A 55244-nucleotide genomic window follows, 5' to 3' on the forward strand; every position below is an offset into this window, starting at 1 on the left:
AGCTGAAGGAAATCTTCGGCAAGGCCAAGGCCGACATGTTCGAGATGACCCGTCTGATCAACAGCCATCTGAAGGATTGAACGCGGGGCCGTCAGGCCCTTCGCGTTCAGGACAAGGCCCGCCTCGCGCGGGCTTTTTTGCGTCCGTGCTCAGGCGCGCATCAGACGCGCAAGGTGCGCGCGATCGGATCCAGCGTCACCGCGAGCCCGATGGGCAGCGGCAAATTCGGCGTCGTGTGGCCGCTCGGCCATCCGGCGAGCACCGGCACGCCGAGCTCTCCGAAGTAGTCGGCGAGCACCTCGTCCGGCGCGTCCGCGTCGCTGAAGCTGCCCAGCAGGACGCCGGCCAGTTCGTCGAGCGCGCCGCTCAATCGCAGCTGGCACAGCAGCCGATCGATCTTGTACGGATCCTCGCCGACGTCCTCCAGGAACAGGATCGCACCGCGCAAGTCCGGCATGAAGGGCGTGCCCAGCAGCGCCGCGAGCACCGCCAGGTTGCCGCCGCTCAACACGCCGCGCACCGGCGCATGGCCGCGATACAGCGCATGACCGGGCAGCGCCGGACCGAGCGCATCCCCCACGCGCAAGCCCGCGCGCAGTCGATCGGCCAGCGCGCGCGCATCGTCCCAGGCGGCCTCGCCCTTGTGCCAGTCGGACGCCGGCATCGGCGCATGCCAGCCGGCCATTCCGAGCTGCTGCCGCAGCGCGTGCAGCGCGGTCAGATCGCTGTAGCCGATGAGCGGCTTCGGGAAACGGCGCAGCGTCGCGCGGTCGATGCGATCGAGCAGCCGCATGCAGCCGTAGCCGCCGCGCAGGCCGATGACGGCATCGACCTGCGGATCGGCCAGCGCTTCATGCAGGTCGGCGAGCCGGCGCGCGTCGTCCGCCGCCAGATGCCCGAGGAACGCGGGACCCGCGCATCCGGGAAACACCTTCGCGCGGAATCCGAGCCGCTCGATCATCGGCACGACCTGTTCCAGCGTGCCCTCGCGCGGCGGACCGGCGGGCGCGATCACGCCCAGGCACGCATGCTCAGGAAGCGGCGGCAACAGCACTTGATCGTCAGCCATGCGGCGCTCCATCAGGTGCTTCATGCTGCGCTCTGCCTTCCAGCCACCGCGCGAGCCGCGCATCGATCGCCGCGCCCAGCGCGGGAATGCGCCAGGTCGTCGCGCAGGCCGGATGCGGCGCGTAGCGCGCGCCCAGGTTGCTCAGCAGCGCGATCAGATAGTGACGACGCCGCGGCGCGATGCCGTGCACGATGCCGGCGTCGGCCGTGTAGTTCTCCGTGTTGCCGGTCTTGTGGGCGAACCAGACCTCGCCGCCGCTGGCGAAACGGCGCAGGTCACCGGACTTCGACACCTCGCCCGCATGCAGCGAGCCGTCGGGTTGCAGCCACCGGTCGGGCAAGCGCGCCGGCATGCCGGGGATCCAGCCAGGCACGCCGCCCAGCGCGCCGCTGGACAAGACCTCGTGCAGCGCCTGGTCCTGCAGCGCGTGCATCGCCTGGTTGCGGCTCTCGGCGGACAGACGCGGTGCCTTCGCATCGAGCCACGGCGCGGCCGGCGCCGTCGGATCGAGCCACCACAACAGCCGCACCGTGTCCCAGGCCGTCATCTGGATCTGACCGACACCCGATCCCGACCCGTTCCCCCAACCGCCTTCCGCGGTCGTGTTGGCGAATCGCAGCGTCGTCAGCCCGAGCGACGCGAAGAGCGTGTGCAGCTCGTTGCGCACCTCACGCCCTTGATCCCGCCGAATGGCGCCGGCGGCGTGCATCAGCGTGACCAACGCGGAGGTCGCTTCGTTGCTGCTCCAGGTGACCATGTCGTAGGCCCAGTCGGCCACGACGCGTTCGCGACCGCCATACGTGAGCGGCTGCCACCAGGTCGCGCGGCCCTGATCGACCAGCCGGCCCACGCCGACCAGCAGCATCAGCTTGAGCAGCGACGCGGGATACGGCGCGACAACGCGCCCGCCGCCGGGACCGGCCTCGCCGGCCAGTGGCGTCCAGCGCATAGCGGACCAGTCGCTGTCGGGCCGCCACGCGATCGAGTGGCCCTCGCCATCGCGTTGATCGGCCAGATAGCGGATGTTGCGCGCGGCGCCTGCATCAGCGGGCAGCTCGGCGATCAGGCCCTGCGGGAACTCGCGCGAGAACAGCACGTTCGCCGCGACCGGCGGCCCCTGCTCGGGGAACGCGACAACGGCGAGATCGATGCTGGGGAAGTGCCGGATCGGACGACCCTCATCCTGCGAGTCGGGCGTCGCGCCGAAGTCCTGCGCGAGCACCGCCTCGCGCATCGCCTGCGCGAGCGCGGCCGCGGACATCGCAGGCATCGCGGGTGTCGCGGGTGGGGTCATCGCGCGGCCTCAGGCCGGACGCAGCGCCAGCCCGTCCAGCGCGATCGGGCTGGGCTTGCCGGACACGAGGTCGGCCACGATGCGGGCCGAGCCGAAGGAGAAGGTGAAACCAAGAGCGCCATGGCCGACATTCAGCCACAAGCCGCGCAGCGGCGTCTGACCGAGCATCGGCGCGCCGCTGGGCGTGGCCGGCCGCAGCCCGGCCCAGGGCACGGCGCGGTCGTAGTCGGCGGCCTTGGGGAAGGTCTCGCGCACATTGCGTTGCAGCGCGGCCAGGCGCTTCGGATCGATGCGGGTGTCGTCGCCGACCAGGTCCACCATCGCGGCCACCCGCAGCTGGTCGCCGATGCGCGCGTACAGGGTCTTGCGTTCGAAGTCGGTGACGCTGACCGTCGGCGGCCGATGCACGCCGTGGATCGGCGCCGACAGGCTGTAGCCCTTGAGCGGATACAGCGGCAGCCGCACGCCGACGCGCGCCGCCAGCGCCGCGCTGTGCAGGCCGGCGGCCAGCACGAAGCCCTCGGCGCCGAGCTCGCCGCTATCCGTCCTCAGCGCTACGACGCGATCGCCCTCGACGACGAAGTCGGTGGCTTGCGCCTGCACCAGACCCCGGAAGTTGGGATGACGCGCGAGCCGCTCGCCCAGTTGCACGGTGAGCGCATGGCAATCGGCGACCGCCTCGCCTGAGGTGAAGATGCCGCCGGCGAGCCACTCCGCGCCGCCGTCGCCCAGCGAGGGCTCGATGGCGAGGCATTCCTCGCGGGTCAGCGCGCGTTCGGGTCCGCCGGCCGAGGTGCGCGCGGCGACGCGGGCGAATTCCTCCGCCTGGCGGTACACGACGAGCTTGCCCGGCGAGCGCAGCGCGATCGCATCCAGCGCCGCATGCCGCTGCAGTTCAGCGAAGCACTGCTGGCTGAAAGCGCCGAGCTCGAGCAGCCGCTCGGTGGTCCGGCGATTGATCGGGCCGCGGCAATGCGCGAGGAAGGCCATCAGCCAGCGCCATTGCGTCAGCGTGCCGTCGGGCTTGAAACGCAGCGGTCCATCGGGATCCAGCAGCCACTTCAGCGCCTTGAGCGGCACGCCCGCGTCCGCCAGCGGCGACACGTAGCGGTAGCTGAGCTGCCCGCCGTTGGCCCGGCTCGCGCCGGTGGCCAGCGCGGCATCGCGTTCCACCAGCGTCACCCGATGCCCCGCCTCCGCCAGGGCCCAGGCGGTGGTGACGCCCACGACGCCTCCACCGATCACGACGAGTTGCTTCATCCCGGACGAAATCATTCTTGAATGGTCCGGGAGGGTACGGATTCGGGCCGGCGTCAGCCAATGAAAGCGGCGCCGGGATCCATAACCTTGTTGAATGCTCGCAAGGGCGATGCCCGGCGAGCGCGTCCTGCGGACGCTCTACGCGATCAGCGGGCCGCGACGCGGCGGCGCGCGGCGACGGCCAGCGCGCCCAGGCCCAGCGCGAACAGCAGCCAGGTCTGGGGTTCGGGCACGCCCGGCGTGATCGGCGGCACGACGATGCCGCCGCCATTGCCGCCCTGCGGCAGTTGCGGCAGCGTGATCACCGGCGGCGCGGTGACGGTCGGGCCGGGGCTGGTGCCCACGCTCCCGCCGCTGCCCGGGGTGATGAGGCTGGCGCCCGAGGACGAGGTCGCCGTCGGCGGCAGGCCGGCCGTGCGCGAGAAGCTGCCCGGATCGCCGCCGCCGCCGTCCGTGGCACCGGCCGCGGGCGGCTCGAACATCAGCGGTTCTTCTTCGTTCTTCGCGGTCTGCGCGCCACCGGCGGGCGGCTTGAGCGCACCGCGCGCGATGCGGCTGACGTTGCGACACACCGTCGGCACGAGGATGCACTGGCCGTCCTCGCAGTACACGAGGCCGCGTTCCAGCGTCTGCTCGGTCCACTTCGAGCGCGTGACCGTCTTGCAGACCGAGCCGGCGCCGAAGTGCATGTCGCGGATCTCGCTGCCGTACTCGTAGCGGCCGACGATGCTGTCGCGGTGGATGTCGACGATCTCGTCGTACTGGCGCGCGGTCATGCGGGCCTTGAGCTTGGCGCGGGTCGCGGCGGGGATGTCCTTGTAGCGATCCACGGCCGCGACCAGATCCCCCATGAAGGGATTCACGCCCGGGCGGTCCCAGGAACAGTTCGGCAGCGTCACCGTGGACGCGGCCATCGCAATCGCAGCCACCAACGACATGACAGTTCTCTTTTTTCGGCGGCCGCCTCCGGGAGAGGATCTCCTCGGGGTCAAGCCTTGCCGGCAGTCATCCCTGTATCCATCCGTTGTCTTGAATCACCGGATGTGACGAGGGTTGGCGGCAGTGTAGGGAGCGCAAGCCCGACGCCTCCGGGCCTCCCCCTCAGCCGAGGGTGTGTGCGAGCGTGGTTTTTGTCACAGGGATCTCACAGATCGCACACCGCCGGTAAAAGTACCGGTGGCATGGACAACGCTGGCAGCCCGGGGATTCGCTGGTATCGTGCGCAGTCTCCCGCCTGCAGTCACCATGTCGTCCCCCACCGCCGCCCGCCACGTCCTGTATGTCGAGGACGACCGCATCAACATCGTGCTGATGGAGGAAGTCTTCCGCCTGATGCCCGGCTGGACGCTGGATGTCGCGGAGACCGGGGCGCAGGCGATGGAGATGCTGTCCCGTATCACGCCCACGCTGGTGCTGATGGACATGAACCTGCCGGACATGAACGGCCTGGAGCTGATGGCGCTGGTGCGCGCCGATGCCCGGCTGGCGTCGCTGCGCTGCATCGCGCTGTCGGCCGACGTGATGGACGACCAGCGCCAGCGCGCCCGCGCCGTCGGATTCCAGGATTACTGGCTCAAGCCGATCGACGTGCGGCAGTTGCGCGCCGCGCTCGAGAAGCTCTAAAAAAGAAGCCCGCTGGTCAGGCGGGCTTCCGAAACAAAAAAGAAGCCCGCTGGTCAGGCGGGCTTCGAAATGCCGGGGGGAAGCGTGGCGTCTTCGGAGCGCAGGTCCCGCGGTCAACCGCGAGGCTTGCTGGCCTCTTCGGCCTGAGGTCCCGGCACGGTCTGCTCGGCCCAGTGCAGCGGCAGGGTCGGTGAAGGACGCATGGCCTCGTTCACATCCGCCAGCCACAAGGCGATGACGGCGGCGCTGGCCACGGCGGTCAGGGCGGTGAGAAAGGTCTTGGCGGCGTCGTTCATGGTGGTCCCCTGCGGTGCGTTCCTGTCCTGGGAAAGATCGATGAGGATGGACTGTGCGCGCCGCCCCGCGCGTTCACCACGGGCAGGCGACGAATTGCCGCAATCGCGCGCCGAAATGCCGCTCGACGGGCTGAATGGAAGTTTGGGGGGGTCTGCAGCAGGCCGGGCGCCCCGGGACCGCAAAGGCGGCAGCGCCGCCGGGACCATCAGGCCAATCAGGCCGGCCAGGGCGCGAGCCGCTCCGCGAGCGCCGCCGCCGGCTGCGGCCGGCAGTACAGATAGCCTTGCTGCTGCCAGCAGCCCAGCGCCAGCAGTGCGTCGCGCTGGGCCTCGGTCTCGACGCCCTCGGCCACCACGTCGATGCCCAGCGCCTCGGCCATGCCCATCATGGCGCGCACCAGCGCGCGGTCGTCGGCGCTGGCGGGCAGGTCGCGCACGAACGCGCGGTCGATCTTGAGCCGCGCCGGACGCAGCAGCTTCAGGTAGGCCAGCGACGAATATCCGGTGCCGAAGTCGTCCACCGACAGGCTCAGGCCCAGCTCCGACAGCCGCGCCAGCGTGTGCAGCACCGTGTCGGTGTCGGTCAGCAGCGTGCTCTCGGTCAGCTCGATGGCGAGCTCGCCGGGGCTGACCGCGTGGCGGCGCATCGCGTCGGCGATGCGTTCGGCCAGGCGGGGTTCGCGGAACTGCAGCGCCGACAGGTTGATCGAGATCGGCCCCGGATGCCGCCCCGTCGCCTTCCAGCGCGCCAGCTGCGCGCAGGCCTGCTCGATGGTGCTCCAGCCCAGGTCCAGGATCTGGCCGGTCTCCTCGGCCAGCTCGATGAAGTGGCCCGGCATGACCAGCCCGCGCTGCGGATGCTGCCAGCGCATCAGCGCCTCCAGCCCGGACCACGCCCCGGTGCGCGCGTCGACGACGGCCTGGTAATGCAGCAGCAGCTCGTCGCGCTCCAGCGCGAGCTTGAGCTCGCGTTCCAGCTCCAGGCGCTGCACGGCCGCGGCGTCCATGTCTTGCTGGAAGAAGCTGTAGCGCGAGCGCCCCAGCTGCTTGGCGCGGTACATCGCCAGGTCGGCATGCCGGACCAGCGTGTCGAAGTCCTCGCCGTCGCGCGGGAAGAGCGCGATGCCGATGCTGGCCGACACGCTCGCCACGCCGCCCTCGAGCTGCAGCGGCGCGTTGAGCGCCTCGATCAGCCGCTGCGCCGCGGGCGCGACGTGCTCGCTCGAATCGCGCATCAGCAGCAGGAACTCGTCGCCGCTGACGCGGCAGGCGAGATCGGATTCACGCACCGCCTGGCGCAGCCGCTCGCTGGCCTGCAGCAGCATGCGGTCGCCCGCGGCATGGCCCAGCGAGTCGTTGATCGCCTTGAAGCGGTCCAGGTCGACGAAGAGCAGCGCCAGGTGCGTCTGGTCGCGCCGAGCCACGGCGGCCTCGTGCAGGAAGACCTCGCGGAACAGCGTGCGGTTGGGCAGGCCGGTGAGGTGGTCGTACATCGCGAGCTGATGCAGCTGCGCGTTCTTGCCTTCCATGTCGGCGAGCAGTCCGGCGATCTGCTGGCCCATCTGATCGAGGTGCACGCCGAGCTGGCCCAGCTCGTCCTTGCGGTTCCAGCGCAGCCGCGGCACGGGCTGGCGCTCGGCGATCGCGCTGGCCAGGCGCTTGAGGCGGTCGATCGGGCGGACCATGCGCAGGTAGAAGACCAGCAGCACGATGCCGACGCCGACGGCGACCTGCACGGCCACGATCAGCGCGGTCTGGCGGCGGCCTTCCTCGAGCATGCGTTCCTGGGCGGCGTCGTCGAACTGCACGCGCAGGCTGCCCAGCACCTGGCCCTCGCGCTGGATGGTCGCGGCCAGCGTGACCGTGGGCCAACCGGCGCTGCACTTGGTGCGCACGATGTCACGGGTGTCGGCGCGCTCCTCGCTGAGCTCCACGGCGCAGACGTTCACGTCAGAGAGCAGTTGATCCAGCGCGCGCTGCACGGCGGGGCTGTCGACGGTCCACAGCGGCTCGGCCAGGCCATTGGCGGCGAGGGTGAGCACGGCCGCGCGCTGACCCTCCAGCACGGGCTCCATGCTGCGGCGGATGAAGGCGTCGCTGAAGGCCACGAGCGCCAGCGCGGGCGCCGCGATCCCGATGACCACCGCCAGCAGGATGACGCTGCGCAGGGACAGGGACGGGACGTGGAGCTTGATCAAGGCGTGCGGCGGGGGAACGGGGATCCGCACGATTCTGCACCCCGAAGGAGATTCGGGGCACCCCGCCGAACCCAGGAAACCCGGGACGGCGAGGCAAAGTCAGCAGCCGATCGTGTTTGCTCCCCGAACTGCGGGGGGGCGGGTGGATCGGTTGCCGACGGGCAAGACCCGGACCGGCGGGGAGCCGGCCGGGGTGCCTTACTGGCCGGTGGCCGGAGCCGGCGCCGGGGTGGCGGCGCTCGGCGCGGTGCCGATGGTCTTGGCGAGCAGCTTCTCGACACGAGCCCAGAAGTCCTCGTTGTTGGACAGCTTGCGCCAGCCGTGGCCTTCGTCCGAATACACGACCCACTCGACGTTCTTGTTGCCGGCGGACTCGACGGCGCCCCGGAAGTCGGTGCCGTGCTTGAGCGGCACGCGGTCGTCGCTGGCGCCATAGGCCAGCAGCAGCGGCTGCTTGAGCTCTGCAGCGCGCTTGACCGGGGAGGTCTTGCGGAACTGCTCGGCGTCGGCCTTCTGGTCGCCGACCAGCGCCTTCATGCCGTATTTCTTGCTCGAGTCGGACGAGTCGCTCCAGTGGATGTCGAACAGCAGGTCGATGTCGGTCACGCCGACCCAGCTGATGCCGCACTTGTACTGGTCCGGGTCCTTGATCATCCCCATCAGCGTCGCGTAGCCGCCGTAGCTCGCGCCGGCGATGCACACGCGCTGCGGGTCCACCCAGCCCTTGCTGACGGCCCACTTCAGCGAGTCGCTGACGTCGTCCTGCATCGCCAGGCCCCACTGCTTCCAGCCGGCGCGGAAGAGCTTGTAGCCGTAGCCCTCGCTGCCGCGGAACTCGGGCTCGATCACGACGTAGCCGCGCGAGGCCAGGAACTGCGCGTCGGGCGACCAGGCCCAGCTCGTGCCCTTGACCCAGGGACCGCCGTGCACCAGCACGACCGCCGGGCGAGGACCCGTGGCCTTGCCGCGCGGCATGGTCACGACGACGGGGAACTCCATGCCGTCGCGCGCCTTGATGCGGACCATGTCGCGCTGGCCCATCTGCGCCGGCTTGATCCAGGGACGGCTGGCGCCCAGGCCTTGCAGCTTGTCGGCAGCGCCGTCATACAGATAGAACTCGCCGGGATTGGTGTCCGAGAACGAGGTCACCAGCACGCGGGACGTGGTGAGGCACGCGCCGCACTGGAGCATGTTGACGCGACCGGGCAGCTGCTTGTCGATCTTCGCCTGCCAGTCCTTGAGCTTGGCGTTGAACCAGACGGTGCCAGGCGCATCGGTGTCGTAGTCCACACCCAGGATCTGCCTGGTGTCGCGGTCCACGATGGGCGTCGGGTTGATGTCGTAGCCCTTGGCGGAGATCAGCGGCTGCTTCTCGATCTTGCGCGTGACCGGATCCATCTTGTACAGCGACGCCTCGTCGCTGCTGATGCGGGCCGAGATCAGGCGCAGGTCCTTGCCATCGGAGATCGCGGGCGACACCGGCGGCTCGCTCTGCGTGCCTTCCTGCAGCACGACCCACTTGTCGTCGGCGTCCTTCACGTAAGTCGCGATGCGGTCATCGCGGCTGACGATCAGGCCCCAGGGCTTGCCGGTCACGTCCACCTGCCAGCCCACGGCGTTGGGCGGCGCGCCCTCGTCGATGAAGCGGCGAATGCCGTTCTCGACGTTCAGGCGCGCGAGTCGCACGTTCTCCAGCTCGCCGCGCATGTTGCCCTTGGCGTTGATGACCAGCACGTCGTTGCTGCCATCGGCGATCAGGCCGGCGTACGCCCAGTCCGGATCGAGGATGCGCTGCGCGGTGCGCGAGCCGGTCTCGCCCTGCTGGCCGAACTTGGCATGGATCAGCGGGCGGGTGTCGCTGCCGTCACGCTTGACGGACCACAGGCCGCCGCCTTGCAGCTGGCGCTCGTTGCCCTTGTCGGTGGCGCCCGCGGTGTAGATCAGGCGATCGTCGGTGACCCAGGCGTAGGTGCCGATGCCGGCGTCGCCGAAGCCCGCGACCACCTTCACGTTGCGCGGGTTGTCGAGCTCGATGATCGCGAGCACGCCGTTCTCGTCCTTGCCGCGCACCACCGTGGCGATGAACTTGCCGTCCGGAGACAGGATCGGGCGGCTCATCTGGGATTGGCGGAAGAAATCCGCGATCGGCGGCTTGGCATCGGCGGCCGGGGCCGGAGTCGTCTGGGCGGTGGCCCAGGGGGTCGCGGCGCCCAGGGCCGCGGCAAGCGCCAGGGTCAGGCGCAGATACTTCGTTCGCATTGCTCGTTGTCCTCCATCTCCAACGTCTTGATCCGGCTCTGCCGGACCGGCGATTGTGGAGGGCCCCTCCCCTGTGACACCGGGGTGACAACCCTGAGAAACCGCCTTCGGAGGGCCCCCCGTCGGCCCCCGCGCCACACCCTTCGGGGTGAGACCGTGCGAAGCGCGATCTTGACGGCAGGCCTATCATGTCGAGTTCGCCTCCGCAGTCCCGGCGCTCGCGCCCGTCCGCCCCGTTCGCCCATGCCCACGTCCGTCCCGCCCGCCGCTCCTCCGACTTCCGATCGTCCGACTTCCGATCGTCCGGATAACGACGCCGGGAAATACATGGCACAGGCCCTGGGCCGCGCCACCGGAGCGGTCGGCGAGGCGCCGATGATCCGCGTCCGCGGCGCGCGCACCCACAACCTCAAGAACATCGACGTCGACCTGCCCCGCAACCAGCTGGTCGTCATCACCGGGCTGTCGGGCTCGGGCAAGTCCTCGCTCGCCTTCGATACGCTGTACGCCGAAGGTCAGCGCCGCTACGTCGAGAGCCTCTCCGCCTACGCGCGCCAGTTCCTGCAGTTGATGGACAAGCCCGAGGTCGACGTGATCGAGGGCCTGTCGCCGGCGATCTCCATCGAGCAGAAGGCCACCAGCCACAACCCGCGCTCCACCGTCGGCACCGTCACCGAGATCCACGACTACCTGCGCCTGCTCTACGCCCGCGCCGGCACGCCCTTCTGCCCCGACCACCACCTGCCGCTGGAAGCGTCCAGCGTCGGCCAGATGGTCGACGCCGTGCTCGCCATGCCCGACGAGTCCCGGCTGATGGTGCTCGCGCCGGTCGTGCGCGACCGCAAGGGCGAGTTCATCGAGCTCTTCCAGGACCTGCAGGCGCAGGGCTACGTACGTTTCCGCGTCGACGGCCAGACCGTCGAGGTCGCCGAGCTGCCCGCGCTGAAGAAGGCCGAGAAGCACGACATCGACGTCGTCGTCGACCGCATCAAGCTGCGCCATGACAGCGCCGACTCGCTGCGCCAGCGCCTGGCGGAAAGCTTCGAGGCCGCGCTGCGCCTGGCCGACGGCCGCGCGCTCGTGCTCAACATGGACAGCGGCACCGGGTCCATCTACTCCAGCAAGTTCGCGTGCCCGATCTGCAGCTACTCGCTGCCGGAGCTCGAGCCGCGGCTGTTCTCGTTCAACTCGCCGGTGGGCGCCTGCCCGTCCTGCGAGGGCCTGGGTCAGGTCACCGTCTTCGACCCGGAACGCGTGGTCGCCTTCCCGACGCTGAGCCTGGCCAGCGGCGCGGTCAAGGGCTGGGACCGGCGCAACGCCTACACCTTCTCGATGCTCGAGTCGGTGGCCAAGCATTACGACTTCGACATCGAGCTGCCCTTCGAGGAACTGCCCGATCAGGCCCGACAGGTCCTGCTGCAGGGCTCCGGCGAGGACGAGATCAGCTTCACCTACCAGGCCGAGGGCGCCAACGGGCGCAAGCGCACGGTCAAGCGCTCGCACCCGTTCGAGGGCATCCTGCCCAACCTGCAGCGCCGCTTCCGCGAGACCGATTCGGCCGCGGTGCGCGAGGAGCTCGCCCGGTACCAGAGCGCCAAGCCCTGCCCGCACTGCGAAGGCTCGCGCCTGCGCCGCGAGGCGCGCAACGTGCTGCTGCAACCGGCCGAGGCCGCCGACGGCGAGCGCGGCAAGCCGATCTACGAGGTCGAGCACGCCACGCTGCGCGAGGCGCTGCATTACTTCGAGGGCCTGAAGCTCAAGGGCGCCAAGGCCGAGATCGCCGACAAGGTCATCCGCGAGATCGCCTCGCGGCTGCACTTCCTCAACGACGTCGGGCTGAACTACCTGAGCCTGGACCGCAGCGCCGACACGCTGTCGGGCGGCGAGGCGCAGCGCATCCGGCTCGCGTCGCAGATCGGCTCCGGGCTGACCGGCGTGATGTACGTGCTGGACGAGCCCAGCATCGGCCTGCACCAGCGCGACAACGATCGGCTCATCGGCACGCTGCGCCGCCTGCGCGACCTGGGCAACTCGGTGCTCGTCGTCGAGCATGACGAGGACGCGATCCGCGCCGCCGACCACGTGCTGGACCTGGGTCCGGGCGCGGGCGTGCACGGCGGCCGCATCATGGCGCAAGGCACGCCCGAGGAAGTCGCGGCCAATCTGGAGTCGTCCACCGGCCGTTATCTCAGCGGCGTCGAGCGCATCGAGGTTCCGAAGAAGCGCCATGCGCTCGCGGACAGCGCCGATCCGCGCACGCTGAAGATCGTCAACGCGCGCGGCAACAACCTCAAGGGCGTGACCGCCGAGTTCCCCGTCGGGCTGCTGACCTGCGTGACCGGCGTGTCGGGCTCGGGCAAGAGCACGCTGGTCAACGACACGCTGTACGCGGCCGTGTCGCGCAAGCTGTACCAGAGCCACGCCGAGCCGGCCGAGCATGACGAGATCGACGGCATGGACGCCTTCGACAAGGTCATCAACGTCGACCAGTCCCCGATCGGGCGCACGCCGCGCTCCAACCCGGCGACCTACACCGGCCTGTTCACGCCGATCCGCGAGCTCTTCGCCGAGATGCCCACCGCGCGCGAGCGCGGTTACGGCGCCGGCCGCTTCAGCTTCAACGTCGCGGGCGGCCGCTGCGAGTCCTGCCAGGGCGACGGCGTGCTGAAGGTGGAGATGCACTTCCTGCCCGACGTCTATGTCCCCTGCGACACCTGCGGCGGCAAGCGCTACAACCGCGAGACGCTGGAGGTGCTCTACAAGGGCAAGAACATCTCCGAGGTGCTGGGGCTCACGGTGGAGGACGCGTTGGGCTTCTTCAGCGCGGTGCCGACGCTGGCGCGCAAGCTGCAGACGCTGATGGACGTGGGCCTGGGATACGTGAAGCTGGGCCAGAGCGCCACGACGCTCTCGGGCGGCGAGGCGCAACGGGTGAAGCTGGCGCTGGAACTCTCCAAGCGCGACACCGGCCGCACGCTCTACATCCTGGATGAGCCGACGACCGGGCTGCACTTCGCCGACATCGCGTTGCTGCTCAAGGTGCTGCACCAGCTGCGCGATGCGGGCAACACGATCGTGATCATCGAGCACAACCTCGACGTGATCAAAACCGCCGACTGGCTGATCGACATGGGCCCCGAGGGCGGCTCGGGCGGCGGACGCCTGCTGGTGGCCGGCACCCCCGAGGAGGTGGCCGAGTGCGAGGCCAGCCACACCGGGCGCTACCTGAAGCCCCTGCTGGCGCGGGGCTGAGCCCGAGGCCTCATCGGGCGCCTCATCGGACGCCTTGTCGGTGCCCGGGGCGGGACCGAGGCCTCCTGGCCGCGGTCCCTGCTCCTCTTCAGATCCTCAGATCCTCAGATCCTCAAGAGAGGACAGCCGCCATCGCGTTCGCGGTGGCCTCGACGTTGCGCGTGTTCAGACCCGCGACGCACATCCGGCCCGAGCGCAGGATGTACACGCCGAATTCCTCGCGCAGGCGATCGACCTGCTCCGGCGTCAGGCCGGTGTAGCTGAACATGCCGCGCTGGGTCAGGAAGTAGTCGAAGTTGCGGCCGGGGATCTTGGCCGTGATGACCTCGAACAGCGCGTTGCGCATGGCCAGGATGCGCTCACGCATCTCCTCGACTTCGCCTTCCCACAGCGCGCGCAGCGACGGATCGCCCAGCACCTTGGCCACGACCTGGCCGCCATGCATCGGCGGGTTGGAGTAGTTGCGGCGGATGGTGAACTTCAGCTGGCCCAGCACGTTGGCCGCCTGCGCCGCGTCCGGGCACACGACCGACAGCGCGCCGCAGCGCTCGCCGTACAGGCTCATGTTCTTGGAGAAGCTGTTGGCGACGAAGAAGCTCAGGCCCGCCGCGGCCAGCGCGCGGATGGCGAAGGTGTCCTGCTCCAGGCCGTCGCCGTAGCCCTGATAGGCCAGGTCGAGGAAGGCGATCAGCTCACGTTCCCTGAGCACCGGGATCAGCGCGTCCCACTGCGACTGCGTCAGGTCCACGCCGGTCGGGTTGTGGCAGCACGCGTGCAGCAGCACGATGGAACGGGCGGGCGCCTCGGACAGCGCCTGCAGCATCGCGTCGAAACGCAGGCCGCCGGTCTTGGCGTCGTAATACGGGTAGCTGCGGCACTCGATGTAGGAGCCCTCGAAGACCGCGCGGTGGTTGTCCCAGGTCGGGTCGCTGAGGTAGATCGCGCTGTCGGGGAAGTAGCGCTTGATGAAGTCGGCGCCGACCTTCAGGCCGCCCGAGGAGCCCACGCCCTGGATCGTCGCGACCCGGTTGGACTTCAGCGCCTCGCTGTCGGCACCGAACAGCAGCTTCTGCACCTCGGTGCGGAAGTTGGCGGCGCCCTCCATCGGCAGGTAGGGGCGCGCGCCGGCTTGCTCCACCACGGCCAGCTCGGCCCGGCGCACCGAATCCAGCATCGGGATGCGACCGTCGTCATCGAAGTAGATGCCGATGGACAGGTTGATCTTCTGCGTGCGCGGATCCTTCTGGAACGCTTCGTTGAGGCTCAGGATGGGATCGCCCGCGTAGGCGTCGACGTGCTGGAACATGCTGGGAACTCCACGGTGGACAAAGGCCCCGTGGCGACAGCCGCGCGGCGCCGGCCATTATCCCCAGCCGCGTGCGCGCGCACCGGAACAGCCCTGGCGGCCGCGCACCGATACAGCCCGACGACAATGCCGGCTTCGCATCACCCGATGCACATGCATTCAAGAATCACATGATCCAGGACTTCAACGCGCGCGGCGCGGCCTGCCTGCCCGGCCACATGGGCATCGAAATCGTCGAGGTCGAGAAGGGGCGCGTCTTCGCGCGACTGCCGGTGGCCCAGCAGGTGATGGCGCCCAACGGCTACCTGCACGCCGGCAGCGTCGTGACGCTGGCCGACACCTGCTGCGGCTACGGCTGCATCGCGTCGCTGCCCGAGGGCGCGAGCAACTTCACCACGGTGGAACTCAAGTCCAACCACCTGGGCACGGCGCGCGACGGCGTCATCGAATGCACCGCCGTGGCCGTGCACATGGGCCGCACGACGCAGGTCTGGGACGCTACCGTCACCCACAACGGCAAGACCATCGCGCTGTTCCGCTGCACGCAGATGGTCCTGTACCCGAAGGCCTGACTGCCACCTTCGGAGCGCTTGGCCGCCATGGCATGGGCCCTTGCCGGCCAGCGGCAAAACCCCAAGCCATGCCGTCCCTGAGCCACCGAGGCAATCGTCAGAGCGCCTTGCCGCTCCCGATCGCCATCACCAGCCGCGTGACGAGCACGAGCTTGGGCGCGATGGCGTCGACGACGACGTACTCGCTGTCGCTGCTGTGCGCGCCGAAACCGCGCACGCCCAATCCCTCGATCACCGGCGCCTTCGTGGCCAGCGCCGCGTAGGCCGCATCGGTGCCGCCGCCCGTCGGGCGGTCGCGCACCACGAGCTCCAGCTTCTGCTCCTCCGCCAGCGCCTTGGCCTTGGCCGCCAGCGCGCGCGAGGCGTCCGTGGCCTGCAGCGGCGGACGGCGCCGGTCAAACGTCAGCGTGACCTCGGCATCCGGAATCAGCTTGTTCTGGATGCGCTTGCGCAACTCCGCTTCCAGCCCGTCGAAGTCGGCGACCCGATCCGCGCGCGCATCGCCGTTGGCCTCGGCGCGCTCGGGAATGGCGTTGCGCACCGAGCCCGACTTGGCCATCGTCCAGTTCAGGTGCAGGCCGCGTTTGGGATCGGACAGATCGCGCGTCTGCAGGATCTGATGCGCCATCTCGTACAACGCGTTGATGCCGCGCTCCGGCGCCGCGCCCGCATGCGAGGACCGGCCCTTGACCTTCAGGTCCACCGAGGCGATGCCGCTGGTGGCCAGCCGCACCGTGTCCGGCGTGTTGGGCCCGCCGCCGCCCTCGAAGGACAGCACCGCGTCGTGCTCGCCGCCCAGCTTCGTGATCAGCGCGTGCGAGCCCGGCGAGCCGATCTCCTCGTCGCCGTTGATGAGCACGGTGATCTCGGCGTAATCCTTGAAACCGATCGCCTTGAGCATCGCCAGCGCATGCAGGATGGTGGCCACGCCCTGCTTGTCGTCGGCGATGCCCAGGCCATAGGCCAGGTTGCCGTCGATGCGGAAGGGCTGTTGCTTGAGGCCGCCGCGCTGATAGACGGTGTCCATGTGCGCGATCAGCATCAGGCGCTTGCCGTTGGCGTTGCCGCCCTTGAAGGAGGCGCGCACGATCTGACCGACCTTGGCCGGACCGTCGCCGGCATCGGAGGTCGGCGACGCGATCGTCGTGTCGGGATCGACGAGCTGGACCTGGCCGCCGAGATCGCGCAGCCGCTGCGCGATGACCCCGGCGATGCGGTCCAGGCCCTGACGGTCGGAACTGCCGGATTCGATCTCAACGAGCTGCTGCAGCGTCTTGAGCAGCACGGGCTGCTCCTTGGCGGCCAGCGCCTGCAGTTCGGGCACGGTCTGGGCGCGGACGCCGACAGCGCTGGTGGCGGCCATCGCGGCCATGGCGGCCACCGCGAGCACGGCCGGGCGCAGTCGAGGGAAGGAAGCAGTCATCGACACGGACATCGGGGTCTCCAAGCGTTCTTGTGAGGGGCGCCGCGCCCCGCCGGAGCGGGCGACGGGCCATCCTAGCCAGCATCGCGCGCGGCTTGAAGGCTCGAAAGCGATGGGGCAAGCTCGCGCCCATGCGACGACCGCCGCCAATCGCCCCGCCACCGTGCGCTCCCGCACGCAGCGGGCGCTGGGCGGCCGCTCGGATCGCGCTGTGCCTGAGCCTGACGCTGGCTAGCGCGGCGGCACTCGCCGAGGAGGTCCGCCGCAACGTCTTCGACGACCCCTTCGTGCAGCTGACCTCCGCGATCCCGCCTTCGGCCTGCCCGGTGCCGCCGGGCCCGCTGCTGACCGACGCCGAGGCGAAGGCGCAGGCACATGGCCGCATCGAACGTGGGACGAGCTGCTTCCAGAGCGGCCGCTGCCGGCTGGCCAACGCGTATCTCTACGACAAGGAGATCATCCCGCGCGTGCAGAAGGCGGTGGCCGCGGACGGGCGCTTCGACGCGACGACCAGCGTCTGGGCGCTGGGCCAACGGCGTTGGGTCTGGCTGCAGGGCTGCGTGCGCGACGCCGACGAGGCCGCCGCGCTGGAGCAGCTTGTCCGTCAGATCGACGATGTCGAGTCCGTGGTCAACGAGCTGCGGGTGGTGCCATAGCCCCTCTCCTGCGAAGCGGGAGAGGGGTTGGGGTGAGGGCTCGTGGCGGCGCACGGTGCCCTTCGAAGAGCCCTCACCCCTCCCTCTCCCGCTCCGCAGGAGAGGGTGTCAGTCCAGCCAAGCGATCCAGCGCCCATGCGCATGCGACCAGGCCAGCGCCTCGGTCCGAACCTCGCCGTCATCGCGCCACTGCAGCGTCCACAGCGTGCCGGTATCGGCGGGCTCGCCCGGCGGCGCGCTCGGCGCCGAAGCCAGCGGCGAGCGCTTGGCGAGCTCCCCGCTGATCCAGACCAGCCCGCGATCGCGGACCAGCTGCCCGATGCGCTCGGTGTAGGCCTGCAGCGCCGGCGGATCGAAATAGAACAGCACCCAGACGTTGACGATCACCGGCGTGACGCCGGACGGCAGCGTGTCCATCCACCGCTCCAGCTCGCCCAGGCCGTCCCCGGTGCGCCGCAGCGGCACCAGGTGGCGTCGCGCATCGGCGAGCGCCCGGTCCAGCCGCTCGCGCCGGGAAGCATCGCCGGGCCACAGGCACGCGCGCAGCCAGCGCGCGGCGCTCTCGTCCGCAGGGTCGATCGGCTGCAGGTCCACGCCCATCCGATGCGGCGCCCGCCAACGCGGCGTGCCGAGCAGCGCCGAAGGCCGCTCGCCCCGCCAGACCGTCGAGATCACCGGCGCGTCGTCGTCGATGCCAGGCGTGAAGTCGACGCCGTCGTCATAGGCATAGCGGTCGACGCCCAGGTTCAGGCCCGCGCTGCAGCCGAAATCGAAGAGCGCGAGCTCGACCGGTGCATGCTCCGTGCCGCCGAACCGTGTTGCCAGCGCCTGCAGCGCCGGACGCAGCACCGCACAGCGGCCGGTCTCGTTGGTCTGGGTCGTGCGATCGCGGATCAGCGCGCGCAGCGCCGGCTCCTCGCGTCGCACGAAGTCGCGCAGCGCGCCGGGCAGCTCGGCGTCCGGGGCCCGCGTCCCGCCGACGCTCGCGTAATACGCGGCCAGCGGATGCGAGTCGCCCGCCGCTGCGCCGGCGAGGATCTGATCGTGCAGCGCCGCGAAGAACAGCACCGGCTTGCGCTGCGTCGCCGGCGCGTCCAGCAGCAGCGTCATCAGCGCGCGATCGTCGGCGATCGCGGCCGCGAGCGCGCAGTACAGCGCGTCGTCCTGACCGTCGATCTCGGCGAAGCGGGTGAAGTGGTGGGCGATGCGGCCCAGGGCCTCATCCATCGCTTCGATGTCGGCCTCGGTGCTCAACTGGCCAGCGCCGCCTCGATCTCGCCGCGGATCGAGTCCGGCGAATCGTTGGGCGCGAAGCGCTTGAGCACCTGGCCGTCACGGCCGACCAGGAACTTCGTGAAGTTCCACTTGATGACCTGCGTGCCCAGGATCCCGGGCTTCTCGCCCTTGAGCCATTGCCACAGCGGGTGGGCCTCGCCGCCGTTCACCTTGACCTTGGCCATCATCGGGAAGCTGACCCCGTAGTTCAGCTGGCAGAACGAGGCGATCTCGTCATTGCTGCCGGGATCCTGGCCGCCGAATTCATTGCTGGGGAAGCCGACGATCACCAGCCCGCGGGCCTGGAAGTCGCGCCACAGGTCCTCCAGACCCTTGAACTGCGGGGTGAAACCGCACTCGCTGGCCGTGTTGACGACCAGCAGCACACGGCCCCGGTACTGGGACAGCGCAACGGGCTCGCCGGTGATGCTCGTGGCTTCGAAGTCAAAGGCAGTCTTGCCATTGGCGCTCATGGGGGGACCTCCTCGTTGGGGCCCGATGGGGCCGGGATGCATCCTAGCGCGACCCGCCGCGTCAGGCGCGCCGGCGCTCCAGCGCCGCCAGCATCGCCGCGGCCAGGATCGCCGCGCCGCCCGCCGCAGTGCGGCCGTCCAGCGTGCCGCCGCCCAGCAGCAGCGCCGAGATCGCCGCCACCGGGACCTCGGTCAGCATCACCACCGCCGTCACGTTGGCCGGCAGCCGCGCCGCCCCGTATTGCAGCGACAGGTTGGACACGAAGAACAGCAGCGCCATCCCCGCCAGCGGCAACAGCCAGACTGCCCCGGGCAGCGACGGCCACGGCGCCAGGCCGCCCACGGCCATCGCCGTCGCGGACAGGCCGGCCACCATCACGCCGCCGGAGAACATCGCCAGCGCCCGCGCCCCGGGACTGCGCGCGGCCTCCCGGCGCAGCAGCACGTTGTTGAGCGCGAAGGTCATGCCGCCGACCAGCCCCAGCACGTCCGGCAGGCTGGAGGGCAGCGGCCAGCCGCCGCCCGAGGGCGCCAGCACCGTCGCCGCGCCACCCAGGGCCAGGGCGATCCGCAGCCCGGCCATCGCGGTCAGGGGCTCGCCCAGCACCACCCGCGCCAGCAGCACCGCCCACAGCGGCATCAGATAGAACAGCAGCACCACCCGGACCACATCCCCGGTGGACACCCCCCAGTTGAAGGCCGTGTTGGTCATGCCCGCGGCCAGCGTCACCAGCCACAGACCGGGCGAGCGCAGCCATTCGGACACCGCCCCCCGCTGGCTCGCGATCACCACCACCCACGAGAGGGTGTAGAGGATGACCGTCGTCCACAGGGGGTGCATGCCGGCCCCCTCGAACTGGCGGAACGGCCACCAGGACAGCCCCCAGATGGTGGCGTTGAGCATCAGGGCGAGGATCGGCATCGGGAACAGGGAAGGGACAGAGGGGGAGGCGACAAGAACTCCCAGGGTTTGTAGCATGGCGCAAGGACTGACCCTGCCCTCCAATCGGGGCGCCGTGCGCCTGTCATGCACGTGGCCTACCCTGTCGCGTGTGACCCGTCCACCAAACTAGGGAGAGCTTCTCTTGGATCACCTGGCCTGTTTCGCCCCCGAGGATCTGCAGTCCGCCTCAGGCCCCGACCTGCAGAACTACCAATGGCGCCTGCTGGCGCAGGGGGATTCCTGGTTCTCCACCGCCCAGGCCAAGCTCAGCGCCCATGCGAACCTGCTCCAGGAGCTGGTGCTGTCCAAACCCACCGTCGCGATCAACTGCGCCGGCCAGCGCGAGAGCCTGTCCAAGGTCGTCGAGCTGGAATCCGCCCCCGACTTCGTGCGGCTGCTCACCGCCGCGGACGCCCCGGTCTGGGACGGCATCCTGCTGTCCGTGGGCGGCAATGACCTGATCAAGGCCGCCCAGACCCCCACGCAGATCGATGGCGCCGAGGTGCCGCTGCACCAGCGCCTGCTGCGCCGCCAGACCGAGTGGGGCCCGCCCTCCGCCGGCGTCGGCCGCTACTTCTCCGAGCCCGGCTGGGAGACCTACGCCGCCTACATCAAGGCCAACGTGCGGCACCTGCTGTCGCTGCGGGACCAGGGCCCGTCGGCGGGCAAGCCGCTGTTCATGCACTGCTACGCCGTGCCGATGCCCCGCCCGGCCGGGGCCGAGGATGCCGGTCACGGTCCCTGGCTCTATCCCGCGCTGAAGGCCTACGCCATCCCGGCGGCGGACTGGGCGGCGGTCAGCCGGCTGATGGTCATGCACCTGGCGCAGCTGCTCAAGACGGCGATGGCCGACAAGGAGCAGTTCCCGGGCCTGTTCGTGTTCGACTCGACCGCCGTGCCGCTGGCCGCGGCCGCGCCTGGCGCCAGTGGCATCAGCGGCGACTGGCACAACGAGATCCACCTCAACCACAGCGGCTGCCTGAAGATCGGCCGCGCCTGGTCGGAACACATCGAGCAGGTGCTGACCACCGGCGGGCTCGTCGTCGCGACGCCCCCCAGCGGCCGGGGACGCGCCCGGCGCTGAGCGCAGGGGGTTGCCCCCCGGTGTTCACCAACAACAACGGCTCCCGAGGGAGCCGTCGTCAATTCTGGGGAGGACTTTCGGGGGATCCCCTGGCGCCTCAATGCTTGTCGCTGCGCGCGATGGCCAGCAGGCGCTCGAGTTCCTCGCGGTGCTCGACCTTGTTGTGCTGATGCCAGCGCCCCACCACCCACATGATCCCGGCGACCAGCAGCCCGAAGATCGTGATCGAGCCGAAGGCCGAGGTGCCGAAGCGGGTCAGCATCGTGTACAGCGCGCCCAGGCCCAGGATGCAGGCCTGCTCGTTGAAGTTCTGCACCGCGATCGACCGGCCCGCGCCCATCAGGTTGTGCCCGCGATGCTGCAGCAGCGCGTTCATCGGCACCACCAGGTAGCCGCCGATGCCGCCCAGCAGGATCAGGAAGGGGATGGCCAGGTAGAGGTTGTCGATGAAGTTCAGCACCAGCATCAGCAGGCCCATGCCGATGCCCAGCGGGATGACGCTGGTGGCCTTGTCCAGCTTGACCGCCACCGAGGCGACCACCGCGCCGACCGCGGTGCCGATGGCCACCACGCCCGCGAGCGCCGACGCCTGCGTCGTGCCGTAGCCCAGCGCCGCGGCGGCCCAGGCAAAGACGATGTAGCGCATGTTGCCCGACACACCCCAGAACAGCGTGGTCATGCCCAGCGAGATCTGGCCCAGCTTGTCCTGCCACAGCCGCGAGTTGCAGGCGGCGAACTCGCGCACCAGGTCGGTGGCGCTGTGCGCGATCGGCTGCAGCGGCGAGTCCGTCCGGGGAATGCGCAGGTTGAACAGCGCCGCGATGAAGTACAGCACCACCATGAAGGCGATGGCGGCCTCGGGCGCGGTGTCGATGCCGGTGTCGATGAACGGGACGTCGATCGCCAGCAGGACCGCCGACGCCTTGTCCCCGATCAGCTGACCGCCGAAGACGGCGCCCAGGATGATGGAGGCGATGGTCAGGCCCTCGATCCAGCCGTTGGCCTTGACCAGCTGCGACGGGGGCAGGAGCTCGGTCAGGATCCCGTACTTGGCCGGCGAGTAGGCCGCGGCGCCCAGGCCGACGATGGCGTAGGCGATCAGGGGGTGCACGCCCACCAGCATGCTCAGGCAGCCCAGCACCTTGATGGTGTTGGAGATGAACATGACCTTGCCCTTGGGTACCGCGTCGGCGAAGGCCCCGACGAAGGGCGCCAGCACGACGTAGAACAGCGCGAACATCGGCACCAGCGCGGCGCGTTGCCATTCAGCGGCGCCGCTGGTGCGGAGCAATTCCACGGCGGCGACGAACAACGCGTTATCAGCCAGCGAGCTGAAGAACTGCGCTGACATGATGGTGTAGAAGCCTTTTTTCATCGACCCGGCATACCTGGAACTGCGGTGATCACGCTGGGTCCACGGGGTGGGGAAAGGCAGCGCTGCGGCGGGTTTATAGCACGCGCTTGTTTTCGTAACAGACCTTCACGGGCTGACGTCTCTGTGCTATTTCGCACCGCTTTTCCGTGCGTCCGGCGCCCTCCCCCCTCGCACCTCGGCGGGGCGTGACACCGTTCATGCGCGGCACAATGCGCCTCATGCCGCGTCCGATCGAAGCCATCGTCCACCAGCCCGCGCTGGCCCACAACATCGCCCGCGCCCGGGATCTGGCCCCGGACGCGCAGGTTTTCGCCGTCGTGAAGGCCAACGCCTACGGGCACGGCATCGAGCGCGTGTTCGACGCGCTGCGCGGCGCCGACGGCTTCGCGCTGCTGGACCTGGACGAGGCCCAGCGGTTGCGCGACCTGGGCTGGCGCGGCCCGATCCTGCTGCTCGAGGGCTGCTTCGAGTCGCGCGACCTGGAGCTGTGCTCGCGGCTCAAGCTCTGGCATGCGGTGCATCACGAGCAGCAGGTCGACTGGCTGGCGATGCACAAGACGCACGAGCCGCACCGGGTGTTCCTCAAGCTCAACAGCGGCATGAACCGCCTGGGCTTCACGCCGAGCGCCTTCCGCGGGGCCTGGACGCGCCTGAACGCGCTGCCCCAGGTGGACGAGATCTCGCTGATGACGCATTTCTCGGATGCCGACGGTCCGCGCGGCATCGACCACCAGATGGCCGCCTTCGCGGAGGCCACCGCCGACCTGCCCGGCGCACGCTCGCTGAGCAACAGCGCCGCGATCCTGCGCCACAGCCAGGACCCGGCGGTGCGCGCGGACTGGGTGCGCTCGGGGATCATGACCTACGGCAGCGCGCCGGACTTCCCCGCGCACGACATCGCCCACTGGGATCTGAAGCCCACGATGACCCTGCGCGCCAAGGTCCTGGCCGTCCAGCACCTGAAGGCGGGCGACAGCGTCGGTTACGGCAGCAGCTTCGTGGCCTCGCGCGAGATGCGCATCGGCACGGTGTCCTGCGGTTATGCCGACGGCTACCCGCGCAGCGCGCCGCACGGCACGCCGGTGCTCGTGGGCGGTCAGCGCAGCACGACGGTGGGGCGGGTGTCCATGGACATGCTGGCGGTGGACCTGACGGACCACCCCAACGAGGGCGTCGGCAGCGAGGTGACGCTGTGGGGCCAGGGCCCCCGCGGCTCGGTGCTGCCGATCGACGAGGTCGCCCAGCCCGCCGGCACGATCGGCTACGAGCTGATGTGCGCGATCACGCGCCGGGTGCCGGTGCACCTCGAGACCCTGGGCTGAGCGCCCGGCCGGCGTCATGCAGCTGGACTGGACGCCGGCGGACTGGGAGCTGGAGATCACCGCGATCCGCGCCAGCGGCCCGGGCGGTCAGAACGTCAACAAGGTGAGCAGCGCGGTGCACCTGCGCTTCGACATCGCGCGCTCGACGTTGCCGGCGGTGATCAAGGCGCGGCTGCTGGCGCTCAACGATCAGCGCATCACGTCCGAGGGCGTCGTGGTGATCAAGGCGCAGGAGTCGCGCAGCCAGGAGCAGAACCGCGCCGACGCGGTCGCCCGGCTGATCGCGCTGGCGCAGAGCGTGGCGCACACGCCCAAGCCGCGGCGGGCGACGAAACCGACCTACGGCTCGCAGAAGCGCCGGCTGGAAGCCAAGACTCAGCGCGGCGACATCAAGGCCGGGCGCGGCAAGGTGCGCCTGGACTGAAGGGAGATCCATGTTCAAGGCATTCCGCATCCTGGTCCTGCTCGGGATCCTGGTGACGGTGGCGGGCACGACGCTGATCGCGCGCTGGCAGTCGCAGTCGTGGAAGCGGCCGCAGGTGGTGACGCTCTACCCGATCAGCGCCCAGGGCGACGCGGCGACCCAGGCCTACCTGGATCGGCTGGACGACGCCGCCTTCGCCGGATTGTCGAGCTACTTCCAGGCGGAAGCCGCGCGCTACGGGCTGCCGCTGGCGGAGCCGGTGCGGGTCGTGCTGGGCCGCCGCGTCCAGGTGCTGCCGCCAGCGGCGCCGCGCGACGCCGGTCCGATCGGGGCGATCTCCTGGAGCCTGCGCATGCGCTGGTGGGCCTGGCGCCAGACGCCCCCGAGTTCGCCGCGGCCGGACGTGAAGCTCTTCCTGATCTATCACCCGCCGGATTTCGAGGGCGCGGTGCCGCACTCGATCGGGCTGGAGAAGGGCCGGCTGGGGCTGGTGCACCTGTTCGCGTCCCGGGCGCAGCAGGCGCAGAACGAGGTCGTGATCGCGCACGAGGCGCTGCACACCTTCGGCGCGACGGACAAGTACGACCCGGCGACGCTGCTCCCGGTGTACCCGGCCGGTTATGCCGATCCGGGCCAGGAGCCCCGGTATCCACAGGCCCGTGCGGAGCTGATGGGCGGGCGGGTGCCGGTTCGTGAGGGCGAGGCGCGGATCCCGGCCAGCCTGCGCCAGACGGTGATCGGCCCGGAAACGGCGGCGGAGATCGGCTGGACGAAGTAACAGTCTGCACGCGCCCCCTGCGGATGCGGGGGTGCCCGGCCGCTTTGCAAAGCTGACACGCAGAGAATTCCGCCCGCTCAGGGAGGAATCAATGCACAAGAAGTTGAATGGGCGCACGCTCGCCGCGATGGCCGTGGCCGTCATGACCGCCGGGATATCCGCGCCAGCGATGGCCGAGCGTATCGAGCTGACCTTCACCGGCACGCTCACTGGCAGCTGGTCCACCATGTCCTGCTGGGGCTGCGAGATCCCGGCGCCGGTCGAGCAGCTGATCACACCGCTCAGCTTCTCCCAGACCTTGATCATCGAGATCGGCGGCGCCGCCAACATCAGCGGCACGTCCGTCTACGAGTACCCGGGACTGGACATCGACGGCCGGGACACGTGGAACGTGGACGGCGCGCAGACGATGGGACAGACGAACCGGTCGGGGATCGCACCGGCCTCGATCGCCCCGGCGGAACTGCTGTCCTGGGCAGGGGCTTCGCTGCCAGGCGGCCCGGCAGCGGAAGAGATCGCGGCGCGCCGCACGCGGATGCTGACGACCTACCCCGATGGCGCCGCGCCGGACCAGCGTCGTGATGTCTGGGACGCCTATCGCAGCCAGACCTGGTTGCAGGCGGACGGCTCGTACGTGGCGCAGAGCGTCCAGCTATTCCATTGGATGCCCTATCCCGTGACGGTCGGCAACGTGGGCGAGGCGCTGACGACGCGCCAGTTCGTCGAACGGCTGCAGAGCGACTTCTGGTGCACGGGCTGCCTGAATTCGCTGATCGTGAATGCCTCGACGGGCAACGACTCGTCCAGCAGGAACTTCTATTACTTCGGCGAGCTCACTGCGTTCAACGCGCGCGTGCTCAGCGCCTCCGCGGTGCCGGAACCGTCGACCTACGCGCTGATGCTGGCGGGCGTGGCGGTGATCGGCATGGCCGCGCGCCGGCGACGCAAGTCGGCCTGAGGCTCGCCCCGGCCCGCGGGAGCGGCCACCGCCAACGAACAGATTCATCGACCAACAGGGAGTTCCGGAGATGATCAAGCAAGCAACGGCCGTGGTGCTGAGCCTCGGGTTGGCTCAAACGGCAGCGATGGCGGCCGTCGACGCGACGCTCGACGGTTATTACATGACGAGCCTGAAGACGGTGGGCTGTCCTGCGCCCGCTGCCGATTGCTCGGGCTACACGCGCGATCTCGGGCTGCTGTTCCGCACCTTCAATCAGCCGTTCAGTTTCGAGAACGGCGTCACCCCCGGTCAACCGAGCTTCTCCACGCAGACCAGCTCGATGATCGACCCGGCGAGCGGGCGCCGTTACGACAACCTGTCGGCGACCCAGCATTACGCCAACTGGGTGACGACGGACCCGACCGCCGCGCAGGTGCCGCCCCTGTTCGCGCCCACGGCGAATCCCCTGGATGTCGCGGGTGCCGTGAGCACGGTCACCACCTCGGCCTTCCGCGACCGGACCGTGAGCGTGTGGTCGGACAGCGGGCAGGTCTTCCAGTCGAATGAGATCTGGACACTGCAGAGCACGCAGCGCTGGCAGGCCGCGGATGGCAGCACCTTCGAGCGCCTCATGACGCTGAGCGCCAGCGCCAGCTTTGCCGGCACTGTCGCGAACTATGACGATGCGCAGTCGCTCGACTACTTCGTGAGCCAGCTGGCGCGATCGACCTGCGTGATGTGCGTCCGCTTCAACCTGGGCGACACCTACGTGGCGTCCAACGGCGCGGTCAGCAGCACGCGCTTCACGGGCTTCGCCCATGTCACGTCGGTCACGCAGTCGGTCGCTGCGGTACCCGAGCCGTCGACCTACGCGCTGATGCTGGCCGGCGTGGGGGTGATCGGCGTGATGGCCCGCCGCAAGCGCGCGATCAGGTCCTGATTTCGTCGAGCAGGTCCGGGTGCCGGTCGAGCAGGCGTAGCAGCTTGATCAGCGCCAGCGGCGGCTGCGTCTTGCCGGTCTCGTAGCGAGAGAAGGCATTCACACCGCCGCCGAAGATTTCACCGGCCTCGCGTTGATCGAGTGAGAGCTTCTTGCGGACCTGCGCAATGAACGACGGGTCGACCTGCGCGGCGTTCACCTGCTTGGAGAAGTCTCGCATCAGCCGCATCACGCGGCCGGACTCCTCCATGTCCATCGTGACTTCGCCGCAGGACGGGCAGAAGTCCCCTGTGACCCCGGCGATGACGAGCGTCTCGCCCTTGTAGACATGCTCCACGTCTCGGACCCCGTGGACAGTCTTGGCGAACCCGCAGGCTGGACATTTCATTTCAAAGCTCCTTGTCGAGGAGCGAAGCCTGAGACCGGTGAGGAATCAGCGCCTTGCGAATGCGCAAGACACATCCGAGGTCCCCGCTTCAGCGGGAACTCGTCAGGACGTGGTCAGGCGGCGGGCGGCATCAGCTTTGCGGCCGCGTCGCCACGTAGATGCTGCCCAGGCACAGCACCATGCCGGCGATGGCGAGCGTGGTCGGGCGCCAGCCTTCGAAGATCGCCGAGATCCCAAGCGCGATCACCGGGATCACCACCCCGGTCAGCGCCGCCCGCGCCGTCCCCTGCCGCTGCGCCAGCTTGAAGTACAGGACGAACGCCACCACCGAGCCGAACACCGCCAGGTACAGCAGGCTCAGCACATACGACGAGGTCCACGCGAAGTTCAGGCCCTGCCCCGTCGCCACCGACATCCCCAGCAGGAACACCGACCCGTACCCCATGCTCCACGCCAGCACCGGCACCAGCGGCAGCCCGCGCCGGGTCAGCGTCAGCGTCAGCACGTTGCCCACGCAGGCGGCCAGCACCGCCGCCAGGCCGATCGCCAGGCCATAGGCCGCCGTCGGCCGCGCCCCCGTCGACGCGATCTCCGGCCAGAAGATCATCACGACCCCGGCCACCGCTCCCACCGACGCCGACAGGAATCGGCCCGACACCCGCTGGCCGAAGAAGATCCGCCCCGACAGCGCATTGCCGAACACCATCAGGCAGAACAGCACCGCCACCAGGCCGGTCGGAATGTGGCGCTCGGCCTCGTAGACGGAGAAGTAGTTGCCGCTGTACTGCACGATCCCCGTCGCCAGCATCAGCCCGTGCGCCGACAAGGGCAGCCGCAAGGACTGCCGCTGCCAGACCGCGAACGCCGCCAGCATCAGCGCGGCCAGCCCGAAGCGCCAGCCCACCGAGTTCAGGATCGGCACCCCCGACCCCAACTGGTACAGGATCACATGCCAGGTGCTGGCCCAGATCAGCGTGGGCCCCCAGAAGAGCGAGCGGTCGGAAACGGTGGACATCGTGTAGAGGGCGGAGAAACGAAGAAGCCGCCCGAGGGCGGCCTGTGGAAACGGTCAGCGGCGGACGCTCAGTCGGCCGCCTTCTTGAAGGTGGCCAGCAGCGCGCCGGCCCCCACGAAGAGCGACCCGAAGATGCGGTTCATCGCCTTGAGGTGGGATTCGGAGCGCAGCGCCCGCAGCACCCGCGCCGCCAGCAGCGTGTAACCGGCCATCACGACCGCGTCGGTGAAGGCCAGCGTCGCGCCGATCACCGCGTACTGCTGCGTCAGGCTCTGGTGCAGGTTCAGGAACTGCGGCACCACCGCCAGCAGGAACACCGTGCCCTTGGGGTTGACCGCGTTGATGCCCCAGCCGCGCAGCACGAGGTCCCGGCGCGAGATCTGCTTCGCGTCCGACTGCTCCGCCACCAGCGGCTTGGCCGGCGAGCGCCATTGCTGGATGCCCAGGTACACGAGGTAGGCCACGCCGGCCCACTTGACGACCGCGAAGGCCTGCTCGGAGGCCGCGATCAGCGCGCCCAGTCCCGCGCCCACCACCACGATCTGGGTCAGGATGCCCAGGATCAGGCCGATCGTCATGAAGTAGCCGCGCTGGAAGCCGTGATTCAGCCCGGCGCTCATCGCCGCGATGGCACCCGCGCCCGGCGACAGGCTGATGGCCCACGAGGCTGCGAAGAACCCCAGCCAGACTGACAACTCCATGATCGACTCCTTCGAAGGAGCCGAGTTGTAGCACGCCGCCCCTCGTCCGACGAAGGTCAGGGTTAACGCCGAAGCCGTCGTCATCGGGTCTTCCGCCGGTTATGCCCTTCGCCGCATTCGGAATGCGGCCGGGGCGGCGACGCTTCAATAATCCCGCGCCATGTCCGCCTCCGTCCTGCTCGCCGTCGTCGTCGCCTACTTCTCGCTGCTGCTGGCGGTGGCGTGGTGGACCTCGCGCCGCGCCGACAACGACAGCTTCTTCATCGGCAACCGCAACAGCCATTGGGGACTGGTGGCGTTCGGGATGATCGGCACCTCGCTCTCCGGGGTGACCTTCATCAGCGTGCCGGGCTCAGTCGGCACCGGCGCGTTCAGCTACTTCCAGATCATGCTGGGCCAGTTCGCCGGCTACGCGGTGGTCGCCTTCGTGCTGCTGCCGCTGTACTACCGGCTCCAGCTCAGCTCCATCTACCGCTACCTCGGCGCTCGGCTCGGCCTGGCGGCGCACCGCACCGGCGCCGGGTTCTTCATCCTGTCGCGCACGCTGGGCGCCACCGCGCGGCTCTACCTCGTCGTGCGCATCCTGCAGGACCTGGTGCTGGCCCAGTTCGGCATGCCGTTCTGGCTCAGCGCGGGGCTGGTGCTCGTGATGATCCTGCTCTACACGCTGGAAGGCGGCGTCAAGACCATCGTCTGGACCGACACCCTGCAGACCACCGGCATGCTCGGCGGCCTGGTGATCTGCGTCGTCTTCCTGCTCCACGCGATGGGCCTGGACCTGGCGGGCGGCTGGTCGGCGATGCGCGCCGCGGGCCTGGCCGAGGTCTTCGTCACCGACCCGACGAGCGCCTCGCACTGGGCCAAGCAGCTGCTGGCGGGCGCCGCGATCGCGGTGGCGATGACCGGTCTGGACCAGGAAATGATGCAGAAGAACATCTCGGTCAAGCGCCTGGCCGACGCGCAGAAGAACATGATGGTGATGGCGGCCATCATGACCGTCGTCGTGCTGCTGTTCCTGTTCCTGGGCGGACTGCTGAGCCTGTACGCACAGCAGCAAGGCATCGCCGCGCACGGCGACCGGCTCTTCCCGGCGGTCGTCATGGGCCACCTGCCGGGCTGGGTGCAGCTGATCTTCGTCGTGGCGCTGATTTCCGCGCTCTTCCCCAGCGCTGACGGCGCGATCACCGCCTTGACCTCCAGCACCTGCATCGACCTGCTGGGCATCCAGGAGCGCCGCGACTGGGACGAGGCCCGTCAGCGCCGCGTGCGCAAGGCCGTGCACCTGGGCTACGCCGCGCTGTTCCTGCTGCTGACGCTGGGCTTCCGCTGGCTGGACGACCCGAGCATGGTCGGTCTGATCCTCAAGCTGGCCGGCTACACCTATGGGCCACTGCTGGGCCTGTTCGCCTTCGGCATCCTGACGACGCGCCACCTGCGCTCGGGGGTGCTGCCGTGGATCGCGCTGGCCGCGCCCGCCCTGTGCTGGGTCATCGACGCCCATCAGGACACCCTCTTCGGGGCCTACCGAATGGGGTTGGAGCTGCTGCTGGTGAACGCCGCGCTGACTTTCGGGGGATTGTGGGCAGGTTCGCGACCGGCCGGTTATCCCCAGCGGCAGGCGGTTTGATCACAGATCGCCCCCAGATCACCCACACGTCGTCCACACCCCTCTCACGGCGAATCCACAGGCTTCTCAACAGGGTTGTCCACAGCATGAGCGGCGACAATCGCGCCCCATGGCTGCTCCGAAATCCCAATACGTCTGCTCCGACTGCGGCGCCACCAGCGCCAAGTGGCTGGGGCGCTGCCCCTCCTGCAGCGCCTGGAACACGCTCGTGGAGACCGCCGCCGAGCCCACCGGCGGCAAGAACCGCTTCCAGGCCCTGGCCCGCAGCCAGCCGGTGACCACGCTCTCCGAGATCGAGGCCCGCGACTTCGACCGCACTCCCACCTCGCTCGAGGAACTGGACCGCGTCCTGGGCGGCGGCATCGTCACCGGCGGCGTCGTGCTGATCGGCGGCGATCCCGGCATCGGCAAGTCCACGCTGCTGCTGCAGGCCATCGAGGCGCTGTCCAAGCAGATGAAGGTGCTGTACGTGACCGGCGAGGAATCCGGCGCGCAGGTCGCCATGCGCTCCCGGCGCCTGGGCCTGGACGGCTCGCAGGTGCGGGTGCTCGCCGAGATCGGGCTGGAGAAGATCCTCGCCACCATCGAGGTGGAACGGCCCGACTTCTGCGTGATCGACTCGATCCAGACGCTCTACTCCGAGCAGCTGTCCTCGGCGCCCGGCTCGGTCGCGCAAGTGCGCGAATGCGCCGCGCAGCTCACCCGCACGGCCAAGTCCAGCGGCTGCGCGATGGTGCTGGTCGGCCACGTGACCAAGGAGGGCGCCCTGGCCGGCCCGCGCGTGCTGGAGCACATCGTCGACACCGTCCTCTACTTCGAGGGCGACACCCACAGCAGCTACCGCCTGGTGCGCGCGATCAAGAACCGCTTCGGCGCGGTCAACGAGATCGGCGTCTTCGCGATGACCGAGAAGGGCCTCAAGGGCGTCACCAACCCGAGCGCCATCTTCCTGTCCACCCACGGCGAGCCGGTGCCCGGCTCCTGCGTGCTGGTCACGCTGGAGGGCACCCGGCCGATGCTGGTGGAGCTGCAGGCACTGGTGGACGGCGGCGGGCCCAACCCGCGGCGGCTGTCCGTCGGCCTGGAACGCGACCGGCTGGCGATGCTGCTCGCCGTGCTGCACCGCCATGCCGGCGTGGCGACGATGGACCAGGACGTCTTCGTCAACGCGGTCGGCGGCGTGCGCATCAGCGAACCCGCGGCCGACCTGGCCGTGCTGCTGGCCATCCAGAGCTCGCTGCGCGGCAAGCCGCTGCCCAAAGGCTTCATCGCCTTCGGCGAGGTCGGCCTGGCCGGCGAGGTCCGGCCCGCGCCCCGCGGTCAGGAACGGCTCAAGGAAGCGGCCAAGCTGGGCTTCTCGATCGCGGTCGTGCCGCAGGCCAACGCGCCCAAGAAGCCGATCGAGGGCCTGACGGTTCACGCGGTCGCGCGCATCGAGGACGCCATCGATGTCCTGCGCGGGATGTGACCGGGGACGGGCACGCCATCCGCAATCGCCGCAGCCGCCGGCGCGGTGGGCCGACGACAATGCGCGTTCCGCCCGATCCCGGCCTTCCCTGACCCCTTCCCCCTTCGGAGTTCCCCCCGCATGAACCGCCTCGCCGGCATCCTCCTCGCCATCGCCGCCATCGTCGTGGGCGCCGTCTTCTTCGGCTGGAAGGGCGCGATCCTGGGCCTGTCCTGCATCGTCTTCTTCCTGCTGATGCAGTTCTCGCAGCTGATGAAGGTCATGCGCACCGCACAGAACGCGCCGCTGGGCCATGTGGCCAGCGCCATCATGCTCAACGCGAAGCTGCAGGCCGGCATGAAGCTCGTGGACCTGATCCGGCTGTGCCGCTCGCTGGGCGTGAAGGTCGACGACAACACCTACCGCTGGACCGACACCGGCGGCGACGCCGTGGACGTCGTGATGGCCCAGGGCGCGGTCGCGAGCTGGACGCTGATCCGCGCCCAGTCGACCGAGCCGGAGTCGCCTTCCGACACCCCGGCCGCTTAAAATCCGCGACTTCGCAGCACCCCGGCCCCCACGCGGCCGAAAAGGAAGCCCCATGTCCCTGGACGATCGCGACGGCAAGATCTGGATGGATGGCGAGCTCGTGGACTGGCGCGACGCCAAGATCCACGTCCTCACCCACACCCTGCATTACGGCTGCGGCGCCTTCGAGGGCGTGCGCGCCTACCAGACCGACAAGGGCACCGCGATCTTCCGGCTGCGCGAGCACACCGAGCGCCTGTTCAACAGCGCCAAGATCCTGCGCATGAAGCTGCCGTTCACGATCGAGCAGGTCGAGGACGCGCAGAAGGCCGTGGTCCGCGAGAACAACCTGGCCAGCTGCTACCTGCGGCCGCTGACCTGGATCGGCAGCGAGAAGCTGGGCGTCAGCCCCAAGGGCAACAAGATCCACCTGATGGTCGCGGCCTGGGCCTGGGGCGCCTACCTGGGCGAGGAAGGCCTCAAGCGCGGCATCCGCGTCAAGACCAGCAGCTACACGCGCCACCACGTCAACATCACGATGACGCAGGCCAAGACGGTGTCCAACTACACCAACTCGATCCTGGCCAACATGGAAGCGACGGAGGACGGCTACGACGAGGCCCTGCTGCTGGACGCGTCGGGCTTCGTGTCCGAGGGCGCCGGCGAGAACCTCTTCATCATCAAGAACGGCGTCGTGTACACGCCGGACCTGTCCGCGGGCGCGCTCAACGGCATCACCCGCAACACCATCTTCGCGATCTGCCAGGACCTGGGCCTGAAGCTCGTGGAGAAGCGCATCACCCGCGACGAGGTCTACATCTGCGACGAGGCCTTCTTCACCGGCACCGCCGCGGAAGTCACGCCGATCCGTGAGCTCGACCGCATCGAGCTCGGCATCGGCAGCCGCGGCCCGATCACCGAGAAGATCCAGTCGGCCTTCTTCGACATCGTCAACGGGCGCAATCCGAAGTACGCGCACTGGCTGACGCTGGTCTGACTCTTCCCCCTAGCGCCCTCCGCCACCCCGCCGCCAGCCCGCCGCACGAGCGGCAGCCCGCCTTCAAGAACAAGATCATGAGCACCAACACCACCGCCCCCAAGGCCATCGTCGAAGTCACCGCGCAGGACCTGCAAGGTCCGGGCGTCGTCTTCTGCCCCAATCCCAAGATGCCGCTGTGGAGCAACCACCCGCGCGTCTACATCGACCTGAGCCACGGCGGTGAAGGCACCTGCGCGTACTGCGGCACGCAGTACAAGCTCAAGGCCGGCGAGCACCTGCCCTCCGGTCACTGATTCCCCGCGGCCCCCTCAAGGGGGCCGTGTCACAGCCCGCTCTCCTGACAAGGAACGACATGGTGCGCAAGCCTCAGACCGCGTTGCTGCTGGCCACTCCCGAGGACACCGAAGCGCAGTTCTACGAGGCCTTGCAGGCCGGCGACCTGGAACGGCTGATGGCCGTCTGGGGCGATGAGGACGAGATCTGCTGCGTCCATCCGGGCGGGCCGCGCGTTGTCGGCGTCGCAGCCATCCGGGCCAGCTTCGAGCAGATCTTCGCGCGCGGCTCCATCCCGGTCCACCCGGAGTGCCAGCGAAGACTCGTCAATGGCGAGACCGCGATCCACCAGGTGCTGGAGCGCGTGGAGATCACCGACGAGGACGGCACCCAGAGCGCCTGGGTCGTCGCCACCAATGTCTATCTGAAGACGGCGCTGGGCTGGCGCATGGTCGCGCACCACGCGAGCCCGGGGACGTCGCAGGACGTGAAGCAGGAACTGTCGATCGTGGCCGTGGGCGCACCGACGACCCTGCATTGAAAGAGGTCCGCTGATGCAGTACCAGGCGCCTCCCTGGTTGCCCGGAGGCCATGCCCAGACGATCTGGCCCGTGCTGTTCGCGCGCCGCTTCGACGGCGCGGCACCGCGCTTCCGCCGTGAACGCTGGGACACGCCGGATGGCGATTTCGTCGACGTCGAATGGCTCGCCGACGATAGCCCGATCACGTCCGCCGAAGGTCCGGAGCGCCCGCTGCTGGTGCTGTTCCACGGCCTGGAGGGCTCGGTCGACAGCCAGTACGTGCAAGCCTTCGCCGCGGTCGCGCAACGGCGCGGCTGGGCCTTCGCGATGCCCTACTTCCGGGGGTGCTCGGGGGAGATCAACCTCGCCCCGCGGGCCTACCACTCGGGGGATTACGCCGAGATCGGCTGGATGCTGACGCAGTTCCGCGCGCGGCACCGCGGTCCGATGATCGCGGCGGGTGTCTCGCTGGGCGGCAATGCGCTGCTGCGCTGGGCGCAGGAAGCGGGCGAGACCGCCGCCGAGACCGTCAGGGCGGTGAGCTCGATCTGCTCGCCGCTGGACCTGACCGCCGCCGGCCACGCGATCGGCAAGGGCTTCAACCGGCTGGTCTACACCCGCATGTTCCTGCGCACGATGATGCCGAAGGCGATGAACAAGCTGAAGCAGCATCCGGGGCTCTTCGATGCGGAGCGGATGCGGCGGGTGCGCGATCTTTATGAGTTCGACAATCTCTTCACCGGCCCGCTGCATGGCTTCCGGGATGTCGACGATTACTGGCTGCGCGCGTCGGCCAAGCCGCATCTGGCCCGCATCCGCGTGCCGGCGCTGGTGCTGAACGCGCGCAACGACCCGTTCGTGCCGGCGCACAGCTTGCCCGAGCAGAGCCATGTAGGTGCCCATGTGACGCTGTGGCAGCCGCGCGAGGGCGGACATGTGGGCTTCCCTTCGGGGCGGCCGCCGGGTCATGTGCGCACGATGCCGGAGCGGGTGACCGACTGGCTGGCGATGCGGCTCTGAGCGCGAGTGGCGACTGGCGACTGGCGCCGCGACGGAAAGGACAACAGATGGACGCGATCGTCGAAGCCGCGTTGAAGAAGTGGCCCAACGTGCCGCATTGCTACGGCTGGCTGGCGCTGGACGCGCGCGGCGACTGGTACATGCGCGACGAGCGCATCCAGGCGGCGGGCCCCTTCCCGCAGGTCAAGGGCAGCCGCATCCTCCACGACAAGCTGATCGGCTTCATCGAGCGCAATTACGCCGTGGACGATCAGGGCGCGTGGTTCTTCCAGAACGGACCGCAACGGGTCTATGTGCAGCTGGAGGCGGCGCCCTGGGTCTGGCGCCTGCAGCCGGATGGGCGCGTGCTCAGCCACACCGGGCGCGAGGCGCAGGTGTCCGCCGCGGTGCTCGATGAACACGACCGTCTGTTCCTGGAGGCCGATCTCGGCCTGGGGCTGGTCCACACGCAGGACATGGGGCCGGCGGCTGACGCGATCGAACGCGGGCAGTGGGCGATGACGTCGACCACGCATGCAGCGCTCATCGCGCGCTTCGGGGTGATGCTCGAGCCAGCGGCGCCGGGGTCGCGCTGAGGCTGAAGCGTTCAGGCTGAAGGGTTCAGCCTGAGGCGCTCAGGTCGGGCCCGCAGGCCCGAGACTCCGAACCCGCGTTACTGCGAGGCGGCCGAGGCCGGTGCCGACGCACCGGCGTCCGCGCCGGAGGCGGCTGCCGCGGGCAGCTTGGGCTCGTCGAACTTGGCGCCGCCCTGATTGGCCATGTAGGTGACGGCGCGGGAGATCTCGAAGTCGCTGAAGTCGCCGCCGCCCTGCGGGCCCATGTTGCCCTTGCCCTTGAGGGCCGAGTGCACCAGGGTGTCGAAGCCGGTCTTCACGCGGGGGCCCCAGGCGTCGTGGTCGCCCAGCTTGGGAGCGCCGGCGGCGCCGGTCGCGTGGCAGGCCGCGCATTGCGCCTGGAACACTTGCTCGCCGGTCTTCATCGCGGCGGGATTGGACAGGTCCTTGAGCTCGATGCTGCCCACCGGGAGGATGCGGGCCGCGACGGCCTGAGGCTCGAGGCCCGAGCCGCCGGCGCCGGGCTTGATCTCGCTGGACACGTAGTTGGCGAGCATCACGATGACGAGGATCGGGATGACGAACGCGAAGAAGACCGCGACCGCGAGTTGCTTGGGCGTCTTGATCGGGCCCTCGTGGGCATCGTGACCTTCAGCGTGCGAGTCCTGGGCGTGGGCGTGGTCCTGGGTTCCGCTCATGAATTCCTCGTGGATCGAATCGACTACGGCAGAAGCGAGTCCGCTTTTCGGAGGGGTTCGGCGAACCGGGCGGCCCTCGGAAAAGCGGACGGGGGGACAGCAAGTCGGCGCAGTATACGCAGCCCCCTGTCGCCCCACCCTGGGGCTTTCGTCAAGGTCGGCACGTCGGCGGGGCAGGTGTTGCGCGAACGTCGCGCTGCGGTTCGCGATCGTTCCATCTCAGGCTGCGAGACTGGTTTGGGGCGGCGAGGTCCAGAACGAGGCTAGAATGCGCGCTTCCCATGGCGACCGTGGTGAAGTGGATATCATTGGGCCCTCCGAAGGCTTAGTCGCAAGTTCGATTCTTGCCGGTCGCACCAGAACACCGAGAAGCCGGTTGTCACGACGAGTGACAACCGGCTTTTTCATTGGCTGTCTGGAAGTCCGCGGGCAGTTGGCCGCCCCGACGGCGGGCACCACCCTCCAATGGTGGTCATCGCACCTGCACATTCCCTCCATCGAGCGCCGCCATTTGTGCGATTGAACGCCGGGCGCATTTCCCTAGAGTTCCTCCCCTCGCCGTCACGCATGACCTGTCTGGGCATGTGCGGCGTCGACATCGCGTCAGCTCGGAGGTCGTTGAATGGAACTGCTCAAGGAAAACTGGATCCGGTTGGCTTATGGCTCGGCGGCACTGCTCAGCGAATGCCTGCTGCTGATCGATCGCATCAACGACGACCTCATCGACAACCGGCGAGACACGGCGCTCCAGTGCGTTCAACAGGCGCGTCGGTCCTTCCTTCGCGCGATGCCGCCCAGCGCCGCCGCCGATGCGTTGTGCGAGGAGCTCAGTGAACTCGAGGCGCACCTTCAAGGCGCCATCCGATCCAACGATCGACAGGCCCGCCTGTCAAAGCGGGTGCTGACCGAGATCCAGGAGCATTCCCTGAAGGTCAAGCAGTCCTTTGAGCACCTGATCTCAGGTAGGAGTGAACCCCATGTTTCCTGAAAAGATCCGACACTTCGTCGCTGCATTGGTGCGGCGGACCGAAGCCAGCGAGTTGCTTTGGAAGTACGACTACTTCGATGCCGTCTTCTGCACGGAGAAGGATTTCTCCGCCCGACTTCTCTTCTCTCAGAACAGCCGTGACTGCTGTACGCAGTTCGTGCTGATCTATCGCGACGCCGAGCACAACGATTACGACTTCTGCGTCACCAGCGAGGACGCGGACCTCAGCGACTTCCAGCTCGCGCGGCAACTGTTCGACACCGCCAGGGCCAGTGGGATGGCCCTGCCCTTCTGACTCCGACCCCTCAGCCCAGCGCATACTGCCCCCTCCCGGACCTGAGGCCCACCTGCCATGCGCCTGCTCCTCCTCGGCGGCACCGTCTTCCTCGGTCGCCACGTCATCGACGCCGCGCTCGCGCGCGGGCACACGGTCACGATGCTCAATCGCGGGCGGCATGGCGCGGGCCTGTTCCCCGACGTCGAGCGCCTCATCGGCGATCGGGACGGGGACATGAGCGCCTTGCGCGGCCGTGACTTCGATGCCGTCATCGACTGCTCGGCGTTCAACCCAGCGCAAATCGAGCGCAGCCTCGCGGCGCTGGACACCGGCACGCCGCACGTCGTGTTCGTCTCCTCGATCTCCGCGCATGCGTCCTTCCCGCCGCATCAGGTCTTCGACGAATCCGCGCCGCTCGCGCCCGGCCACGACGGCTACGGGCCGCTGAAGGCGCGTGCCGAGGAAGCCCTCACCCGCGCGCTGCCCGAGCGGCATGCGATCGTGCGGCCCGGACTGATCGTCGGCCCGCATGATCCGACCGGCCGCTTCACCTACTGGCCGATGCGCATCGCCCGCGGCGGTGAGGTCCTCGCCCCCGGCAGACCGGAACGCCCAGTCCAGGTCATCGATGCCCGAGATCTCGCAGTGTTCTGCCTGACCTTGGCGGAATCACGAATCCGCGGAACCTTCAACGCGGTGGGTCCTCCGCTGACGATGGCGGCCTTGCTCGACGCGTGCCAACGCACGGCTCCGGACAGCAACGCCCGGCTGTCTTGGAAACCCGACGCGATGCTGCAGGTCCTCGGCGTCGCGCCCTGGACGGGACTCCCGCTGTGGCTGCCCGAGGACGATCCCACGTTCGGCGGCATGCTGCTGGGCGATGCGTCGCGCGCGGTGGCAGCCGGTCTGTCCACCCGTCCGATCGACGACACCGTGGCCGACACGCTCGCCTGGGCCCGCGCACCGCGCGAACCCGGCTGGGACGACAGCAAGCTCGTGGCCACGCTCCCGCCTTCGCGCGAGGCCGAGATCCTCGCCGGGCCGAAGCCGGCGATGGATCCCGCGTCGATCACGACAACCTGAACACCGAGATCGCCGCAGACAGGCGCTGCGACTGATCCTTCAGGCTCTCCGCCGCGGACGCCGCTTCCTCGACCAGCGCAGCGTTCTGCTGCGTCATCTGGTCCAGATGACCCACCGCGGCGTTGACCTGGTTGATGCCGTCGCTCTGCTCCTGCGAGGCAGCGCGGATCTCCGCGATGATGTCCGTCACCCGCTGCACGCTCGTCACGATGTCCGTCATCGTCGACCCGGCATCGCTGACCAGCCTCGATCCCGACTCCACCCGGTCGACGCTCGTGGCGATCAGCGTCTTGATCTCCTTGGCAGCCTCCGCGCTGCGCTGCGCGAGCGAGCGCACCTCGCCGGCCACCACCGCGAATCCCCGTCCCTGCTCGCCCGCCCGCGCGGCCTCCACCGCCGCGTTCAGCGCCAGGATGTTGGTCTGGAAGGCGATCCCGTCGATCACACCGATGATGTCGGCGATGCGGCGCGAGCTGTCGCTGATCTCGCCCATGGTCGCCACGACCTGACCCATCACCGATCCGCCACGCTGCGCGGTCTCGGCCGCCGACCCGGCGAGCTGGTTGGCCGTCGTGGCCGCATCGGCGGCCTGCCGCACCGTGCCGGTCAGCTGCGTCAGCGAGGCCGCCGCCTGCTGCAGGTTGGACGCCGTCTGCTCGGTGCGCGCCGACAGGTCCATGTTGCCCGTGGCGATCTCCGCGCTCGCCGTGCTGATGCTGTCCGTGGACCCGCGCACCTCGCCGATGAGCTTCAGCAGCGAGCCCTGCATTGCATCCAGCGAGCGCAGCAGCTGCCCGGTCTCGTCCGAGCCGGTGGTCACGATGCGGCCGCTCAGGTCGAATCGCGCGATCGCGTCGGCAACCTGCGCCGCCTGTCCCAGCGGCCGGGTGATCGAGCGCGACAGCCACATCGCCAGCGCGCCGCCCGCGGCCAGCGCCACGAGCCCGAACACCACGAGCGCCACGCGGGCCCGCTGATTGGTCGCGGCGACCGAGGCCATCGCGGCGTCGAGCTGGTCGCGCTGCATCTGCACCACCGTGCGGATCGCCTCCAGGTAATCGCCCGAGGCCTTCTGGAATTGCTCGTCGAAGAGCTGCCGGGCGCGGGTCATGTCGCCCTGCTTCTTCGCCTCGGTGATGCTGTCGCGCACCTGCAGATAGACCTTGCGCCGCTCGCTGACCTTCTCGAAGCTCGACCGCTCCTCGGCGGAGGTCAGCAGCGTGTCCAGCTTTTCCTGCAGCTCGGTGGACACCTTGGTCGACGTGGCCGCGGCCTGCGTGAAGAAGGTGGCCAGGTTGGGGTCGGCGCTGACCGCGATCGCGGTCGTTCGGGTCGTGCCGTTGAACACGTTCCGGTACCAGTCCGAGGCGACGCGTTCGGTGACGATCGCGTCGCGGTACATCGCCTCGGTCTGCGCCGCGACGCGGCTCAGGCCCCAGTACCCCAGCGCCGATCCGATCAGCGCGATGACAAGCACGCCCGACTGGACCAGACCCAGTCGTCGCCCAATGGACCCGCGAGCATTCGCGTTGGACATCATGTTGTTGGCTCCTCGGTCGCCGGTCCGAAGGGAGATCGGTTCGCGACGCCCGATGCCATGTTGTCACTTCGGCCCGGGCGACGCCACCGCCCGGCCGGGCGAGGCGTCACGTGGGCATCCCCTCATTGCTGGGGATGGACACGACCCTCCTCGCGCTCGCGTTCCTCCTGCTGGCGCTTGCGCTTCTCGTGCTCCTTGTCGCGCTCCTTGGCTTGTTCCTTGGCCTGTGCCTTCGCTTGCGCATTGGCTTGACCCATCTCCCGCGCCCTTGCCTTCTCCTCGTTCCGCTCCTCGTAGCGCTGCTCCCTTCGTTCCCGGTCCTGCGATTGCGCGCGTTGCTCTTCCCTTGCATGCCAGTCCTGCGCATGGGGGTCGTGGGCCACGGGTTGCGGCTGCGGCTGCGGCTGCGGTTGCGGTTGAGATTGATGCGGCGGCGCGAGCGCTTGCGAGGGCGCCGGCTGGGCACGGCCCATCGGCACGGGCGGCGCGTTCGAGGCGGGTGCAGCCGTGACCGGCACGGGCGCGCGTGGCGCGTGCTCGGCGGTCGGCATCGCCGCGGCCAGATGGGCGGCGGCGGGAACGTGGCCTTCGTAGGCCTGTCCATTCGCCGTGGTCCCGGGCGGCGCCACGATCGTCACGTTGGTGATGTTCGTGACGTTCCGGACGTCGGTCGTGTTGTGCACGTCGACGTTGTTGATCGTGGAGTTCTGCTGGACGCGCATGCCGACCCGCGTCACGGGCGGCGCGCTTACGACGACCGCGGGCGGCGTGCCCACGGGCGCCGGCACGATCAGGCCCGCGCGAGATCCCGGCGGCGGGGGAACGAACACCCCCATCGGTCCGACCGGCCTCACCCCGCCGCCGATCGCCACCTGCACCGACAGGTGCAGCCCGGGCGGCGGCGGCACGAAGGCCACGCCATGCGCCGCCCAGAAGCCCGACACGAACACGACCGCGCCGTCACGATGCTCGTAATACGGCTGCACCCACACGTAGTCCGGCCGTGGTGGCGGGCTCCACCGGCCCGAGCACCATACCCACCGACCCTGCCAGCCCCAGTAGCCGCCGGTCCAGACGGCGCCAGGGAACGGTTGCGGCGGTGGCACCTCCACCAGCATCGGTGGCGGGGCGACGTCGATCAGCACGGGCTCGGGCTGCACCAGCGGCGGCTCGACGTAGACGCTGACGACGGGCGCGGGTGGAGGCGGAGGCGGTGGGGTAGGCAGCGGTGTCCAACCCGGTGCGACGCGCACATCAGCCTGGACCGAGGTGTGCCGCGGTGCCGCGCAGCCGACCAGGAGCGCCGAGACGCTGACTGCGGCGGTGATCGCGGCGGTCGTGGCCGCCGCGGTGAATCGGAGACGGAGAGCAGGACGCATGGGGGGCCTTCGATGGGAGGAACATGTCCGGCCAACGCGCTCGCCATGCCCTCGTTGACCCCCTTCGGTGGCCCTCGGTATCGGGCTGTAAGCAGCATCAAGAACGGGTCAAACCCCGATGAAATCGGCGTTCAAGGCCAACGCGGCACCAACGCCGCGTGGACGGCAAGTACACGCCGCACGAATCTCGACCTCAGATCCTCGGCACCAGCCGCACCTGCGGAATGGGCTTGAGCGATCCCACGTCCAGCAGCCTCGGCTGGCCTGACCGCTTCATCGGCGTGTCGGCGCCCAGGTCGCGCAGGCCAGTGAGGAAGCGTGCGGCCTCGTCGCGCATCGCGCTCGATCGCAGGTAACGCGTGTCGGTCTCGAGCAGCGTCAGCCAATCCGCGGGACGCCCCACCGCGGCGGTCAGGCTCACCGTCGCCGGCTGCATCGTGCCCAGGAAGGTGGTGAGACGCGCGCGGCGGTGGTGAGTCCATCCCAGCCCGCCCTCCTCGCCCGCCGGATGGAAGCGCGCGATCAGCCGCTGGGCGGCCATCGTGCCCGCATCGGCCAACGCGGCGATCGTGCCGGCCGGCATCGCGAGGTTGAGCCCCCCTTCCTGCGCGGCCTGGCTGATCTGCACGATGCGATCGCGGAAGCCCGGCGTGGGGAACTGGCTCTCGTCGCGCCAGTTCTGCATCGTCGTGACGATGCTCCACAGGAAGGACGCCAGACCGGCGGCCGGCGCCTTCTCGCGCGCATTCGGCGCGAGCCGCTCCCAGCCATCCACCAGGTCGGGCTCGGGCCAGTAGCGAAGCCGTCCGCCACGATCGTTGCCGGGCAGGTAGATGCGGCCGCCCGCGTTGCTGGCGTCCTCGGACGCGATGGGGTGGTCCGGATGCGGCCGCTTCAGGTTGACCGCAAAGGTCGGGTGACTCGGCAACATCTGGTCGAACAGATGCAGCGGCATGTTGCTGCCGATGCCGCCGTCGGAGAACCAGATCCGTGTCGCTCTCAAGCGCAGCAATCGCCGTTCGTCGTCCGTCTCGACGGCGCGCGCGGCGGCCTGCGTGCGCTGATTGCCGTCGCGCGACCAGTCCACCGCGTACAGCGGCACCGCCGACAACAGCAGCGGGAAGCTCAGGCTCATGCGGATCGCCACGACCACGGGGAGCTCGCCATGCCGCGGCAGCGGACGCAGCAGGCGACCCTGCGCGTTCTCTACCCGCGGGCGCGCGAAGGGCTCGCCGTCCTCACCGCCGTCACCGCCGTCACCGCCGGACTCGGCCAGCGCGCCCATCACCGCCGGCGGGAACAGTCGGGCCCACTCCTCCGGGTCGTAATAGAACGGCGGCGTTCCCGCGCGGAACGGGATGCTGTAGACCATCTGCTGGCTGACGGCGCTCGTCATCACTTCCAGGTGGATGCGCCGCTGCCGCGGGTCCGGTCCCCAGAGTTCCCCGAAGGTCAGCGGCGGACCATCGATGCTCTTGCCGGCCAGCTGGTTGTAGTAGCCATGCAGCCAGTCCGTCAGCGCGCTGGGTCCCGTCGAGCCGGGCGGGGTGAGCCCGCTGCAGAGTCCGTAGCCGTTTGCTCGCAGCCCGCGAAGCAGCCCGCGCGCGAACAGCGCAGCCGCCAGCGCGACACCGGACGCCGCGACCAGCGCCACGCCCACGGCGATGCCGATGACCGAGCTCACCACCGCGAGCGTGGACCCGCCGTCCAACGTCACCCCATCCGCCGCAGCAATCAGCAGCCGCGCGTGCGGCCACAGCAGCAGCGCGCCGACGCCCGCCACGGCCACCATGGCCCAGGCATGCTGGGCCACCATGCCGCCGATCACCGACAGCACGGCCCGTCCCCGAGGCTGGCCCAACGCGCCCATCAGCACGTCGAAGTGACGACGCAGCGCCGGCACCGGCTGGAAGAGCGTGGACAGGCGACTGCGGCTCGGGCCGCGCCCGTCGCGTTGGCCCATTCGGCCGGTCGGGCCGATGGGCACCTCGGCCCCGAGCTCCTCGGGCAGTCGCGCGAGCAGATCGAAGGCACCGACCTGGCCCCGCTGGCGGCCGAGCTCGGCAGCGGCGCTCGCCCCGGCCGCGATCGCGCCCGCGGACGTGCCGCCGATGTTCTTGAACCGGTATCTGCCGGACAAGGCCGCGACCAGCCGCGGATAGATCACGCCGCTGGTCACGCCGCCCTTCATGACGAGGTCGCAAAAATGGACCGCGCCCTCCTGTTGTTCCGTCACTCGCGCCCCTGGAGTTGCAGGCGCATTCTTCTTCAGAACTTCAGCCCCCGGGCGACGCCGGGGTCAATGCGCCCTCGACCCGCCCGTCCCGCAACAGGATTCGGTGATCCCCGAAGCGCGCCACGTCCTCCGGGTCGTGCGTGATCATCAGCATCGGCATGCCGATGCGCGCCAGCAGCGTGTCGAGTTCCGCGCGCATGCGCCCCCGCAACTCCGGATCCAGCGCCGAGAAGGGCTCGTCGAGCAGCAGCGCCCGCGGTTCGTTGACCAGGGCCCGGGCCAGCGCGGTGCGTTGGCGCTGGCCGCCCGACAGCTGATGCGGGCGCTGCTGCGCCACGCGTTCCAGCTCGAAGGCCTGGATCCAGCGATCGACCGCGTCGCTGGCCTCGTGGCGCGAAGGATTGCGCCAGCCCCGCTTGAGCGCGAACGCGATGTTCTGCCGCACCGTGAGCTGAGGGAACAACGCGTAGTCCTGGAACAGGTAGCCCAGCCGTCGATCGCGTGCGGGCACGTCGATGCGCGACGCGCTGTCGAAGACCGGGTGGCCATCGACGTAGATCGTCCCTTCATCCGGCGTGAGCAGCCCCGCGATGGCCTGCAGCGTCAGGCTCTTGCCCGCGCCCGAGGGACCGTAGATCACCGTGCGTCGCGCGTCGGTGGCGAAGGCGACATCCAGTTGGAAATGGCGGCCGGCGGCGTGGACCTGCTTGCGGATGCGGACCTCGAAGCTCATGCGCCCACCCTCGGTCCGGCCAGCCGTCCGGCGGCAAGCAGCACCACGACACAGGTCACCGACACGATGAGCACCAGCAGGTTGGCGGTGTCGTCCTGCCCGGCCTGCACGGCCTCGTAGACGGCCACCGACAGCGTCTGCGTCTTGCCCGGGATGCTGCCCGCCACCATCAGCGTGGCGCCGAATTCACCGAGCGCGCGAGCGAAGGCCAGCAGCACGCCGGCCAGCACGCCGCGCCACGCCATCGGCAAGGTCACGCGGAAGAACAGCGCCCATTCATTGAGCCCGAGCACGCGCGCGGCGCGCTCCAGTTGCGGATCCACACCCTCGAAGGCGGCACGCGCCGACTTCATCACGAGCGGAAACGCGACGATCGTGGCGGCGATGACCGCGCCCTGCCACGTGAAGATCAGATTGATGCCGAAGGTGTCCCACAACCAGCTGCCCAGCCAGCCGCGCTTGCCGATCACGACCAGCAGGTAGTAGCCGAGCACGGTGGGCGGCAGCACCATCGGCAAGGTCAGGATCGCGTCCAGCAGCTCACGACCGGGGAAGCGCCAGCGCGCCAGCGCGAAACCCGCCGCGACGCCCAGCACCAGGTTGAGCGCCGTCGCCCAGCCCGCGACCTTCAACGACAACGCCAGTGCGATCCAGGCTGCTTCCACGGGCGATGCCAGTCCTCAGGAGTGAATCAGGGTTGAATCAGGGTTTCTGGAAGCCGTACTTGGCCAGCACCGCCTGACCCGCGGCCGACGCCACGAAGTCCAGGAACTGCTTGCCGCCTTCCACGTTCGTGCCGCCGTGCGTCACGGCGATCGGATAGGAGATCGGCGTCTCGGTCGGCACGCTGAACAGGACCTTGACCTTGTCCTTGAGCACGAAAGCATCCGTCGCGTAGACGAATCCAGCCTCGGTCTCGCCGCGCGAGACGTAGTCCAGTGCCTGGCGCACGTTCTGCGCGAACACGGCCTTGGGCTCCACCGCCGACCACAGGTTGGCCTTCTCCAGCGCCCCCTTGGCATAACGGCCCGCCGGCACACCCTCCGGCTTGCCGATCGCGATGCGCTTCACCACGGGCTGCTGCAGGTCCGCCAGGCCCTTGAGCACCACCCCGCCCTCGGCCGGCGTGATCACCACCAGCGCATTGCTGACGAAATTGCGGCGCGTGCCGTCGACCAGCAGCTTCTGCTGCTGCGCCTTGTCCATCGTCTCCTGGTCCGCCGAGGCAAACACATCCACCGGCGCGCCCTTGGCGATCTGCGCGAGCAACGCATCAGAGGCCGCGAAGTTGAAGAGCACCTTGGTGCCAGGATGCGCCGCCTCGAAGGCCGGCGCCAGCTCCTTGAACGCATTCGTCAGGCTGGCCGCGGCCGACACCGTCACATCCGCCGCCTGCGCCAGGCCCGCAGCCATCAGCGCGAACGTCAACACCGCCGCGCGGCGGGCAAGCTTCATCGGGATCGCGGGCATGGCGTCTTCCTTCTCGAGGACCAGTCGGAGGTGAAGCGCCGCAATATATCTCAGGATACGACGAGCAGCTTCATCAGCTGCCGGATCTCCGGCTTGCAAGCCTCCTGCGCGGTCGCTTCGATCTCGCGGTACAGCGCGATCAACGATCGGCCCGTGTCCGTCAGGACGCTCCCGCCTCCCTTCGCCCCGCCGGCCGCCGTCGCGACCGCGGGCTCCTTCAACGAGCGATTCAATTCGTCGATCAGCAGCCATGCTCGTCGATACGACATGTCCAGCGACTTCGCCGCTGCCGTGATCGAGCCCGTCTCGTCGAGCGCCTCCAGCAGATCGATCTTTCCCGGTCCGACCGCGATGACGTCGCCGATCGTGACGCGCATGCGCAGCTTCAGCGCGGGCTTCGCGTCGGCGGGCGCCACGGAGGGCGTTGTGGAAGGAGAACGCGGAGAGGACGATGTCGATCGGGCAACCATGGCGCGCATTACACCTCGGCGCTCAATCCGCCAGCCGCCAGCATCCGCGCCCCGCCGCCTTGGCCGCGTACAGCGCATCGTCCGCCCGCCCCAGCAGACCCACCTCGCCCTCCTGCCCGCCGTCATGACAGGCGACGCCGATGCTGGTGGACAGGCGCAGTTCCTGGTTCTGCAAGGTCAGCGGCGCCTGCACCGCGGTCAGCACCTTCTGCGCCACCGCCGTGGCCGCCTCCGTCGAATGCAGGTTCTCCAGGATCAGCACGAACTCGTCGCCCGCCAGCCGGCAGAGCTGATCCGTCTCCCGGATCGCGCCCCGCACGCGATCGGCGAAGACGCGCAGCACCGCGTCCCCGGCCGCATGACCCAAGGCATCGTTAACCTGCTTGAAGTGATCCAGGTCCAGGAACATCAGCGCCAGCAGCCGCCCGCTGCGACGCGCACGCGCCAGCGACTCCGACAGCCTGGACTCGAATTGCCGCCGGTTCGGCAAGCCCGTCAACGGATCGATCCGGCTGAGCTGGTCGAGCTCGCGTTCCACCTGCTTGAACGCGCTGATGTCGGTGGCCAGCGTGTAGACCCCCGCCACGCTGCCGTCGGGCCGCACGTCCGGCACATACTCGGCGAGCATGTCCCGCGCCACGCCGTTGCTCTCCGAGCGCGTCTCGAAACGCTGCCGCACGCCCGCGAGCGCGCCCTTCAGGAACGGCAGCCGCTGCTCGTGCAGCACCGGCCCGATGACCTCCGCCAGCGGTCGGCCCAAGGCCTCCTCCGGCGCCATGCCCATCCACACGCGGAAGGTCGCGTTGAGGAACTGGATGCGCTGCTGCGCGTCGATGTAGGAGATCAGCACCGGCAGGTTGTCCGCGATCGTGCGCAGGCGGCGCTCGCTCGCTTCCTGCTGGAGCATCGCGTCATGCAGCTCGATCGTGCGGGCCTGCACCCGCAGTTCCAGCGACGCGTTGAGCTCCGCCAGCGACCGGTCCTGCTCCGCCTGCCGATGCGCCAGGTCGTTGAGCGCGTGCGACAGCAGCGCCGCCTCGCGATAACCGCCGATCGTGGGCAGCCTGTCCTCGCTCAGATGGCGCCGCTGCGCGATCGCGTTGGAGAGCTCCTGCAGCGGCCGGCTCATGCGCCGCGCCAGCCACCAACTCAGCGGCACCGACAGCGCCAGCAGCAGCACCGCGCTCAGCACGATCTGCCGGCGCAGCTGGTAATAGTCGGTCAGCGCGACGGTCACCGGCTGGCGCACCAGCACGGTCCAGCCCAGGCCGGGATAAGGCCCGTAACCCTGGCTCGGCACGCTGACGGCGAAGTACTCGACGCCGCCCGCCTCGTGGTGGCGCAGGCCCTGGCCGCTCTCCGCGCCCAGCGGCATCTTCTTGCCCTCGAGGTCCGTCGGACCCAGGATCACCACGCCATCCTTGCCCAGCACCAGCGCATCGGCCTGATGCGACGCCATCGTCGCGTCGATCAGCTCGCTCTTGATCTGCCGCGCCCAGCCCCAGCTCAGGTGCGTGCCGAAGACGCCCTGCAGCTGGCCGCGGCTGTCCAGCAGCGGGATCGCGAAGTCCACGAAGCGCCAGGGCTCGTTCTGCCGCGGCAGCAGCTTCTCCAGCAGGAGCGCGGCGTGGACGTCGCCCACGAAGGGCTGACCGGTTCTGGCGCCCTGCCACCAGGGCCGCTTGGAGACATCCACCCCGTCCAGCAGGCCGCCCGCCGCGGCCAGCACCTTGCCCTGGCTGTCGGTCACGCCCAGCCACGCAAAGTGATCGAAGCCGACCTGCACCTGGTCCAGCGCGCGGCGCATCGCATCCGGGTCGTCGAATCGACGGAAGAGCTCGAGCTGCGCCAGCACCCGCACTTCCTTGAATTGCTGCGCCATGCCCCGGTCCAGCGCGTCGCGGAAGTCCACGGCGACCTGGCGCAGCGACTCGACCGCGCGGCGCTCCGCATGGGCCCGGGCGAAGTTCTCGATCAGCAGCGCCGAGATCAGCAGCGCCACGGCAACGGCCGCCAGCACCATCGCCGCCAACCAGCGCCCCAGCGAGGCGCGTGAGCCCCGCGGCGGGACGAAGCCCTCGTCGGCGGCGGACGCACCGCCCGGATTCGGGGCGGCAGGGGTCGGGGGCAAGGCATGGGAACTCGGCATCGCGAGAGTTTCATCGAGACGCCCCGCCGTACGCAACACGGGATAGTGCCACTGCACCAGCCCCGGGCAATGACCGACGCTCCAGCAGCACCGCCCCGGGGCGGTCTGTACAGACGCACCAAAACCGGTCAGGCTGACCGCCTGGCCGGCCGTCCAGCGCCGCCACGCTGGGCACGCGCCTTGCAATCTGCGCCCGCTGACCGCCGCCCGGAGGCGGTCCGTCCCTGGAGACCCCATGCATGCGCTGACCCTGCCGGCCGCCGGCCATTACGACGAGATGCTGCTGCAAAGCGGCGCCATCCGGCCCAGCTACCAGGCCTTCGCCGACTGGCTGCACGCGCAGACGCCCGACGCGCTCGCCAAGAAGCGGGCCGAGGCCGATCTGCTCTTCCACAAGGTCGGCATCACCTTCGCCGTCTACGGCGACGAGGCCGGCGCGGAGCGCCTGATCCCCTTCGACACCGTCCCGCGCATCGTGCCCGCCGATGACTGGCGGATGCTGGAACGCGGCCTGCGCCAGCGCGTCACCGCGCTCAACCGCTTCCTGTGGGACATCTATCACGACCATGAGATCGTGAAGGCGGGCCTCATCCCGGCCGAGCAGGTCTTCGCCAATGCCCAGTACCAGCCCGCGATGCAGGGGCTGGACCTGCCGCTGGGCATCTACGCGCACATCACCGGCGTGGACCTGATCCGGCATTCAGACGGCGGGTATTACGTGCTCGAGGACAACCTGCGGGTGCCCTCCGGCGTCAGCTACATGCTGGAGAACCGCAAGATGATGATGCGGCTCTTCCCGGAGCTCTTCGCGAAGTACTCGATCGCGCCCGTGGCCCATTACCCCGCGCTGCTGCTGGGCACGCTGCGCCAGGCCAGCCCCGCCGAGAACCCGACCGTCGTCGTGCTGACGCCCGGCCCCTTCAACTCGGCCTACTTCGAGCACGCCTTCCTCGCGCAGCAGATGGGCGTGGAGCTGGTCGAGGGCCAGGACCTCTTCGTCAAGGACGGCTTCGTCTTCATGCGCACCACCGTCGGTCCCAAGCGCGTGGACGTGATCTACCGGCGCATCGACGACGCGTTCCTCGATCCGCTCGCGTTCCGCGCCGACTCGATGCTCGGCGTGCCGGGGCTGCTGTCGGTCTACAAGCAGGGGCACGTGGTGCTGGCCAACGCGATCGGCACCGGCGTGGCGGACGACAAGTCCATCTATCCGTACGTGCCGGACATGATCCGCTTCTACCTGGGCGAGGAACCCATCCTGCACAACGTCCCGACCTGGCAATGCCGCAAGCCGCAGGACCTCGATCACGTGCTCGCCAACATGGCGGAGCTGGTGGTGAAGGAAGTCCACGGCGCGGGCGGCTACGGCATGCTGGTCGGCCCGGCCTCGACCGCGGCGGAGGTCGCGGACTTCAAGGAGCGCGTGAAGGCCAACCCGTCCAACTACATCGCGCAGCCGACGCTGTGCCTGTCGAGCTGCCCGACCTTCGTCGAGCGCGGCATCGCGCCCCGCCATATCGACCTGCGACCCTTCGTGCTGTCGGGCCGCGAGGTCAACATGGTCGCCGGCGGCCTGACGCGGGTGGCGCTGAAGGCGGGCTCGCTGGTCGTCAACTCGTCGCAGGGCGGCGGGACCAAAGACACCTGGATCCTGGAGAACTGATCATGCTCAGCCGTACCGCCGCACAGCTCTACTGGATGAGCCGCTACCTGGAGCGCGCCGAGAACCTCGTGCGCATGCTCGACGTGACCCACTCGCTGTCGCTGCTGCCGCAATCGCGCGGCGCCGCCACGGAGCTCGCCGCGCCGCTGGCCGTCACCGGCACGCTGGAGGCCTATCAGGCACGCCATCCGCGCCTGAGCGCCGAGCAGCTCTTCCGCTTCATGGGCATCGACCTGGACAACCCGGCCTCGGTGCTGTCGTGCATCCGGCAGGCGCGCGAGAACGCGCACGCCGTGCGCGGCCAGATCACAGCCGAGATGTGGGAAGCGATCAACACGAGCTGGCTCGAGGCGCGCGAGCTCGCGCGCAAGGGCGTGGCCGAGCCCTCATCCTTCTTCGACTGGGTGAAGGAACGCTCGCACCTCTTCCGCGGCGCGACCTACGGCACGCTGCAGCGCAACGACGCCTACTGCTTCATCCGGTTGGGGACCTTCGTCGAGCGCGCGGACAACACGGCCCGGCTGCTCGACGTGAAATCGCAGCTGATCGCGCCGGCGGTGGACACGCTCGCGCCCGTCGACGCGCCCAGCGAGAGCGCGCCCGATTTTTACGCCTGGAACGCGCTGCTGCGCTCGCTGTCGGCCTTCGAGGCCTACCATGCGGCGTATCGCGACAGCCTCAACGGCCGCCGCGTGACGGAGCTCCTGATCCTGCGACCCGACGTGCCGCGCTCGCTGCGCGCGTGCTGCGACGAGATCCGCTCGATCCTGCCGCAGATCGAGGCCCGCGGCGGCGCCGAGGACGCGGGCCGCTGCGTCAAGCAGAGCGCCGGCCAGCTCGCGCTGCGCCTGGAATACGGCGCCGTGGACGAGATCCTCGAGCAGGGCCTGCATCCGTGGCTGACCGGGTTCCTGGAGGATTCGGCACGGCTGAGCCTGGACATCCAGCGCGCGTATTTCGAGGCGCAATGACAGCGGCGCCGGAGACAAGGCCATGCACCTCCATATCTCGCACGAGACGGTCTACGACTACGACGCGCCGGTGGCGCGCAGCACGCAGTACCTGCGCCTGACGCCGCGCGCGGGCCGCGGGCTGCGCGTGCTGCACTGGAACCTGGAGCTGCCGGCCCCGGCCAGCGCATGCAAGGACGCCTTCGGCAACACCATGCATGTGCTGAGCCTGGATGGCCCGCGTCGCGACATCGTGCTGCGCGCCGTCGGTGAGGTCGCCACCGACGACGCGCCGCCGGCGCCCGATCCCGAGGACGAGCTGCCCGCGCCGCTGTTCCTGCGCGACAGCCCGCTCACGCGCGCGGACGAGCGTCTGCGCGAGTTCGCGGCGGGATTCGCGCAGGCGGCCCAGGCCGACGCGCATGGCGCGCTGCTGGCGCTGATGTCGGCCATCGGCGAGCGCATGCCCTACGTGCGCGGCTACACCGATGCGGCCACGCCCGCGGCGCAGGCTTTCGAGACCGGCCACGGCGTGTGCCAGGACCACGCACAGGTCTTCGTGTGCTGCGCGCGGCTGCTCGGGCTGCCGGCGCGTTACGTGTCGGGCTATCTCGCGACGGACTTCGAGCACGTCGCCAGCCACGCGTGGGCGGAGGTGCGGCTGCCCGACATGCCGGCTTCAGAAGCGACCTCGTCACCGGACAGCCGTGATGCATCGCACGGATTGCAGGGCTCGCACGGCATGCACGGCGGATGGCTCGGTTACGACATCAGCAACCAGTGCCTGGCCGATGGCCGCTACGTGAAGCTGGCGATCGGCGCGGACTACCTGGATGCCTGTCCGGTGCGCGGCGTGCGGACCGGCGGCGGCATGGAGACGATGCGGGCCGAGGTGCTCGTGAAACCCGGCACGGCCGATCAACAATGAGCGCGCACCACGACGGCGCGTGGACAGCTTGATGCGCTAACCTTCCGTCCATGACTTACTGTGTTGCCATGCGGCTGCGCGCCGGCCTGCTGTTCGCGTCGGATTCGCGCACGAACGCGGGTGTGGATCACATCGCCACCTTCCGCAAGATGAATCTGTTCGAGCAGCCGGGCGAGCGCCTGATCACGCTGCTCAATGCGGGCAACCTGGCGACGACGCAGAGCGTGGTGAGCCTGCTGCGTCAGCGCTCGGCGGGCGTGGGACAGCACCTGATGAGCCTGACGTCGATGTACGACGTGGCCGAGCTGGTGGGCAAGACGCTCAAGGAAGTGGTCGCGCGAGACAGCGACGGACCGGGACAGCTGAACCAGGGCGTGGATTTCGGCGCGAACTTCATCGTCGGCGGGCAGATCCGCGGCGAGGCGCCCCGGATCTTCCACGTCTATCCGCAGGGCAACTTCATCGAGGCCACCGAGGACACGCCCTACCTGCAGATCGGCGAGTCCAAGTACGGCAAGCCGATCATCGACCGCGTGATCGATTTCGACAGCTCGCTGGCCGAGGCCACCAAGTGCGCGCTGATCTCGTTCGACTCGACGATCCGCAGCAACCTGTCGGTGGGGCTGCCGATCGACGTGCTGCTGTACAAGACCGACAGCTTCGCGCCGGCCGAGCCGCACCGCGTGACCAAGGACGATCCCTACTTCGTGAAGGTCAGCCAGGGCTGGGGCGGCGGCTTGAAGCGCGTCTTCGAGCAGCTGCCGGACGACGACTGGTTCGCGTGAGCGAGCCGCGATCGGCATCTTGTCCGGCACCTTGTCCGGCACCTCGTCCGGTGCCGCTTCCGGTGCCGCTTCCGGTGCCGCTGCCGCTCAGGGCTTGACCGTGCCGTTCTTGCGGCCGCGGATGTATTCGATCTCGGCGAGCGCGCCGCGATGACCGGGCGCGGACTGCAGCGACTTCACATAGGCCGCCTCGGCCTCGTCGAGCCGGCCGAGTTCCACGAGCGCGTAACCCTGGCTGCGCAGCGCGGTGGCGACCCAGGTGGCCTGCGATCCTTCGGGCATCAGGCTGGCGTTGTCCTCGGCGAGCTTGAACAGCGGCAGCGCCTTGGCGGGCTCGCGGAGGCGTGACAGCAGGTTGCCATACTCGATGAGGAACTGCGCGTTGTAGGGCGCCATGCGCAGCAGCCGCTCGAGCGTGTCTCGGGCCTCGGGGATGCGGCGCAGCTCGACGAGCGCGTAGGCGCGCCCGTACATGGCCTGGCAAAGCACGGACGACAGCACCACCGCGTCGCGTTTGCTCTGCGGGTTGGCGGCGGCCTTGAGCAGGTAGGTCAGGGTTTCGGCCTGGGACAGGGCGCAGTAGTAATCGGTATCCGGCTTGCGGGGTTCGGCCTCGATCTCGCTGACGAGGTCGGCGAACTGGCGCTCGGCGTCAACGAAGCGCCGCGAGCTGATGGACAGATAACCGGCGTCAAGCCGGATCCGCTGCGCGGCTTCGCGCTGCTTGCGGGCCTCGATCTCGGCAGGTGAGGCGGTCTCGGCCGGGGCCGAGGCGGCGCGGGCGGTCGAGTCCTTCGCGGGGGATCCAGCATCCTGCGCGAGGGCGATGCCCGCCGAGAGTAGCGCGACGCCTCCGATCGATGTCGCGGCCAGGCGTCGAAGTCGAGTCCTCATGGTGCCCTCCCAGGCGATGTCTTGTCCGGCGGATGCTAGCCGAGCGAGCACCGGCAAGCCCTTGGGACATGCCCACGGCCAGCGCGCCGCGCAGCGCTCTCAGCTCGGCTTGACCGCGCGTTGCGGCTCGCAGCGGATCGCGAAATCGACGTGGTAATGCTCGTCATGTCGCACCCAGGGCGTCGTGCGCATGAAGCGGATGTGCTGCTCGATCCAGGGGCCTCGCTTCGTCGCGAAGAGTCGGGGCAGGTAGGCGCGATCAAAGATGACCTGCGTGATGCCGGTGCCCGCCGCCTTCGACGCCGCATCGAGTTGGTAGAGGTGCTCGCCGATGGCCTCGAAGTCGATGCGGTACTCGCCATGCCGCGCGTTGGCATCGAAGTCGATGTCGTAGCCGAAGCGCTGCGTGATCGGTGTGGGCAACGGCACCGAGCGGTCCTTGGGATCCCGCACCGGGACGAAGAAGTCCACCGACGTGCCGTTCTGATGGGTGCGATGGGGCTTGAATCGGCCGCCCTCCGACAGGCCGGTCTCGCCATAGACGAAGACCGTGCCGGGCAGCGAGGTCTCCATCGCCCGGTAGCTGTCGACGACGATGCGCGCCACCGTCGAGTGCACATGCGTGCGGCCGATGCCGGCGGCCATCGTGCTGTACGCGGAGAAGTTGGGGCCGCTCATCGGCAGACGCACGCTGTCGGTGATGCTGCCTCGGGCGACGGTGCCGAAGCAGCGACTCTCGGCCGCCCAGCCGGTCGCCGGAAAGACCGCGGCAGCGGCAACGGCAGCGGCAAAGGCAGCGGGCACGATGCCCATCGACATCCGCAGGCCCGCACCCTCCAGCGCCGACGACTGACGATCCAGTCGCAGATCCAGATCCAACGGCATCAGGCGCTGCCCTTGCAATCGCAGACATCGCTGCCGTTGTCGAAGACGACACGCCAACGGCCATCGGCATCTCGGCGCCAGGTCGACGCGAAGCGCGCGACGAGCTTGCCCTTCACATGCACGGGCCCGGTCGAATAAGCGAGCTGGCCGTCGGGCAGCGCCACGACCAGGTCAGGCGTCCAGGAGAACGGGGCCTCGGCGCCCTCGAAGAATCGCTTCCACTCGGCGAGCACCGCGGCGCGGCCGCGCATCGGCTTGTTGCCGTTGATGAAGACCGCGT

At 69.3% G+C, this 55244-nt stretch carries 54 protein-coding genes and 1 tRNA gene (2 of these 55 only partly in view); 27 read left to right on the plus strand and 28 right to left on the minus strand.

Going from position 1 to position 55244, the window contains the following annotated elements; all coding sequences use genetic code 11:
- On the plus strand, window positions 1–80 hold the 3' end of the coding sequence (locus ACNI65_RS22615; RefSeq protein WP_416763685.1) for an SWIB/MDM2 domain-containing protein. 343 nt of this gene lie to the left of the window's left edge; only the last 80 of its 423 coding nucleotides appear in the window; its start codon lies off the left edge, out of view; it ends in the stop codon at window positions 78–80.
- Between the two features lie 80 nt (window positions 81–160).
- On the opposite strand, the gene ACNI65_RS22620 is transcribed toward ACNI65_RS22615, so the two are convergent.
- The 4 genes from ACNI65_RS22620 to ACNI65_RS22635 are packed head-to-tail and all read right to left on the minus strand — an operon-like array spanning window position 161 to window position 4561.
- Window positions 161–1069, minus strand: coding sequence for a S66 peptidase family protein (locus ACNI65_RS22620; protein ID WP_416759548.1), 909 nt, complete (start codon window positions 1067–1069; stop codon window positions 161–163).
- On the minus strand, window positions 1062–2339 hold the full coding sequence (locus ACNI65_RS22625) for a serine hydrolase (RefSeq protein ID WP_416759550.1): 1278 nt from the start codon (window positions 2337–2339) through the stop codon (window positions 1062–1064). The genes ACNI65_RS22620 and ACNI65_RS22625 overlap by 8 nt, the downstream gene beginning before the upstream one ends.
- Before the next feature lie 33 nt (window positions 2340–2372).
- On the minus strand, window positions 2373–3734 hold the full coding sequence (locus tag ACNI65_RS22630) for a D-amino acid dehydrogenase (RefSeq protein ID WP_416763686.1): 1362 nt from the start codon (window positions 3732–3734) through the stop codon (window positions 2373–2375).
- A 35-nt stretch (window positions 3735–3769) separates the two neighbouring features.
- Window positions 3770–4561: an MHFG family PEP-CTERM protein gene (locus tag ACNI65_RS22635; RefSeq protein ID WP_416759551.1), complete on the minus strand. Its 792-nt coding sequence runs from the start codon at window positions 4559–4561 to the stop codon at window positions 3770–3772.
- A gap of 307 nt (window positions 4562–4868) precedes the next feature.
- Between ACNI65_RS22635 and ACNI65_RS22640 the strand changes: the two genes are divergently transcribed.
- Entirely contained in the window at window positions 4869–5246 is a 378-nt protein-coding gene (locus ACNI65_RS22640; RefSeq protein WP_416759553.1) for a response regulator, read from the plus strand.
- Window positions 5247–5359: 113 nt separating this feature from the next.
- Here the strand turns inward: ACNI65_RS22640 and ACNI65_RS22645 are convergent, their stop codons facing one another.
- From ACNI65_RS22645 to ACNI65_RS22655, 3 genes are all read right to left on the minus strand, one after another.
- Window positions 5360–5542, minus strand: coding sequence for a hypothetical protein (locus ACNI65_RS22645; protein ID WP_416759555.1), 183 nt, complete (start codon window positions 5540–5542; stop codon window positions 5360–5362).
- A 215-nt stretch (window positions 5543–5757) separates the two neighbouring features.
- Window positions 5758–7740 (minus strand): putative bifunctional diguanylate cyclase/phosphodiesterase, encoded by a 1983-nt coding sequence (locus tag ACNI65_RS22650; protein ID WP_416759556.1) that lies wholly within the window; start codon window positions 7738–7740, stop codon window positions 5758–5760.
- 198 nt (window positions 7741–7938) lie between these two features.
- Window positions 7939–9999: an alpha/beta hydrolase family protein gene (locus ACNI65_RS22655; RefSeq protein ID WP_416759558.1), complete on the minus strand. Its 2061-nt coding sequence runs from the start codon at window positions 9997–9999 to the stop codon at window positions 7939–7941.
- 327 nt (window positions 10000–10326) lie between these two features.
- On the opposite strand from ACNI65_RS22655, the gene uvrA reads away from it, so the two are divergent.
- A complete protein-coding gene (gene uvrA / locus ACNI65_RS22660; protein WP_416759560.1) occupies window positions 10327–13251 on the plus strand; it encodes an excinuclease ABC subunit UvrA in 2925 nt (974 codons plus the stop codon).
- Window positions 13252–13363: 112 nt separating this feature from the next.
- Here the strand turns inward: uvrA and ACNI65_RS22665 are convergent, their stop codons facing one another.
- A complete protein-coding gene (locus ACNI65_RS22665; RefSeq protein ID WP_416759561.1) occupies window positions 13364–14557 on the minus strand; it encodes an aromatic amino acid transaminase in 1194 nt (397 codons plus the stop codon).
- A gap of 170 nt (window positions 14558–14727) precedes the next feature.
- On the opposite strand from ACNI65_RS22665, the gene ACNI65_RS22670 reads away from it, so the two are divergent.
- Entirely contained in the window at window positions 14728–15129 is a 402-nt protein-coding gene (locus ACNI65_RS22670; protein WP_416759562.1) for a PaaI family thioesterase, read from the plus strand.
- 97 nt (window positions 15130–15226) lie between these two features.
- On the opposite strand, the gene ACNI65_RS22675 is transcribed toward ACNI65_RS22670, so the two are convergent.
- Complete coding sequence (locus ACNI65_RS22675) at window positions 15227–16564, minus strand: glutamate carboxypeptidase (protein ID WP_416759563.1); 1338 nt, start codon at window positions 16562–16564, stop codon at window positions 15227–15229.
- A gap of 119 nt (window positions 16565–16683) precedes the next feature.
- On the opposite strand from ACNI65_RS22675, the gene ACNI65_RS22680 reads away from it, so the two are divergent.
- On the plus strand, window positions 16684–17208 hold the full coding sequence (locus tag ACNI65_RS22680) for a BON domain-containing protein (RefSeq protein WP_416759565.1): 525 nt from the start codon (window positions 16684–16686) through the stop codon (window positions 17206–17208).
- Window positions 17209–17316: 108 nt separating this feature from the next.
- Here the strand turns inward: ACNI65_RS22680 and ACNI65_RS22685 are convergent, their stop codons facing one another.
- From ACNI65_RS22685 to ACNI65_RS22695, 3 genes are all read right to left on the minus strand, one after another.
- Complete coding sequence (locus ACNI65_RS22685; protein ID WP_416759566.1) at window positions 17317–18462, minus strand: DUF2332 domain-containing protein; 1146 nt, start codon at window positions 18460–18462, stop codon at window positions 17317–17319.
- On the minus strand, window positions 18459–18956 hold the full coding sequence (locus ACNI65_RS22690) for a glutathione peroxidase (protein ID WP_416759567.1): 498 nt from the start codon (window positions 18954–18956) through the stop codon (window positions 18459–18461). The genes ACNI65_RS22685 and ACNI65_RS22690 overlap by 4 nt, the downstream gene beginning before the upstream one ends.
- 61 nt (window positions 18957–19017) lie before the next feature.
- Window positions 19018–19878: an EamA family transporter gene (locus ACNI65_RS22695; protein ID WP_416759568.1), complete on the minus strand. Its 861-nt coding sequence runs from the start codon at window positions 19876–19878 to the stop codon at window positions 19018–19020.
- A 163-nt stretch (window positions 19879–20041) separates the two neighbouring features.
- Here ACNI65_RS22695 and ACNI65_RS22700 point away from each other — a divergent pair, with 163 nt between their 5' ends.
- Window positions 20042–20983, plus strand: coding sequence for a hypothetical protein (locus ACNI65_RS22700; protein ID WP_416759569.1), 942 nt, complete (start codon window positions 20042–20044; stop codon window positions 20981–20983).
- Between the two features lie 97 nt (window positions 20984–21080).
- On the opposite strand, the gene lplT is transcribed toward ACNI65_RS22700, so the two are convergent.
- Entirely contained in the window at window positions 21081–22358 is a 1278-nt protein-coding gene (lplT, locus tag ACNI65_RS22705) for a lysophospholipid transporter LplT (RefSeq protein ID WP_416759570.1), read from the minus strand.
- Window positions 22359–22576: 218 nt separating this feature from the next.
- Here lplT and alr point away from each other — a divergent pair, with 218 nt between their 5' ends.
- From alr to ACNI65_RS22730, 5 genes are all read left to right on the plus strand, one after another.
- A complete protein-coding gene (gene alr, locus ACNI65_RS22710; RefSeq protein WP_416759571.1) occupies window positions 22577–23680 on the plus strand; it encodes an alanine racemase in 1104 nt (367 codons plus the stop codon).
- 16 nt (window positions 23681–23696) lie between these two features.
- Entirely contained in the window at window positions 23697–24104 is a 408-nt protein-coding gene (arfB, locus tag ACNI65_RS22715) for an alternative ribosome rescue aminoacyl-tRNA hydrolase ArfB (protein ID WP_416759572.1), read from the plus strand.
- Between the two features lie 10 nt (window positions 24105–24114).
- A complete protein-coding gene (locus ACNI65_RS22720; protein ID WP_416759574.1) occupies window positions 24115–24882 on the plus strand; it encodes a hypothetical protein in 768 nt (255 codons plus the stop codon).
- Window positions 24883–24973: 91 nt separating this feature from the next.
- Window positions 24974–25840 (plus strand): PEP-CTERM sorting domain-containing protein, encoded by an 867-nt coding sequence (locus ACNI65_RS22725; RefSeq protein WP_416759583.1) that lies wholly within the window; start codon window positions 24974–24976, stop codon window positions 25838–25840.
- A 70-nt stretch (window positions 25841–25910) separates the two neighbouring features.
- Window positions 25911–26762: a PEP-CTERM sorting domain-containing protein gene (locus ACNI65_RS22730; protein WP_416759585.1), complete on the plus strand. Its 852-nt coding sequence runs from the start codon at window positions 25911–25913 to the stop codon at window positions 26760–26762.
- On the opposite strand, the gene ACNI65_RS22735 is transcribed toward ACNI65_RS22730, so the two are convergent.
- The 3 genes from ACNI65_RS22735 to ACNI65_RS22745 form a co-directional block, all read right to left on the minus strand.
- Window positions 26752–27150 carry a type II TA system antitoxin MqsA family protein gene (locus ACNI65_RS22735; RefSeq protein WP_416759586.1) on the minus strand — a complete coding sequence of 133 codons (399 nt, stop codon included), beginning with the start codon at window positions 27148–27150 and terminating at the stop codon, window positions 26752–26754. The two genes, ACNI65_RS22730 and ACNI65_RS22735, sit on opposite strands and share 11 nt — an antisense overlap.
- A 130-nt stretch (window positions 27151–27280) precedes the next feature.
- Window positions 27281–28165 carry a DMT family transporter gene (locus ACNI65_RS22740; protein ID WP_416759588.1) on the minus strand — a complete coding sequence of 295 codons (885 nt, stop codon included), beginning with the start codon at window positions 28163–28165 and terminating at the stop codon, window positions 27281–27283.
- Between the two features lie 68 nt (window positions 28166–28233).
- Window positions 28234–28866: a LysE family transporter gene (locus ACNI65_RS22745; RefSeq protein WP_416759590.1), complete on the minus strand. Its 633-nt coding sequence runs from the start codon at window positions 28864–28866 to the stop codon at window positions 28234–28236.
- 160 nt (window positions 28867–29026) lie between these two features.
- Here ACNI65_RS22745 and ACNI65_RS22750 point away from each other — a divergent pair, with 160 nt between their 5' ends.
- From ACNI65_RS22750 to ACNI65_RS22785, 8 genes are all read left to right on the plus strand, one after another.
- The gene (locus ACNI65_RS22750) at window positions 29027–30493 is read left to right on the plus strand and encodes a sodium:solute symporter (protein WP_416759592.1); all 1467 of its coding nucleotides are present in this window, start codon (window positions 29027–29029) and stop codon (window positions 30491–30493) included.
- Between the two features lie 109 nt (window positions 30494–30602).
- A complete protein-coding gene (radA, locus tag ACNI65_RS22755) occupies window positions 30603–31961 on the plus strand; it encodes a DNA repair protein RadA (protein WP_416759594.1) in 1359 nt (452 codons plus the stop codon).
- Window positions 31962–32081: 120 nt separating this feature from the next.
- On the plus strand, window positions 32082–32489 hold the full coding sequence (locus ACNI65_RS22760; RefSeq protein ID WP_416759596.1) for a hypothetical protein: 408 nt from the start codon (window positions 32082–32084) through the stop codon (window positions 32487–32489).
- A 52-nt stretch (window positions 32490–32541) separates the two neighbouring features.
- Window positions 32542–33465 (plus strand): branched-chain amino acid transaminase, encoded by a 924-nt coding sequence (locus tag ACNI65_RS22765; protein WP_416759598.1) that lies wholly within the window; start codon window positions 32542–32544, stop codon window positions 33463–33465.
- Between the two features lie 77 nt (window positions 33466–33542).
- A complete protein-coding gene (locus ACNI65_RS22770; RefSeq protein ID WP_416759600.1) occupies window positions 33543–33761 on the plus strand; it encodes a zinc-finger domain-containing protein in 219 nt (72 codons plus the stop codon).
- Between the two features lie 59 nt (window positions 33762–33820).
- A complete protein-coding gene (locus ACNI65_RS22775; protein WP_416759602.1) occupies window positions 33821–34282 on the plus strand; it encodes a YybH family protein in 462 nt (153 codons plus the stop codon).
- A gap of 13 nt (window positions 34283–34295) precedes the next feature.
- Window positions 34296–35282, plus strand: a complete 987-nt coding sequence (locus ACNI65_RS22780; protein WP_416759603.1) for a YheT family hydrolase — start codon at window positions 34296–34298, stop codon at window positions 35280–35282.
- A 47-nt stretch (window positions 35283–35329) separates the two neighbouring features.
- Window positions 35330–35857: a DUF2946 family protein gene (locus ACNI65_RS22785; RefSeq protein WP_416759605.1), complete on the plus strand. Its 528-nt coding sequence runs from the start codon at window positions 35330–35332 to the stop codon at window positions 35855–35857.
- A gap of 77 nt (window positions 35858–35934) precedes the next feature.
- Here ACNI65_RS22785 and ACNI65_RS22790 read toward each other — a convergent pair whose 3' ends face one another.
- The gene (locus tag ACNI65_RS22790) at window positions 35935–36534 is read right to left on the minus strand and encodes a c-type cytochrome (protein ID WP_416759607.1); all 600 of its coding nucleotides are present in this window, start codon (window positions 36532–36534) and stop codon (window positions 35935–35937) included.
- Window positions 36535–36818: 284 nt separating this feature from the next.
- Between ACNI65_RS22790 and ACNI65_RS22795 the strand changes: the two genes are divergently transcribed.
- The 4 genes from ACNI65_RS22795 (at window position 36819) to ACNI65_RS22810 (ending at window position 38882) form a co-directional block, all read left to right on the plus strand.
- Window positions 36819–36893, plus strand: a tRNA-Arg gene (locus ACNI65_RS22795).
- Between the two features lie 263 nt (window positions 36894–37156).
- On the plus strand, window positions 37157–37522 hold the full coding sequence (locus ACNI65_RS22800) for a hypothetical protein (protein WP_416759609.1): 366 nt from the start codon (window positions 37157–37159) through the stop codon (window positions 37520–37522).
- Complete coding sequence (locus tag ACNI65_RS22805; RefSeq protein ID WP_416759611.1) at window positions 37512–37817, plus strand: hypothetical protein; 306 nt, start codon at window positions 37512–37514, stop codon at window positions 37815–37817. The genes ACNI65_RS22800 and ACNI65_RS22805 overlap by 11 nt, the downstream gene beginning before the upstream one ends.
- A gap of 57 nt (window positions 37818–37874) precedes the next feature.
- Window positions 37875–38882, plus strand: a complete 1008-nt coding sequence (locus ACNI65_RS22810; protein ID WP_416759613.1) for an NAD-dependent epimerase/dehydratase family protein — start codon at window positions 37875–37877, stop codon at window positions 38880–38882.
- Here ACNI65_RS22810 and ACNI65_RS22815 read toward each other — a convergent pair.
- From ACNI65_RS22815 to ACNI65_RS22850, 8 genes are all read right to left on the minus strand, one after another.
- Window positions 38869–40422: a methyl-accepting chemotaxis protein gene (locus ACNI65_RS22815; RefSeq protein ID WP_416759615.1), complete on the minus strand. Its 1554-nt coding sequence runs from the start codon at window positions 40420–40422 to the stop codon at window positions 38869–38871. The genes ACNI65_RS22810 and ACNI65_RS22815 overlap by 14 nt on opposite strands.
- Window positions 40423–40544: 122 nt before the next feature.
- A complete protein-coding gene (locus ACNI65_RS22820) occupies window positions 40545–41801 on the minus strand; it encodes a hypothetical protein (protein WP_416759617.1) in 1257 nt (418 codons plus the stop codon).
- A 193-nt stretch (window positions 41802–41994) separates the two neighbouring features.
- Complete coding sequence (locus tag ACNI65_RS22825; RefSeq protein WP_416759619.1) at window positions 41995–44037, minus strand: hypothetical protein; 2043 nt, start codon at window positions 44035–44037, stop codon at window positions 41995–41997.
- Window positions 44038–44077: 40 nt separating this feature from the next.
- Entirely contained in the window at window positions 44078–44770 is a 693-nt protein-coding gene (locus ACNI65_RS22830) for a sulfate/molybdate ABC transporter ATP-binding protein (protein ID WP_416759621.1), read from the minus strand.
- Window positions 44767–45435, minus strand: coding sequence for a molybdate ABC transporter permease subunit (gene modB, locus ACNI65_RS22835; RefSeq protein WP_416759623.1), 669 nt, complete (start codon window positions 45433–45435; stop codon window positions 44767–44769). The genes ACNI65_RS22830 and modB overlap by 4 nt, the downstream gene beginning before the upstream one ends.
- Window positions 45436–45472: 37 nt before the next feature.
- Window positions 45473–46240, minus strand: coding sequence for a molybdate ABC transporter substrate-binding protein (modA, locus tag ACNI65_RS22840; protein ID WP_416759625.1), 768 nt, complete (start codon window positions 46238–46240; stop codon window positions 45473–45475).
- A gap of 50 nt (window positions 46241–46290) precedes the next feature.
- Entirely contained in the window at window positions 46291–46656 is a 366-nt protein-coding gene (locus tag ACNI65_RS22845; RefSeq protein ID WP_416759627.1) for a winged helix-turn-helix domain-containing protein, read from the minus strand.
- Window positions 46657–46732: 76 nt separating this feature from the next.
- On the minus strand, window positions 46733–48859 hold the full coding sequence (locus ACNI65_RS22850) for a diguanylate cyclase domain-containing protein (protein ID WP_416759629.1): 2127 nt from the start codon (window positions 48857–48859) through the stop codon (window positions 46733–46735).
- Window positions 48860–49094: 235 nt separating this feature from the next.
- On the opposite strand from ACNI65_RS22850, the gene ACNI65_RS22855 reads away from it, so the two are divergent.
- From ACNI65_RS22855 to ACNI65_RS22870, 4 genes are read left to right on the plus strand one after another with little or no spacing between them, the layout of a single operon-like run.
- Window positions 49095–50522 carry a circularly permuted type 2 ATP-grasp protein gene (locus ACNI65_RS22855; protein WP_416759631.1) on the plus strand — a complete coding sequence of 476 codons (1428 nt, stop codon included), beginning with the start codon at window positions 49095–49097 and terminating at the stop codon, window positions 50520–50522.
- Between the two features lie 2 nt (window positions 50523–50524).
- Window positions 50525–51493, plus strand: coding sequence for an alpha-E domain-containing protein (locus ACNI65_RS22860; protein ID WP_416759632.1), 969 nt, complete (start codon window positions 50525–50527; stop codon window positions 51491–51493).
- 22 nt (window positions 51494–51515) lie between these two features.
- Complete coding sequence (locus ACNI65_RS22865) at window positions 51516–52400, plus strand: transglutaminase family protein (RefSeq protein WP_416759634.1); 885 nt, start codon at window positions 51516–51518, stop codon at window positions 52398–52400.
- Window positions 52401–52450: 50 nt separating this feature from the next.
- The gene (locus tag ACNI65_RS22870) at window positions 52451–53185 is read left to right on the plus strand and encodes a peptidase (RefSeq protein ID WP_416759636.1); all 735 of its coding nucleotides are present in this window, start codon (window positions 52451–52453) and stop codon (window positions 53183–53185) included.
- A gap of 87 nt (window positions 53186–53272) precedes the next feature.
- On the opposite strand, the gene ACNI65_RS22875 is transcribed toward ACNI65_RS22870, so the two are convergent.
- The 3 genes from ACNI65_RS22875 to ACNI65_RS22885 all read right to left on the minus strand — a co-directional run.
- Window positions 53273–54079, minus strand: coding sequence for a tetratricopeptide repeat protein (locus tag ACNI65_RS22875; RefSeq protein ID WP_416759638.1), 807 nt, complete (start codon window positions 54077–54079; stop codon window positions 53273–53275).
- A gap of 99 nt (window positions 54080–54178) precedes the next feature.
- Entirely contained in the window at window positions 54179–54964 is a 786-nt protein-coding gene (locus ACNI65_RS22880) for a penicillin-insensitive murein endopeptidase (protein WP_416759640.1), read from the minus strand.
- Window positions 54964–55244, minus strand: partial view of a YybH family protein gene (locus ACNI65_RS22885; protein WP_416759642.1) — the 3' portion only. The gene runs 199 nt beyond the window's last position; the window shows 281 of its 480 coding nt (coding positions 200–480); its start codon lies beyond the right edge, outside the window — the gene reads right to left on this strand; it ends in the stop codon at window positions 54964–54966. Before ACNI65_RS22885 ends, ACNI65_RS22880 begins: the two co-directional genes overlap by 1 nt.

Source organism: Roseateles sp. So40a (genome assembly GCF_048081605.1).
In the GTDB taxonomy this organism is placed as follows: domain Bacteria; phylum Pseudomonadota; class Gammaproteobacteria; order Burkholderiales; family Burkholderiaceae_C; genus Roseateles.

Coding starts and splice junctions, on each gene's coding strand:
- ACNI65_RS22720 (WP_416759574.1), top strand. CDS start 24,115: ATGTTCAAGGCATTCCGCATCCTGGTCCTGCTCGGGATCCTGGTGACG.
- ACNI65_RS22645 (WP_416759555.1), bottom strand. CDS start 5,542: ATGAACGACGCCGCCAAGACCTTTCTCACCGCCCTGACCGCCGTGGCC.
- ACNI65_RS22820 (WP_416759617.1), bottom strand. CDS start 41,801: ATGCGTCCTGCTCTCCGTCTCCGATTCACCGCGGCGGCCACGACCGCC.
- alr (WP_416759571.1), top strand. CDS start 22,577: ATGCCGCGTCCGATCGAAGCCATCGTCCACCAGCCCGCGCTGGCCCAC.
- ACNI65_RS22670 (WP_416759562.1), top strand. CDS start 14,728: ATGATCCAGGACTTCAACGCGCGCGGCGCGGCCTGCCTGCCCGGCCAC.
- ACNI65_RS22765 (WP_416759598.1), top strand. CDS start 32,542: ATGTCCCTGGACGATCGCGACGGCAAGATCTGGATGGATGGCGAGCTC.
- ACNI65_RS22875 (WP_416759638.1), bottom strand. CDS start 54,079: ATGAGGACTCGACTTCGACGCCTGGCCGCGACATCGATCGGAGGCGTC.
- ACNI65_RS22745 (WP_416759590.1), bottom strand. CDS start 28,866: ATGGAGTTGTCAGTCTGGCTGGGGTTCTTCGCAGCCTCGTGGGCCATC.
- ACNI65_RS22880 (WP_416759640.1), bottom strand. CDS start 54,964: ATGCCGTTGGATCTGGATCTGCGACTGGATCGTCAGTCGTCGGCGCTG.
- ACNI65_RS22750 (WP_416759592.1), top strand. CDS start 29,027: ATGTCCGCCTCCGTCCTGCTCGCCGTCGTCGTCGCCTACTTCTCGCTG.
- ACNI65_RS22740 (WP_416759588.1), bottom strand. CDS start 28,165: ATGTCCACCGTTTCCGACCGCTCGCTCTTCTGGGGGCCCACGCTGATC.
- ACNI65_RS22730 (WP_416759585.1), top strand. CDS start 25,911: ATGATCAAGCAAGCAACGGCCGTGGTGCTGAGCCTCGGGTTGGCTCAA.
- radA (WP_416759594.1), top strand. CDS start 30,603: ATGGCTGCTCCGAAATCCCAATACGTCTGCTCCGACTGCGGCGCCACC.
- ACNI65_RS22620 (WP_416759548.1), bottom strand. CDS start 1,069: ATGGCTGACGATCAAGTGCTGTTGCCGCCGCTTCCTGAGCATGCGTGC.
- ACNI65_RS22680 (WP_416759565.1), top strand. CDS start 16,684: ATGCGACGACCGCCGCCAATCGCCCCGCCACCGTGCGCTCCCGCACGC.
- ACNI65_RS22780 (WP_416759603.1), top strand. CDS start 34,296: ATGCAGTACCAGGCGCCTCCCTGGTTGCCCGGAGGCCATGCCCAGACG.
- ACNI65_RS22870 (WP_416759636.1), top strand. CDS start 52,451: ATGACTTACTGTGTTGCCATGCGGCTGCGCGCCGGCCTGCTGTTCGCG.
- ACNI65_RS22665 (WP_416759561.1), bottom strand. CDS start 14,557: ATGTTCCAGCACGTCGACGCCTACGCGGGCGATCCCATCCTGAGCCTC.
- ACNI65_RS22810 (WP_416759613.1), top strand. CDS start 37,875: ATGCGCCTGCTCCTCCTCGGCGGCACCGTCTTCCTCGGTCGCCACGTC.
- ACNI65_RS22675 (WP_416759563.1), bottom strand. CDS start 16,564: ATGTCCGTGTCGATGACTGCTTCCTTCCCTCGACTGCGCCCGGCCGTG.
- ACNI65_RS22770 (WP_416759600.1), top strand. CDS start 33,543: ATGAGCACCAACACCACCGCCCCCAAGGCCATCGTCGAAGTCACCGCG.
- ACNI65_RS22830 (WP_416759621.1), bottom strand. CDS start 44,770: ATGAGCTTCGAGGTCCGCATCCGCAAGCAGGTCCACGCCGCCGGCCGC.
- ACNI65_RS22800 (WP_416759609.1), top strand. CDS start 37,157: ATGGAACTGCTCAAGGAAAACTGGATCCGGTTGGCTTATGGCTCGGCG.
- ACNI65_RS22790 (WP_416759607.1), bottom strand. CDS start 36,534: ATGAGCGGAACCCAGGACCACGCCCACGCCCAGGACTCGCACGCTGAA.
- arfB (WP_416759572.1), top strand. CDS start 23,697: ATGCAGCTGGACTGGACGCCGGCGGACTGGGAGCTGGAGATCACCGCG.
- ACNI65_RS22695 (WP_416759568.1), bottom strand. CDS start 19,878: ATGCCGATCCTCGCCCTGATGCTCAACGCCACCATCTGGGGGCTGTCC.
- ACNI65_RS22735 (WP_416759586.1), bottom strand. CDS start 27,150: ATGAAATGTCCAGCCTGCGGGTTCGCCAAGACTGTCCACGGGGTCCGA.
- uvrA (WP_416759560.1), top strand. CDS start 10,327: ATGGCACAGGCCCTGGGCCGCGCCACCGGAGCGGTCGGCGAGGCGCCG.
- ACNI65_RS22760 (WP_416759596.1), top strand. CDS start 32,082: ATGAACCGCCTCGCCGGCATCCTCCTCGCCATCGCCGCCATCGTCGTG.
- ACNI65_RS22775 (WP_416759602.1), top strand. CDS start 33,821: ATGGTGCGCAAGCCTCAGACCGCGTTGCTGCTGGCCACTCCCGAGGAC.
- ACNI65_RS22865 (WP_416759634.1), top strand. CDS start 51,516: ATGCACCTCCATATCTCGCACGAGACGGTCTACGACTACGACGCGCCG.
- lplT (WP_416759570.1), bottom strand. CDS start 22,358: ATGAAAAAAGGCTTCTACACCATCATGTCAGCGCAGTTCTTCAGCTCG.
- ACNI65_RS22805 (WP_416759611.1), top strand. CDS start 37,512: ATGTTTCCTGAAAAGATCCGACACTTCGTCGCTGCATTGGTGCGGCGG.
- ACNI65_RS22860 (WP_416759632.1), top strand. CDS start 50,525: ATGCTCAGCCGTACCGCCGCACAGCTCTACTGGATGAGCCGCTACCTG.
- ACNI65_RS22635 (WP_416759551.1), bottom strand. CDS start 4,561: ATGTCGTTGGTGGCTGCGATTGCGATGGCCGCGTCCACGGTGACGCTG.
- ACNI65_RS22690 (WP_416759567.1), bottom strand. CDS start 18,956: ATGAGCGCCAATGGCAAGACTGCCTTTGACTTCGAAGCCACGAGCATC.
- modA (WP_416759625.1), bottom strand. CDS start 46,240: ATGCCCGCGATCCCGATGAAGCTTGCCCGCCGCGCGGCGGTGTTGACG.
- ACNI65_RS22815 (WP_416759615.1), bottom strand. CDS start 40,422: ATGATGTCCAACGCGAATGCTCGCGGGTCCATTGGGCGACGACTGGGT.
- ACNI65_RS22625 (WP_416759550.1), bottom strand. CDS start 2,339: ATGCCTGCGATGTCCGCGGCCGCGCTCGCGCAGGCGATGCGCGAGGCG.
- ACNI65_RS22855 (WP_416759631.1), top strand. CDS start 49,095: ATGCATGCGCTGACCCTGCCGGCCGCCGGCCATTACGACGAGATGCTG.
- ACNI65_RS22640 (WP_416759553.1), top strand. CDS start 4,869: ATGTCGTCCCCCACCGCCGCCCGCCACGTCCTGTATGTCGAGGACGAC.
- ACNI65_RS22725 (WP_416759583.1), top strand. CDS start 24,974: ATGCACAAGAAGTTGAATGGGCGCACGCTCGCCGCGATGGCCGTGGCC.
- ACNI65_RS22785 (WP_416759605.1), top strand. CDS start 35,330: ATGGACGCGATCGTCGAAGCCGCGTTGAAGAAGTGGCCCAACGTGCCG.
- ACNI65_RS22655 (WP_416759558.1), bottom strand. CDS start 9,999: ATGCGAACGAAGTATCTGCGCCTGACCCTGGCGCTTGCCGCGGCCCTG.
- ACNI65_RS22850 (WP_416759629.1), bottom strand. CDS start 48,859: ATGCCGAGTTCCCATGCCTTGCCCCCGACCCCTGCCGCCCCGAATCCG.